This window comes from Herbidospora sp. NBRC 101105 (assembly GCF_030269205.1).
In the GTDB taxonomy this organism is placed as follows: Bacteria; Actinomycetota; Actinomycetes; order Streptosporangiales; family Streptosporangiaceae; genus Herbidospora; species Herbidospora solisilvae.
This window is the reverse complement of sequence record NZ_BSSX01000002.1, coordinates 55,359-113,029: the sequence shown is the minus strand read 5'-3', so window position 1 is coordinate 113,029 and position 57,671 is coordinate 55,359. Positions and strand designations below refer to the sequence as shown.

General features: G+C 71.8%; 39 protein-coding genes (2 of these 39 cut by a window edge). 22 read left to right on the top strand and 17 right to left on the bottom strand.

Features of this window, described 5'->3' with window-relative positions:
* Both QSK34_RS09560 and QSK34_RS09555 read left to right on the top strand, forming a co-directional pair.
* Nucleotides 1-5,984: the 3' portion of a non-ribosomal peptide synthetase gene (locus QSK34_RS09560; RefSeq protein ID WP_285582306.1), read on the top strand. Its footprint begins 451 nt before the window's first position; only the last 5,984 of its 6,435 coding nucleotides appear in the window; the start codon falls outside the window, past its left edge; the stop codon is at nucleotides 5,982-5,984.
* Nucleotides 5,981-11,311: a non-ribosomal peptide synthetase/MFS transporter gene (locus QSK34_RS09555; protein ID WP_285582304.1), complete on the top strand. Its 5,331-nt coding sequence runs from the start codon at nucleotides 5,981-5,983 to the stop codon at nucleotides 11,309-11,311. Before QSK34_RS09560 ends, QSK34_RS09555 begins: the two co-directional genes overlap by 4 nt.
* Here QSK34_RS09555 and QSK34_RS09550 read toward each other — a convergent pair.
* The 3 genes from QSK34_RS09550 to QSK34_RS09540 form a co-directional block, all read right to left on the bottom strand.
* Nucleotides 11,302-11,922: an HNH endonuclease family protein gene (locus QSK34_RS09550; RefSeq protein WP_285582302.1), complete on the bottom strand. Its 621-nt coding sequence runs from the start codon at nucleotides 11,920-11,922 to the stop codon at nucleotides 11,302-11,304. The genes QSK34_RS09555 and QSK34_RS09550 overlap by 10 nt on opposite strands.
* Before the next feature lie 163 nt (nucleotides 11,923-12,085).
* Nucleotides 12,086-13,435: a condensation domain-containing protein gene (locus tag QSK34_RS09545; protein ID WP_285582300.1), complete on the bottom strand. Its 1,350-nt coding sequence runs from the start codon at nucleotides 13,433-13,435 to the stop codon at nucleotides 12,086-12,088.
* A gap of 55 nt (nucleotides 13,436-13,490) precedes the next feature.
* The gene (locus QSK34_RS09540) at nucleotides 13,491-16,550 is read right to left on the bottom strand and encodes a glycoside hydrolase family 48 protein (protein ID WP_285582297.1); all 3,060 of its coding nucleotides are present in this window, start codon (nucleotides 16,548-16,550) and stop codon (nucleotides 13,491-13,493) included.
* 216 nt (nucleotides 16,551-16,766) lie between these two features.
* On the opposite strand from QSK34_RS09540, the gene QSK34_RS09535 reads away from it, so the two are divergent.
* Genes QSK34_RS09535 through QSK34_RS09525 form a run of 3 tightly spaced genes read left to right on the top strand, consistent with a single transcriptional unit; the run spans nucleotide 16,767 to nucleotide 19,633 of the window.
* The gene (locus QSK34_RS09535; protein WP_285582296.1) at nucleotides 16,767-17,513 is read left to right on the top strand and encodes an NUDIX hydrolase; all 747 of its coding nucleotides are present in this window, start codon (nucleotides 16,767-16,769) and stop codon (nucleotides 17,511-17,513) included.
* Nucleotides 17,514-17,555: 42 nt separating this feature from the next.
* A complete protein-coding gene (locus QSK34_RS09530; RefSeq protein ID WP_161484057.1) occupies nucleotides 17,556-18,386 on the top strand; it encodes a hypothetical protein in 831 nt (276 codons plus the stop codon).
* A 17-nt stretch (nucleotides 18,387-18,403) separates the two neighbouring features.
* Nucleotides 18,404-19,633 carry an adenylosuccinate synthetase gene (locus tag QSK34_RS09525; protein ID WP_285582295.1) on the top strand — a complete coding sequence of 410 codons (1,230 nt, stop codon included), beginning with the start codon at nucleotides 18,404-18,406 and terminating at the stop codon, nucleotides 19,631-19,633.
* Between the two features lie 248 nt (nucleotides 19,634-19,881).
* Here the strand turns inward: QSK34_RS09525 and QSK34_RS09520 are convergent, their stop codons facing one another.
* Nucleotides 19,882-20,499: a TetR/AcrR family transcriptional regulator gene (locus tag QSK34_RS09520; protein ID WP_285582294.1), complete on the bottom strand. Its 618-nt coding sequence runs from the start codon at nucleotides 20,497-20,499 to the stop codon at nucleotides 19,882-19,884.
* A 108-nt stretch (nucleotides 20,500-20,607) separates the two neighbouring features.
* On the opposite strand from QSK34_RS09520, the gene QSK34_RS09515 reads away from it, so the two are divergent.
* Nucleotides 20,608-21,450, top strand: a complete 843-nt coding sequence (locus tag QSK34_RS09515; RefSeq protein WP_285582293.1) for an SDR family oxidoreductase — start codon at nucleotides 20,608-20,610, stop codon at nucleotides 21,448-21,450.
* A gap of 26 nt (nucleotides 21,451-21,476) precedes the next feature.
* On the top strand, nucleotides 21,477-21,908 hold the full coding sequence (locus QSK34_RS09510) for a hypothetical protein (RefSeq protein ID WP_285582292.1): 432 nt from the start codon (nucleotides 21,477-21,479) through the stop codon (nucleotides 21,906-21,908).
* On the opposite strand, the gene nfi is transcribed toward QSK34_RS09510, so the two are convergent.
* Nucleotides 21,877-22,521 (bottom strand): deoxyribonuclease V, encoded by a 645-nt coding sequence (nfi, locus tag QSK34_RS09505; protein ID WP_285583969.1) that lies wholly within the window; start codon nucleotides 22,519-22,521, stop codon nucleotides 21,877-21,879. The two genes, QSK34_RS09510 and nfi, sit on opposite strands and share 32 nt — an antisense overlap.
* Before the next feature lie 29 nt (nucleotides 22,522-22,550).
* Between nfi and QSK34_RS09500 the strand changes: the two genes are divergently transcribed.
* The 3 genes from QSK34_RS09500 to QSK34_RS09490 are packed head-to-tail and all read left to right on the top strand — an operon-like array spanning nucleotide 22,551 to nucleotide 26,607.
* Nucleotides 22,551-23,132 (top strand): TetR/AcrR family transcriptional regulator, encoded by a 582-nt coding sequence (locus QSK34_RS09500; RefSeq protein WP_285582291.1) that lies wholly within the window; start codon nucleotides 22,551-22,553, stop codon nucleotides 23,130-23,132.
* 38 nt (nucleotides 23,133-23,170) lie between these two features.
* A complete protein-coding gene (locus QSK34_RS09495; protein ID WP_285582290.1) occupies nucleotides 23,171-25,738 on the top strand; it encodes a molybdopterin-dependent oxidoreductase in 2,568 nt (855 codons plus the stop codon).
* Complete coding sequence (locus tag QSK34_RS09490; RefSeq protein WP_285582289.1) at nucleotides 25,735-26,607, top strand: FAD binding domain-containing protein; 873 nt, start codon at nucleotides 25,735-25,737, stop codon at nucleotides 26,605-26,607. Before QSK34_RS09495 ends, QSK34_RS09490 begins: the two co-directional genes overlap by 4 nt.
* Here QSK34_RS09490 and QSK34_RS09485 read toward each other — a convergent pair.
* Genes QSK34_RS09485 through QSK34_RS09470 form a run of 4 tightly spaced genes read right to left on the bottom strand, consistent with a single transcriptional unit; the run spans nucleotide 26,595 to nucleotide 31,157 of the window.
* A complete protein-coding gene (locus tag QSK34_RS09485) occupies nucleotides 26,595-27,887 on the bottom strand; it encodes an AAA domain-containing protein (protein WP_161484065.1) in 1,293 nt (430 codons plus the stop codon). The genes QSK34_RS09490 and QSK34_RS09485 overlap by 13 nt on opposite strands.
* Nucleotides 27,884-29,341 (bottom strand): hypothetical protein, encoded by a 1,458-nt coding sequence (locus QSK34_RS09480; RefSeq protein WP_285582288.1) that lies wholly within the window; start codon nucleotides 29,339-29,341, stop codon nucleotides 27,884-27,886. Before QSK34_RS09480 ends, QSK34_RS09485 begins: the two co-directional genes overlap by 4 nt.
* Entirely contained in the window at nucleotides 29,338-30,411 is a 1,074-nt protein-coding gene (locus QSK34_RS09475; protein WP_285582287.1) for a hypothetical protein, read from the bottom strand. Before QSK34_RS09475 ends, QSK34_RS09480 begins: the two co-directional genes overlap by 4 nt.
* A complete protein-coding gene (locus QSK34_RS09470) occupies nucleotides 30,408-31,157 on the bottom strand; it encodes a serine/threonine-protein kinase (RefSeq protein WP_285582286.1) in 750 nt (249 codons plus the stop codon). Before QSK34_RS09470 ends, QSK34_RS09475 begins: the two co-directional genes overlap by 4 nt.
* A 114-nt stretch (nucleotides 31,158-31,271) precedes the next feature.
* Between QSK34_RS09470 and QSK34_RS09465 the strand changes: the two genes are divergently transcribed.
* The 4 genes from QSK34_RS09465 (at nucleotide 31,272) to QSK34_RS09450 (ending at nucleotide 32,770) form a co-directional block, all read left to right on the top strand.
* A complete protein-coding gene (locus QSK34_RS09465; RefSeq protein WP_285582285.1) occupies nucleotides 31,272-32,072 on the top strand; it encodes a hypothetical protein in 801 nt (266 codons plus the stop codon).
* 67 nt (nucleotides 32,073-32,139) lie between these two features.
* The gene (locus tag QSK34_RS09460) at nucleotides 32,140-32,376 is read left to right on the top strand and encodes a hypothetical protein (protein WP_285582284.1); all 237 of its coding nucleotides are present in this window, start codon (nucleotides 32,140-32,142) and stop codon (nucleotides 32,374-32,376) included.
* Complete coding sequence (locus QSK34_RS09455) at nucleotides 32,373-32,570, top strand: hypothetical protein (RefSeq protein ID WP_161484070.1); 198 nt, start codon at nucleotides 32,373-32,375, stop codon at nucleotides 32,568-32,570. Before QSK34_RS09460 ends, QSK34_RS09455 begins: the two co-directional genes overlap by 4 nt.
* 44 nt (nucleotides 32,571-32,614) lie before the next feature.
* Nucleotides 32,615-32,770, top strand: a complete 156-nt coding sequence (locus QSK34_RS09450; protein WP_285582283.1) for a hypothetical protein — start codon at nucleotides 32,615-32,617, stop codon at nucleotides 32,768-32,770.
* A 49-nt stretch (nucleotides 32,771-32,819) separates the two neighbouring features.
* On the opposite strand, the gene QSK34_RS09445 is transcribed toward QSK34_RS09450, so the two are convergent.
* Complete coding sequence (locus QSK34_RS09445) at nucleotides 32,820-35,864, bottom strand: AfsR/SARP family transcriptional regulator (RefSeq protein WP_285582282.1); 3,045 nt, start codon at nucleotides 35,862-35,864, stop codon at nucleotides 32,820-32,822.
* 208 nt (nucleotides 35,865-36,072) lie between these two features.
* Here QSK34_RS09445 and QSK34_RS09440 point away from each other — a divergent pair, with 208 nt between their 5' ends.
* The 4 genes from QSK34_RS09440 to QSK34_RS09425 are packed head-to-tail and all read left to right on the top strand — an operon-like array spanning nucleotide 36,073 to nucleotide 46,093.
* Complete coding sequence (locus tag QSK34_RS09440; protein WP_285582281.1) at nucleotides 36,073-38,733, top strand: LamG domain-containing protein; 2,661 nt, start codon at nucleotides 36,073-36,075, stop codon at nucleotides 38,731-38,733.
* Nucleotides 38,730-44,825 (top strand): RHS repeat-associated core domain-containing protein, encoded by a 6,096-nt coding sequence (locus tag QSK34_RS09435; RefSeq protein ID WP_285582280.1) that lies wholly within the window; start codon nucleotides 38,730-38,732, stop codon nucleotides 44,823-44,825. Before QSK34_RS09440 ends, QSK34_RS09435 begins: the two co-directional genes overlap by 4 nt.
* 25 nt (nucleotides 44,826-44,850) lie before the next feature.
* Nucleotides 44,851-45,120 (top strand): DUF2087 domain-containing protein, encoded by a 270-nt coding sequence (locus QSK34_RS09430; RefSeq protein WP_285582279.1) that lies wholly within the window; start codon nucleotides 44,851-44,853, stop codon nucleotides 45,118-45,120.
* A gap of 34 nt (nucleotides 45,121-45,154) precedes the next feature.
* Nucleotides 45,155-46,093: a YihY/virulence factor BrkB family protein gene (locus tag QSK34_RS09425; protein WP_285582278.1), complete on the top strand. Its 939-nt coding sequence runs from the start codon at nucleotides 45,155-45,157 to the stop codon at nucleotides 46,091-46,093.
* Here the strand turns inward: QSK34_RS09425 and QSK34_RS09420 are convergent.
* The 6 genes from QSK34_RS09420 to QSK34_RS09395 form a co-directional block, all read right to left on the bottom strand.
* Nucleotides 46,011-46,367 (bottom strand): hypothetical protein, encoded by a 357-nt coding sequence (locus QSK34_RS09420; RefSeq protein ID WP_285582277.1) that lies wholly within the window; start codon nucleotides 46,365-46,367, stop codon nucleotides 46,011-46,013. The two genes, QSK34_RS09425 and QSK34_RS09420, sit on opposite strands and share 83 nt — an antisense overlap.
* A 345-nt stretch (nucleotides 46,368-46,712) precedes the next feature.
* On the bottom strand, nucleotides 46,713-47,933 hold the full coding sequence (locus QSK34_RS09415) for an RICIN domain-containing protein (RefSeq protein WP_285582276.1): 1,221 nt from the start codon (nucleotides 47,931-47,933) through the stop codon (nucleotides 46,713-46,715).
* A gap of 83 nt (nucleotides 47,934-48,016) precedes the next feature.
* Entirely contained in the window at nucleotides 48,017-48,757 is a 741-nt protein-coding gene (locus tag QSK34_RS09410) for an aminoglycoside 3'-phosphotransferase (RefSeq protein ID WP_285582275.1), read from the bottom strand.
* Nucleotides 48,754-49,083, bottom strand: coding sequence for a cupin domain-containing protein (locus QSK34_RS09405; protein ID WP_285582274.1), 330 nt, complete (start codon nucleotides 49,081-49,083; stop codon nucleotides 48,754-48,756). The genes QSK34_RS09410 and QSK34_RS09405 overlap by 4 nt, the downstream gene beginning before the upstream one ends.
* 1 nt (nucleotide 49,084) lies before the next feature.
* Nucleotides 49,085-50,689 carry an arylsulfatase gene (locus QSK34_RS09400; protein WP_285582273.1) on the bottom strand — a complete coding sequence of 535 codons (1,605 nt, stop codon included), beginning with the start codon at nucleotides 50,687-50,689 and terminating at the stop codon, nucleotides 49,085-49,087.
* A gap of 163 nt (nucleotides 50,690-50,852) precedes the next feature.
* A complete protein-coding gene (locus QSK34_RS09395) occupies nucleotides 50,853-53,258 on the bottom strand; it encodes a M14 family zinc carboxypeptidase (RefSeq protein ID WP_285582259.1) in 2,406 nt (801 codons plus the stop codon).
* A gap of 229 nt (nucleotides 53,259-53,487) precedes the next feature.
* Between QSK34_RS09395 and QSK34_RS09390 the strand changes: the two genes are divergently transcribed.
* The 3 genes from QSK34_RS09390 (at nucleotide 53,488) to QSK34_RS09380 (ending at nucleotide 56,786) form a co-directional block, all read left to right on the top strand.
* Entirely contained in the window at nucleotides 53,488-53,961 is a 474-nt protein-coding gene (locus tag QSK34_RS09390) for a low molecular weight protein-tyrosine-phosphatase (protein ID WP_285582258.1), read from the top strand.
* Between the two features lie 57 nt (nucleotides 53,962-54,018).
* Complete coding sequence (locus QSK34_RS09385) at nucleotides 54,019-55,734, top strand: VanW family protein (RefSeq protein ID WP_285582256.1); 1,716 nt, start codon at nucleotides 54,019-54,021, stop codon at nucleotides 55,732-55,734.
* A gap of 113 nt (nucleotides 55,735-55,847) precedes the next feature.
* Nucleotides 55,848-56,786, top strand: a complete 939-nt coding sequence (locus tag QSK34_RS09380) for a helix-turn-helix domain-containing protein (RefSeq protein WP_285582254.1) — start codon at nucleotides 55,848-55,850, stop codon at nucleotides 56,784-56,786.
* Between the two features lie 66 nt (nucleotides 56,787-56,852).
* Here the strand turns inward: QSK34_RS09380 and QSK34_RS09375 are convergent, their stop codons facing one another.
* Complete coding sequence (locus QSK34_RS09375; RefSeq protein ID WP_285582252.1) at nucleotides 56,853-57,089, bottom strand: DUF397 domain-containing protein; 237 nt, start codon at nucleotides 57,087-57,089, stop codon at nucleotides 56,853-56,855.
* A gap of 240 nt (nucleotides 57,090-57,329) precedes the next feature.
* On the opposite strand from QSK34_RS09375, the gene QSK34_RS09370 reads away from it, so the two are divergent.
* Nucleotides 57,330-57,671 carry the start of an AfsR/SARP family transcriptional regulator gene (locus QSK34_RS09370; protein WP_285582249.1) on the top strand. The gene runs 666 nt beyond the window's last position, so the window shows 342 of its 1,008 coding nt (coding positions 1-342); the start codon lies at nucleotides 57,330-57,332; its stop codon lies off the right edge, out of view.

The window sequence follows — 57,671 nt, the reverse complement described above, 5'->3', positions numbered from 1 at the left end:
CCTCCGGGTCGACCGGCCGCCCCAAGGGCGTCGTCATCTCCCACCGGGCGCTGCTCAACTTCCTGACCGGCATGCGCGAGCTCCTCGGCGCCGGACCGGACGACGTCTGGCTGGCCCTCACGTCACTCTCGTTCGACATCTCGGGCCTGGAGCTCTACCTGCCGCTGGTGACCGGCGGCCGGATGGTGATCGCCGACGCCGAGACCGCCCGCGACGGCACGCGCCTGCGCGACCTCGTCGAGCGGGAGGGCGTCACGCACGTCCAGGCGACCCCCTCGGGCTGGCGGGTGCTGCTCGACGCCGGGTTCGCCGGGAACGTCACCGGCCTGGTCGGCGGCGAGGCCCTGCCGCTCGGCCTGGCTCGGCGGCTCGCCGACCGCTGCGCCCGGCTGGTCAACGTCTACGGCCCGACCGAGACGACCATCTGGTCGACCGCGTGGGACGTGCCGAAGAACCCCGCCTCGGTCAGCATCGGCACCCCGATCCTGAACACGACCGTGCACGTCCTGGACGACGACGGGCGGCCGGTGGAGGAGGGCGAGCTCTACATCGGAGGGCTCGGCGTCGCCGACGGCTACCTCAACCGGCCCGCGCTGACCGCCGAGCGATTCCTGCCCGCCCCCGGGGGCGAGCGCCTCTACCGGACCGGTGACCTGGTCCGCCGCCGGGCCGACGGCGGCCTCGACTTCCTCGGCCGCGCCGACACCCAGGTCAAGCTCCGCGGCCACCGCATCGAGCTGGGCGAGATCGAGACCGTGCTGGAGGAGCTCGACGGCGTCGCCCAGGCGGTGGTGGCGGTGCACGACGAGGTCCTGGTGGCCTACGTCGTCGGCGACCACGGCGACCTTTTGAGCACGCTGAGAGAGCGTTTGCCGGCATACATGGTCCCGTCGACCGTGATCTCCCTCGACGCGCTGCCGCTCACCCCCAACGGCAAGGTCGACCGGCTGGCCCTTCCGGCGCCCGCGAGGAGCGCGGGGGAGACCGCCCCTCGTACCCCCACCGAGCGTGTCGTCGCCGAGGCGTTCGCCGAGGTGCTCGGGCTCGACCGGGTCGGCGCGGAGGCCGACTTCTTCGCCGTCGGCGGGCACTCCCTGCTGGCGACCAAGGTCACCGCGCGGCTGACGCGGCGGCTCGGAGTGGAGATCCCCGTGCGCGAGCTGTTCGGGGCGCCGACGGTCGAGGCGCTGGCGGCGGTGCTCGACGGGCTCGACACGGTGTCGGTGCCGCTGGAGCCCCGGCCCGCCGGGTCGCCGGTGCTGCTGTCGCCCGCGCAGGAGCGGCTGTGGTTCCTGCACCGCTTCGACCCCGGCGACGCGTCGTGGAACCTGCACCTGACCCGCCGCCTGCGCGGCCCGCTCGACGCCGACGCGCTCGGACACGCCCTCCAGAGGGCCGTCGACCGGCACGAGGCGCTGCGCACCCGCTTCCCCGACGCCGACGGGCGGCCGGTCGCGGTCGTCGAGGACCACTTCCCGCTCCTGCTCGAACGGCTGACCGCCGACACCGAGGAGGAGGCCAGGGCGCTGCTGTCGGCGCGGGTCAACGCCCCGTTCGACCTGGCCGCCGCGCCGCCCATGCGGGCCGCGCTGGTGCGGGTCGGCGGCGACCACGTGCTGTGCGTGGTCTTCCACGGTATCGCCGGGGACGAGTGGTCACTCGACGTCCTGGCCGAGGACCTCGCCGGAGACCGCGAGCCCGTGAAGATCCAGCACGGCGACGTGGTGGCCTGGCAGCGTGGCCGTGAGGCGGCCGGGCTGGGCGCCGACGCGCTCGCCCGCTGGCGCGAGCGGCTCGCCGACCTGCCGGTGCTCAACCTGCCCGCCGACCGCCCCCGCCCCGCCGTCGCGGCGCGCAGAGGCGCTCTCGTACGGACCGAGCTGGCGGTCCCCCCGCTCGAATCCCTCGCCCAGAGCCAGGGCACCACCCTGTTCACCCTGCTCCTGGCCGCCTACCAGGCCGTGTTGTCGGCCGAGACCGGCCTGCACGACTTCGCCGTCGGCGCCCCGACCGCCGGGCGCGGCCGGGTCGAGCTGGAGCCCGTGTTCGGCCGTCTCGGCAACGTGCTGGTGCTGCGCGCCGACCTGTCGGGCGACCCGACGTTCGCCGGGCTGCTCGCTCGGGCGCGGGCGACCGTGCTGGCCGCGATGGCCGACGAGGAGGTGCCGGTCGAACGCCTGCTCACCGAGCTCGACCTCGGCCGCGACCTCGGCCAGGCGCCGCTCTTCCAGACCGTGCTCAACCTCGACACCCTGCCCGGCACGTTCGGCGAGGTGTTCCCGCTCGACCACGTCCCGGCCCGCTACGACCTCACGGTCGACGCCTGGCGCTCCGGCGACACCCTGGCCCTCGATCTCACCTACGACTCGGCCCTGTTCGACGCGGCCCGCGTCGAGGCGCTGGCCGCCCGGTTCACCACCCTGCTGGCCGCCGTCGCCGAGACGCCCGACCGGCCCCTGTCGGAGTTGCTGTTCCCCGGCGTGACGCTGGGCGGGGCGGCCTGGCGGGCGGAGGGCCTGGCGACCGCGCCGAGGGTCGAGGCCGTGCCGGTGACCCGCACCCACCGCGCCCCCGAGACGCCCGCCGAACGCCGGATCGCCCGCGTGTTCGGCGAGGTCGTCGGCGTCGGCGACGTCGGTGCCGACGACGACTTCTTCGCCCTCGGCGGCCGGTCGCTGCTGGCTCCGCGCGCGGCGGCGTTGTTGTCGAAGGCGTTCGGCGTGCCGGTCCCGGTGCGGGCGCTGTTCGCCCATCCGACCGTCGCCGGTCTGGCCGCCGCCATCGGCGCCGACCCCGGCGTCGTCCCGCTGGAACCCCGCGAGCCCGGCACCCCCGTGCCGCTGTCGGCGGCCCAGGAGCGCCTGTGGTTCATGGACCACTTCGACCCCGGCGACGCCTCCAGCAACATGTACCTGGCCCGCCGCCTCCACGGCCCGCTCGACCCGGCCCGGTTCGCCGACGCCTACCGCGCCCTGGTCGACCGGCACGAGTCGCTGCGCACCCGCTTCCCGGCCGACGACGGCCGCCCCACGCTGGTCATCGACCCGCCCGGCGGCGGCACGATCGAGTGGGTCGCCCTCCCCGAGGACGCCGTCGCCGACTTCTGCGCCGAACTCGTGAACACCCCGTTCGACCTGGCGGCGGCTCCCCCCGTCCGGGCGACGCTGGTGCAGATCAGCCCCGACGACCACGTGCTCTGCGTCGCGATGCACCACATCGTCGCCGACGGCTACTCGGTCAACGTGATGATCACCGAACTCGCCGCCCTGTACGACGGCGCCGACCTCCCCCCGCTGCCGGTCCAGGCCGGCGACGTGTCCCTGTGGCAGCTCCGGCGGGAGGCCCTCGACGAGGGCGCGGCGGCGCTGGCGCACTGGAAGGAGAAACTGGCCGGCGTACCGGCCCTGGAACTGCCTCTCGACCGCCCGCGCCCCCTCGACGGCGCCCGGGTCGGCGCGGAGCTGAGCGTCCAGGCCCCCGCCGCCCTCGTCGCCCGGCTGGAGTCGATCGCCCGCGACAGCGGCACGACGCTGTTCATGGTCCTGCTCGCCGCCTACCAGGCGGTCCTGTCGCGGCACACCGGCCAGCACGACTTCGCGGTCGGCTCCCCGACGGCCGCCCGCGAACGCGTCGAACTGGAGTCGGTGATCGGCTACCTGGCGCACACGCTGGTCCTGCGGGCCGACCTGAGCGGCGACCCCGGCTTCGACGAACTGCTCCGCCGGACGTGGGCGACCCTCGTCGACGCCCTGGCCCACCAGGACGTGCCGGTCGAACGCCTCAAGTCGGTGCTGGGCGTGCGCCGCGACCTCGGCCAGTCGGCCCTCTTCCAGACCATGCTGATCCTGCACAGCCACACCTCGGAGGGCAACCTCCCGGAGACCTTCGGCGGCCTCCGGCACGAGCCCTACGACGCCGGTGCGATCAAGACGGCCTTCGACCTGACCCTCACGGTCTGGCCGGTGGCCGAGGGCCTGAACCTGGTCTTCGACTACGACCTGGCCCTCTTCGACACCTCGACGGTCGAGCGCTTCGCCGCCAGGCTCCTCTCCTGCCTGTACGAGATCGCCGCCGACCCGACCACCCCGCTGTCGGCCCTCACGATGCGCACCCCCGAGGACGAGGCGGCCCTGGCGGAGTGGGGCAGCGGCCCCGACCTCCCCCTCCCCGAGGGCACCCTCCTCGACCTGATCACCCCCAGCGACCGCATCGCGGTCGACGACCTCACCTACCGCGACCTGCTGACGGCGGCCGACGGCCTGGCCGCGCGCTTGACGGCACTCGGAGTGGGGCGTGGCGACATCGTCGCCATCCTCGCCGAACGATCCGTTCAGGCGCTGACGGGCATGCTCGCGGCCATGAAGGCGGGCGCGGCCTACCTGCCCCTCGACCCGGCCTACCCGGAGGCCCGCATCGCCTTCGTCCTGGACGACGCCCGGCCGAAGGTGCTCCTGGCGGACCGCGAGCCATGGGGGAGCGGAGACCTCCCCGTCATCCGCCTCGACACCCCGATCCCTGACTCCACCCCACGTCCCGAAATTTCGGGCGGCGCGAACGAAAGCGGGAACTCCGCCGGGCTGCGCACCACCGCTCCGCCAAGTGCCGAAATTTCGGGCGGCGCGAACGATGGCGGGATTTTCGCCGGGCCGGACACCCCCTCCTCCCCAAGTCACGGTGGGCCGCTGCCCGAGGATCCCGCCTATGTCCTCTACACCTCGGGCTCGACGGGGAAGCCCAAGGGAGTGGTGGTCCCGCATCGGGCGCTGCTCAACTTCCTCGTCTCGATGCGGGAGTTGCTCGGGTCGACGCCCGACGACGTCTGGCTGGCGCTCACCTCGCTCTCGTTCGACATCTCCGGGCTGGAGCTCTACCTGCCGCTCGTGACCGGCGGCCGGGTCGTGATCGCCGATCCCGGGATCGCGCTCGACGGGCCGGCGCTCGCGCGGCGGATCACCGAGGGCGGGGTCACGCACGTCCAGGCCACGCCCTCCGGCTGGCGGGTGCTGCTCGAAGGGGACATCCCGCGGGTCACGGCCCTGGTCGGCGGGGAGGCGCTGCCTCCCGGGCTCGCGAAGGAGCTGAAGGCCAGGACCGGCAGGCTCGTGAACGTCTACGGCCCGACCGAGACCACCATCTGGTCGACCGCCTGGGAGGTGCCCGACGATCCGGGGGAGATATCGATCGGACGGCCCATCGGCAACACCACCGTCGCGGTCGTCGACGCCCACCTGAACCCGGTGCCGCCGCGCGCCCCCGGCGAGCTGGTCATCGGCGGGCTCGGGCTGGCCGACGGCTATCTGCGGCGGCCCGAGCTGACGGCCGAGCGGTTCGTCGGCGGGGTCTACCGCACCGGTGACCTGGTCCGCTGGAACTGGGACGGCACGCTGGAGTTCCTGGGCCGCAACGACGACCAGGTCAAGCTGCGCGGCCACCGGATCGAGCTCGGCGAGGTCGAGTCGGCGCTCGAAGCGCTCGACGGCGTCTCCCGGGCCGCCGTGGCGGTCAGGGGCGACGTGCTGGTCGCCTACGTCGTGGGGGACACCACGGGTCTGCGGGAGCGGCTGGTCGAGCGGCTGCCGGCCGGTTACGTGCCGAACGTGTTCGTCGCGCTCGACGCGCTGCCGCTGACCCCGAACGGCAAGCTCGACCGGCTCGCGCTGCCCGAACCCGAACCGCGCCGGCAGGAGACGTTCGTCGCGCCCCGCTCGGACGCCGAGGCGCTGGTCGCCGACGTCTGGAGCGAGCTGCTGGGCGTCGAGGGCATCGGCGCGTTCGACGACTTCTTCCAGCTCGGCGGGCACTCGCTGCTGGCCGTCCGGGTCGCGGCGCGCATGGAGAGCACGGTCGGCGTCTCGGTGCCGATCCGGACCCTGTTCACGCACACCACCGTCGAGACCCTCGGTCAGGCGGTCGAAGACCTGCTCTTCGCCGAACTCGGCGACCTGTCCGACGAAGAGGCGCTCGCCCTGCTGGAGGAGTCATGACCCAGGACATCTCCGCCGCCAAGCGGGCCCTCATCCAGCAGCGGCTCCGCCGCCGCACCGCCAAGGCCGTCATCACCCCGCGCGAACCGGGTGTGGTGCCGCCGCTGTCGCACGCGCAGGAACGGCTCTGGTTCCTGGAGCAGTACCGGCCCGGCACGACCGCCTACACGGTCCCGTTCGCGGTCTGGCTGGAGGGCGGGCTCTCCGCCGACGCCCTGCGCGACGCGCTCACGAAGGTGACCGCCCGGCACGAGACCCTGCGCACCCGCTTCACCACCACCGAGGACGGCCTGCCGGAACTCGTCATCGACGACGAGGCCGCCGTCGAGCTGACCGTGCACGAGGCCGCCAGCGCCGAGGAGGCCCGGCGGCTGATCTCGGCCGACCTGGCCCGGCCGTTCGACCTGGCCGCCGGGCCGCTGCTGCGGGCCACGCTCGTCCGGATCGCGGACGACCAGCACGTGCTCCAGCTCGCCGCCCACCACGCCGTCACCGACGGCTGGTCGGGCGACGTGCTGCTGGGCGACATCCTGACCCTGCTGGCCGGCCGGGAGCCCGCGCCGCTGCCGGTCCAGTACGGCGACTACGCCCTCTGGCAGCGCGGCCGGGTCTTCCAGTCGGACGTCGACTACTGGCGCGACCGGCTCGCCCACCTGCCGCCGCTCGACCTGCCCACCGACCTGCCCCGCCCGCCGGAGCAGAGCGCCAAGGGGGCCGAGCACGCGTTCCGGCTCGACGGGGACCTCGTCGCCGCGCTGACCGAGCTGGGCAACGCGCGCGGGGCGACGCCGTACATGACCTTCCTGGCGGCGCTGCAGGTCCTGCTCGGCCGCTGGTCGGGGCAGGACGACTTCGCCGTCGGCACCCCCGTCAGCGGGCGCGGCCAGCCCGAGCTCGACGGGCTGGTCGGCATGTTCGTCAACACCCTCGCCATGCGGGCCGACCTCGACGGCGACCCGGCCTTCACCGACCTGCTCGACCGGGTGAAGGACGGCGCGCTCGACGCCTTCTCCCACCAGGAGCTCCCGTTCGACCAGCTCGTCAACGAGCTGAACGTCGAACGCGACGTCAGCCGCACGCCGATCTTCCAGGTGCTGTTCGCGCTGCAGAACTACCAGACCGGACCGGCGGGCGCCGACGTCGTCAAGGTCACCGGCTTCTCGGCCGAGGTGACCGCCGCCCGGTTCGACCTGGCGCTCTACCTGTACGAGGGCCCGGAGGGCATGGGCGCCTCGTTCATCTACTGCACCGACCTGTTCCAGCCCTCGACCGTGCGGCGACTGGCCGAGTCGTTCGAGACGCTGCTGCGGTCGATCGCGGCCGACCCGTCGGCCCGGATCTCCACCCTCGACCTGCTGCCCGCGCACGAGGCGGCCACGACGCTGGCGTTCGGCGAGTCGGCGGAGCCGCGGCGCCTCGACGCCACGCTGCTGCACCACACGGTGCGGGTGTCGGACGCCCCGGCCGTGGTCTTCGGCGACGACACGCTGACCTACCGGGAGCTCGACCAGCGGGCCAACCACCTGGCCGCCCGGCTCGTCGGGGAGGGGGTGCGGCCCGGTGACCGGGTCGCGGTCTGCCTGGAGCAGTCGGCCGACATCGCCGTGGCGATCCTGGGCGTGCTCAAGTCGGGGGCCGCCTATGTGCCGCTGGACCCGGAGCTGCCGGCGGCGCGGCTGACGTACATGATCGAGGACGCCGGCATCGCCCTCGCGGTGACCACCCCCGAGCTGGGGCCCGACGGGGTGACCGGGATCTTCCTCGACGGCGGGACGGCGGCGCGGGCTCCCGAGGTCGGCGTCACCCCCGACGACCTGGCCTACGTCATCTACACCTCCGGCACGACCGGGCGGCCGAAGGGCGTGGCGGTGCAGCACCGGGAGGTGCTGAATTACCTGGCCGGGGTGCACGAGCGGTTCGCGGTCGAGCCCGGGTCGGAGTTCGCGCTGCTCCAGTCGCTCGCCTTCGACTTCGGCATCACCGTCTTCTACCTGTCGCTGATGACGGGCGGCTGCCTGCACCTGCTGCCGCCGAAGACGGCCGCGCCCGATCTGGCGGCCTACTTCCGGCTCTACCCGCCCGACTACCTCAAGATCACGCCCTCGCACCTGGCCGCGCTGCTGGCCGAGGCCGACCCCGCCGAGCTGCTGCCCCGCAAGCTGCTCGTCCTGGGCGGCGAGGCCGCGCCGGCCGAGTGGGCCGCCGAGCTGGCCGCCCGGGTCAGGGTCGTCAACCACTACGGGCCGACCGAGGCCACCGTGGGCGTCACGACCCACGAGGTCGGCGCCGAGAAGGGCCTGCTGCCCATCGGCCGGCCGCTGCCCGGCGCGACGGTCCGGCTGCTGGACGCCAACGGCCGTCCGGTCCCGATCGGCATGCCCGGGGAGATCCACCTCGGTGGCGCGCGCCTGGCGCGCGGCTACCTCGGGCGCCCGGCGCTGACCGCCGAGAAGTTCGTGCCCGATCCGTACGGCCCCCCGGGAGCCCGCCTCTACCGGACCGGCGACCTGGGGCGCTGGCTGGAGTCGGGCGAGCTCCAGTTCCTCGGCCGCCGTGACCTCCAGGTCAAGGTGCGCGGCTACCGGGTGGAACTGGGCGAGATCGAGACCCTCCTCGGCACCTACGAAGGGGTCGCGCAGGCCGTGGTCGAACTCCGCGACCAGCGTCTCGTGGCCTACCTGGCCGGGGTCGGCGACAGCGGCGCGCTGCGCGCCTGGCTGAAGGAGCGCCTGCCCGACTACATGGTCCCGGCCCGGTACGTCTGGCTCGACCGCCTCCCGCTGAAGTCCCACGGCAAGGTCGACCGGGCCGCGCTGCCCGACCCGGCGGCGGTGGCCGAGCCGACGGCCGAGTTCACCGACCCGGAGACCGAGCTGGAGGAGCTCGTCGCCGGGGTCTGGGCCGCCGTGCTGGGCCTGGAGCGGATCAGCGTCACCGACGACTTCTTCGACCTCGGCGGCCACTCGCTGCTGGCCATGCAGGTCGTCGCCCGGCTGCGCAAGGCCGGGCACGTCGCCACCCTGCTCGACCTGTTCAAGCACCCGACCGTCCGCGACCTGGCCCGCCTGCTCGACCCGTCGACGGAGAAGGCGGCGGGCGGCCTGCTGCACCGCCTGACCCCGTCGCGGCCGGCCCGCGCCACGGTCGTCTGCGCCCCCTACGGCGGCGGCAGCGCCGTCATCTACAAGCCGCTGGCCGACGCCCTGCCGGCCGACTGGGCGTTGTACTCCCTGGCCGTACCGGGCAACGAACTCGGCGAAGAGCCCCGCCCCATGAACGAGGTCGCCAAGGAGTACGCCGACGAGATCCTCGCCAAGGTCACCGGCCCGATCGTGCTGTACGGCCACTGCGGCCTCGGCGGCATGATCAGCATCGAGGCGGCCCGCCACCTGGAGGCGGCCGGACGTGCCCCCGAGGCCGTCTACCTGGGCGGCGCCTTCCCGTTCGCCCGCCCGAAGGGCGTGTTCTCCCGGATCGGCACCTGGCTGGAGGAGCTGGGCGGCGACCAGGGCCGCATCAACGCCCTCAGCGCCGCCGGCCTGGACGTCACGGAGTTCGACCAGGAGGAGCTCAAGCTCATCGTGGCCAACCGCAGGACCGGCACCCGGGAGGCCGAGGAGTACTTCACCGAGGTCTTCGAGAAGGAGCTGCCCCCGCTGTCGGCCCCGGTCATCGCGGTGGTGGGGGAGCGCGACCCCGCGATGGAGTACTACCAGGAGCGGTTCCGCGAATGGCACTGCGTGGCCGACACCACCGCCTGCGTCGTGCTCGACGAGGCGGCCCACTACTTCGTGAAGTACCGCAACGAAGAGCTGGCCACCATCGTCACCCACACCCACCGGGCCATCGCCGAGGGTTCCACCGCGACCCTGGAGAAGTCGACGGGCGAGGAGACCTGGTGGCTGGAGGGCCTGTCCGTGCGCGGCACGCCCGAAGGCGGCGGGCCCGGCCCGGAGATCCACGTCGGGCCGAAGCCGGGCATGAAGCGCTTCGCCGCGCTGGCCGCCGGGCAGCTCGTCTCCATCGCAGGGACGGCGCTGACCGAGTTCGCGCTGCCGCTGTGGATCTACATGACCACCGGCTCGCTGGTGAACTTCGCGCTGTTCTCGGTGCTGGCGCTGGTGCCCGGCATGCTCGCCGCACCGCTCGCGGGCGCCGTCGTCGACCGGTTCGACCGGCGGAAGGTCATCCTGGCCGGTGACGTGGCCGCGGGCGGCACCCAGCTAGCGCTGGGCGTGCTCGTGTGGACCGGGAACCTGATGGTGTGGCAGGTCTATCCGCTGCTGGTGCTGCTCTCGCTCGCGCTCACCTTCCAGCGGGTCGCCTGGGCGGCGGCGGTCCCGCAGATCGTGCCGAAACGGTTCCTGGGGCACGCCAACGGGCTCATGGGCATGGTCGGCGGCCTGGCCAACCTGGTGCCGCCGCTGGCGGCGGCCGGGCTCATGTCGGTCGTCGGGCTCGGCGGCATCCTGGTCATCGACGTCGTCAGCTACACGGTGGCGATCATCACGGTGCTGCTGGTCAGGTTCCCGAAGACGATGGGCTGGCGGCGCCGCGAGCCGCTGCTCACCGAGCTGGTCAACGGGCTGAAGTTCACGTGGGGCAACCGCGGCATCCGGAGCATGTTGTTGTTCTTCGCCGTGGTGAACCTGTTCATGTCGCCGCTGTTCCTGCTCGTCTCGCCGCTCGTGCTGAGCTTCGGCGACCTCCAGGACGTCGGCCGGGTCACCTTCGCCGGCGGCCTGGGCGTGTTCGTCGGCGGACTGCTGATGACCATCTGGGGCGGCCCGCGGCGTCGCCGCCTGCGCGGTCAGCTCTGGTCGACGGTGGCGCTGTCGGCGGGCGCGGTCGTGGTGGGGGCGCAGGAGAACCTGGTCGTCATCGCCGCCGGGGTGTTCGGCATGTTCTTCTCGCTGACCGTGCTCAACGGCATCTACAACACGATCATCCAGGTCAAGGTCCCGCAGCGGTTCCACGGCCGGGTGTTCGCGCTGAACCAGCTCGTCGCCTTCTCCACCCTGCCGATCGGCTACGGCCTGGTCGCCCCCTACGGCACCGCCCTCTTCGAACCGCTCATGGTCGAGGGCGGCCTGCTGGCCGGGTCGGTCGGGCTCGTCATCGGCACCGGCGAGGGGCGCGGGATCGCCCTCATGTACGTGCTGTTCGCGATCGTCATGGCGACGGCCGTCCTGGTGGCCCGGTTCATCAGGGGCCTGTGGCACTTCGACGACCGGGTCCCCGACGCGCTCCCCGACGACCTGATCGGCCAGGAGATGCTGAAGGGGGCCGGGCGGACCGGCCCCCTCGCGGTCAGGGGTCAGCAGTAGCCGAGCATCGAGTTCAGGGCCGTCTTCTCCGACGACTGGAGCTTCAGTGAGTACTTGTACTTCACGGCGATCCACGACTTGGCGTAGGTGCAGTAGAAGGCGGTCCTGGACGGCTTCCACGACGCCGGGTCCTGGTCGCCCTTCGACTGGTTGACGTTGTCGGTCACGGCCCACAGCTGCGGGCTCGACAGGTCGTTGGCGAACTGCTCCCGGCGGCTGGTGGTCCAGGCGTTCGCGCCCGACTTCCACGCCTCCGACAGCGGGACCATGTGGTCGATGTCGACGTCGGAGGCGGCGGTCCAGGTGGCGCCGTCGTAGGGCGAGTACCAGCTGCCGGAGGTCGCCGCGCAGGAGGAGTTGACCACGACGCCGGTGCCGTCGCGCTTGAGCACCTGCTCCCGGGTGTTGCACGCCCCGGAGACGGTGCTCCAGTGCGGGAACAGGTCGCGGTTGTACGAACCGGCGTTGGCCTCGGCGGCCACGGTCAGCGCGTTGAGCTGACTGACGGCGGTGGAGTAGGAGGGGATGCCGGGAGGGGTGGCGGAGGCGGGGGTGGCGAGCAGGGCGAGGGTGGCGATCGAGGCCACGCCTAAGGAGAGGGCACGCCGCACGGGAGCTCCTTGTGGGGTTGTGAACCGTGTCAAGGGTGACTCTCACATCGCTGACAAAATGGTAAAATATCAGGCTTTGACTACCGGCGACACCCGTCTTCGTGGGAACGCGCTGGGGACAAGCCGGACATAAACCCCAGTTCACCGCCCGTCCGCCGGGAGGTCACCGCAACACCCGCAGATCCACCGGCCGGGTGTCCCGGTAGGCCGACTCGACGACGAGCTCCTCGACCCCGCGCATCAGCGTCACCATCCGGTCGCGCGGGAACCGGCACGTGTCGGCCGTCAGGCCGATCGCGAGCGTCCCGGCCTGCCGGGTGACCACGAAGCAGAAGTCGCAGTTGAAGTGCTCCACGCCCGGCAGCCACTCCACCTCGGCCGGGCACGGGCCGTCGGTCGCCACCTGCGTGGCCGTGCGCTGCTCCACCGGCCGGACGTCGTTGAAGCAGCACGACGGGTAGACGCGCACGTTCCGGTCGGCGCTCACCTTCTCCACCATCGCGTCCCAGGCGCGCTGGTCGTACTGGGCGTGGCGGTAGGAGCGCATCGCGTCGGAGTGGGTCTGCTCCAGCGTCTTGGCCAGGGGCGCGAGGGGGTCGCTCCGCATGGTGAACAGGCCGAGCTGGGTGAGCGTGGCCACCAGGTCGCGGGTGGCGGGCCGGTAGCGGTTGTGCACGATCGGGGTGATCGCGCAGACGTCGTGCCCCAGCAGCGGGCCGAGCAGCGTGGTCACCGCCGTCATCAGCACCGTCCCGGTGCTGACGTGGTGGCGGGCGGCCACGACCGCGACCGCGTCCTCCAGGGCGTGCGACTCCAGGACGGCCCGGCTCCAGCGCGGCTCGGCCGGCGGGCCGACGACCGTGGGGAACATCGTGGGCGGGATGCGCCGGTAGCCCTTCTCCCAGTGGGCCAGCGCGGCCTCCGAGCGGTAGCGGCCGACGCCCGACTCCTCCTCGGTCACCAGGTCGAGCAGCTGCTGCGACGGCTGCACCGGGAACCCGCCGCGCAGCAGCAGGTTGCGCAGTTCGCGGGCCACCAGGTCGGCGGCGTAGTCGTCGGCGGCCAGATGGCACAACACGAACGCCACGTGCCGGACCCTGCCCTCCACGACGACCAGGCCGAACCTGGCCGGCCACTCGTCGCCCGGCGCGAACGCCGTGCGGGCCAGCTCGGCCAGCAGCACCTCGGCGACCTCGTCGGCCTCGTCGTCGGCGCACTCGGCCAGCCGGATCGGCAGCGCCCCCTCGCCGTGGACGACCTGGAAGGGCTCGCCGTCCTCGTCGACGTAGGTCCTGGCCCTGAGGGCCTCGTGCCGGAGGATCAGCGCGGCCACGGCGGCGACCACGTCGTCGAGCGGGAAGGGGCCGCGCCCCCGGGCGAAGGCGATCAGCCGGGCGATGTTGAAGAAGTGGGCGTTGGCCGGTCCGGCCTGCTGGATCGCGTCCCAGATGGCGCGCTGCCCCCAGGCCAGCCGGGCCCTCCCTTCGCGGCCCCCGGCGAATTGTGCATACACGGCATACTCCAGTGAAGCCGGCGCGGGCCTGCCAGGGCCCGCGCCGGTCGGATCGTCAGCCCGCCGGGAACAGCGTGCCGTAGTCGGCGAAGGCCATGGCGATGTCCGCCTGGGCCCAGAACCGGTGGTAGGTGAACGTCGGCACCGGACCGCCGTCCAGGTAGGCCTGGACCTTGGGCCATTCCGGGTCCTGCAGGTAGAAGGACCGGATGCCGAGGAACGACTTGCCCGGGACGATCGTGTCGCCGTTGGGCATGACGCCGCTGAAGCCGGAGGGGATGTAGACCCCCTGGCCGGTCGAGGCGTTGTAGACGTCGTCGAACCGCTGGTAGTCGGCGCGCGGCTCGGGGATCGCGATGCCCTTGCTGGTCTTGGACAGCAGCAGGCGGTCGATCAGGCCCTTGGCCGTGGCCTTCGCCTGGTTGCCCAGGGTCGAGCCGTTCTCCTTGGCCGCGTACCAGATCAGCGTCCTGGCCAGCGAGGCCGCGACGCCGACGTCGGTGCCGGTGTTGCGGATCGTCACGTGCAGGCCGGGGTTGTCGGCCGGGGTGCACGTCGCGCAGTTGAAGTTGGCCACCGGGGCGCCCGACCAGTCCATCTCGTTGGGGATGGCGAAGGTCGCGCCGCTGCCCAGGGTCGTGTTGGCGATCGCCCACGCGACCCACTTGTCGAGCACCGACTTGGCCATCGTGTTGCCGGTCACGTAGTAGAGCTCAGCCAGGCGCTGCATGCCCCAGGCCTGGAAGCCGAACCACTGGTTCGAGGGCGGGTCGTGGTAGACGGGGTCGACGTCGTAGGTCTGGCCGAAGAACTGCGGCAGGCCGCTCGGCCGGGAGGCGTAGGCGCCGTCCCACGAGTTGGTCGCGCCGCCGGCGATGCCGCCCTCGGCGGACTGGAGCCACTTGTAGAACTGCACCTGGCGGGTGAGCGAGGTGTTCCAGTCGGTCGCCGCCGTCGGCGACTGCGGGCGCAGCGCCGTCGGACCGGCCGAGCTGAGCACCCAGGCCGCCAGCGGGTTCTGGTAGCCGCCGTGGTTGTGGCTGGAGCCGATCCGCCACGCCCACGTGCCGTCGAGGGCGCCGCCCCAGGCGAAGTACCAGTTCAGCAGGTACGCCGAGCTGCTCTTGCCCGATCCGGCGGTGCACGTCGGCGACGCGCAGCCGGGGTTCTTGAAGTACTTGTCGTACATCGCGTAGCGCAGGTAGTCGCCCAGCTTGCCGGCCTTGGTGAGGGTCGAGCTGATCTGCGACAGGTTGCCCTGCTCGCCGGCCCAGATGTAGGCCCAGTAGGCGGCCTGGACGGCGCGGGCGTCGGCGTCCGGGGCGTTGGTGTAGCGCCACTGCGGGGCCGCGGTGCCCTGGATGAACAGCGGCTGGAAGCCGCCGCCGGTCTGGCCGTACCGCTGGGTCTCGCACGACGGGTGCGGGATGGTCTCGAACACCGACTCCTGCGGGCCGCGCTGGTAGGTGTTGATGTAGGTGACCCGCTTGGTGTTGTCGCCGCACTCGGTCAGGCTGCTGCCCCGGCCCGTGCCGAAGCCGTAGACGTCGTCGACGTCGAGCAGCCAGTGCATGGCGTACATGGTCCGGTTGCCGTAGGTCGACTGGAGCTCGTTCGCCAGCGGGTCCTGGCCCGCGACGACGCTCGTGGAGAGCGGCGACGGGTACTGGTTCGGCTGGTTGAACTCGGGCGCGTAGTCGGCCGGGTCACTCGGGTTGTACGCCGTCTGCCCGCCCGGCTGCCCGGCCGTCGACGGGATGATGTACTGCTCCATCAGCGACCACGAGGCGTTGAACGGCGCCCAGTTGCGGGTGATGCGGCCGTACTGCGCCTCCAGCCAGATCAGGTAGGAGAACGCCTCCGAGGTGGTCTCGTGCCCGTGGTCGGGCGCCTCGACGAGCAGGGTCTCCACCGAGTGGTAGGGGATGCCCTCGGGCGACAGGTAGCCCGAGGCGCTGGCCTTGAGCTTGTTGTACTGCGTCTGGAACTCGGTGATGTAGGCGTTGCTCGTGTTCTCGTCGTCGGCCTCGGTCGCCGTGACCGCCACCGAGGTCAGGCCGGTGGACGCCACGCTGAAGGTGCGCGAGCCGTTCGTGCTGTCGCTGTCCTGCGCCGCGCTCAGGGTCACGTTCTGCACGGTCGCGTAGTTCGACGGCGTGAACGTCAGCGAGGCGCCGGCGGTCGCGGTCAGGTCGGAATCGCCCGAGCCGGCCGTGGTGGTGACGGTGACGTTCGAGGTGGGCGCGATCGCCAGCCGTACGCCGAAGATGGCGGTGTTGCCCTCGGGGACCGTCACCGCGGTCGGCGAGACGACCAGCGACTGGGTGGTGCCCGGGTCGTCGTCGGCCTCGTTCGCGGTGACGTTCACGCTGGTCAGGCCGCTGGAGGCGACCGTGATCGTGCGGGAGCCGTTCGTGCTGTCGGAGTCCTGCGCGGCGGCCAGCGTCACGTTCTGCGGGGTGGCCCAGTTCGCGGAGGTGAACGTCAGGCTGCCGCCCGAGCTCACGGTCAGGTTGGTGTCACCCGAACCGGCCGTCGAGGTCACCGTGACGTTCGACGTGGGCTGCGCCTGGAGCCGGACCGAGTAGGTGGCCGTGCCGCCCTCGGGCACGCTCACCGTGGTCGGCGTCACGACGAGCGCCTGCGGGGTGGGCGAGGGGGAGGGCGACGGCGACGGGCTCGGGCCGTTGCAGACCGTGCCGTTCAGCGAGAACGAGGCCGGGTTGGTGTTGGTGCCGCTGTACTGGCCGTTGAAGCCGATGCCGACGTTCGCGCCGGAGGCCAGGTTCTGCGCCCACGACGGCGCGACGACCGTCACGTTCGCGCCCGACTGCGACCAGGTGCCGTTCCAGCCCTGCTGCACGGTCTGGTTGCCCGGCCACGTGTAGGTCAGCCGCCACGGGCTGACCGCGTCGCCGAGGTTCTGGATGGAGATGTTCGCGCCGAAGCCGGAGCCGTTGTCCCACTGCTTGGCGTAGGTCACCTGGCACGCGATGGCGGCGTTGGCGGGGAGAGTCGGGAACGTGGCGAGCGCGACGGCCGCCGCCACTGCGGCGAACACGGCCGTGGCGCGGAACCGCCACGACCGCGGCCGGAGTCTGGGTGGGGGTCTCATGAGCAGGTCGTCTCCAGGGCGGGGGGGTGGGCGGCTCTCAATGTGGGCGCGTTTCCGCCCGGCGTACAGAGTGTTTCGGGAACGTGACGAGGCGGGGTCTGCCGACGTGGGACGGCGTACGGAGTGTGGTGAAACGTTCAGGAACACGGCTTGTGCGCACCCGGACACGGGGTTATGCTCACCCTTAGAAATACTCAGTTTGAGAAAGACGGTGCGATGGAAGAGGCGGAATGGCTGAACACCTATGAGCCGCGTGCCTACCCGCCTGTGGGCGTGACGGTCGACCTCGTCATCCTGACGATCCGCGACAAGGAGCTCCACGTCCTGCTCGTCGAACGCGGCGAGCCGCCGTTCATGGGCGAGTGGGCGCTCCCGGGCGGGTTCGTCCAGCCTGACGAGGACCTGCACGAGGCCGCAGTCCGTGAGCTGAAGGAGGAGACCGGCCTTCGGCAGTCCGACCTCGACCGCGTCTACCTGGAGCAGTTGAAGACCTTCGGCAAGCCCGGCCGCGACCCGCGCCCCCTGCGCGTGTTCACCGTGGCCTACCTGGCCTTCGCCCCCCAGGTCCCCGAGCCCGTCGCCGGCACCGACGCCAAGAACGCCGCGTGGATCTCCCTGGCTGCCACCAGGGACATGAAGCTCGCCTTCGACCACGCCGCGATCCTGGACGAGGGCGTCGAGCGGGCCCGCAACAAGCTGGAGTACAGCTCGCTGGCCACCTCGTTCGTCGGGCCGGAGTTCACGATCTCCGAACTGCGCAACGTCTACGAGGTGGTGTGGGGCGAGCAGCTCCACCCCGGCAACTTCCACCGGAAGGTGATGTCGGTCGACGGCTACGTCGAGGAGACCGGCCGCACCACCGAGCGCGGGGGAGAACGTGGGGGCCCCCGTGCCCGGCTCTACCGGTGGGGCGGCGCGACGCAGCTCCATCCGGCGCTGCTGCGCCCGTCCGAGACGACCTGAAGCCACCGAACACTCGAAGCCACCGATGAGGAGTCACCGCACATGGGATGGGGCCACTGGTCCGACGATGAATTCGAGGCCGCGCAGACCTACCGCGAGCAGCGCGGACTGGCCGCGTTCGGCCACTCCGAGGCGATGCGCAACCAGCCCCGCCACACCTGGCGGGTGCACCAGGCGCTCGACCCCTACAACGTGAAGGTCAGGGAGGCGCGCGACTCCCAGGAACACCCCGAGAGCGTCGCCGTCGCCGTCTTCTTCGACGTCACCGGCTCCATGCAGCGGGTCCCCCGGGAGTTACAGGTCCGCCTGCCGAGCCTGCTCTCCACGGTCACCGCACTGATCCCCGACGCCCAGATCCTCTTCGGCGCCGTCGGCGACGCGACGTGCGACCGCGCGCCCCTGCAGATCGGCCAGTTCGAATCCGACAACCGCATGGACGAGGACCTGCGCCGCATCCTCCTGGAGGGCGGCGGAGGCGGCGGCATGCGGGAGAGCTACGAACTGGCCCTCTACTTCCTCGCCCGGCACACCGCGCTCGACTGCCACGAGAAGCGCGGCGTGAAGGGGGTCGCCTTCGTCATCGGCGACGAGATGCCCTACCCGTCGGTGTCCGGCCACGAGGTCGCCGCCCTGTTCGGCGAGTCCATGGTCAAGGACGTCCGCACCGAGACCGTCATCAAGGAGGCCTCCCGCACCTGGGACATCAACATGATCATCCCGGGCGGCACCTCCCACGCGGGCGACCAGCAGGTCAGCGGCCTGTGGCGCACGCTACTCGGCGACCGCGTGATCGAGCTCGACGACGTCTCGTCGATCTGCGACACGATCGCGCTCACCGTGGTCGACCGTGTCATGTCCCAGAAGGCCCACTAGCGAGAGTGGAGGCCACCATGGAAGACCACGTGATCGTCGCCGACCTCGGATACGGCGACGCGGGCAAGGGCACCGTCGTCGACTACCTGTGCTCCCGGCACCCCGACATCAGGGCCGTCGTCCGCTACAACGGCGGCGGCCAGGCCGGCCACAACGTCGTCACCCCCGACGGCCGCCACCACACCTTCGCCCAGTTCGGCGCGGGCACCTTCTGGGGCGTGCCGACCTTCCTGTCGCGCTACATGATGGTCGACCCGATGCGGCTGGCCAGCGAGGCCAACCACCTGCGCTCTCTCGGTGTGCACCGGCCGTTCGACCTGCTCACCGTCGACCCCGACGCGCTGGTCACCACCCCGTTCCACATGCGCGTCAACCAGTTCCGGGAACGTTCCCGGGGCGAGCGCCGCCACGGGTCGTGCGGCATGGGCGTCGGCGAGACGGCGTCCTACGCCCTCGACAACCCCGCGTCGGCGATCCGGGTCGCCGACTGCGGCAACCCCCGGGCGCTGCGGCCGCTGCTGCGGCGGCTGCGCGACTGGGCCTCCGCCGAGATCGGCCGGCCGATCAGGATGCCGTCGGTCGACGACGTCACCGAGGCCTACCGCCAGTTCGCCGCGACCGTCCACACCGGCCGGCTGCCCTCGGGCGGGCCGCTCGTCTTCGAGGGCGCGCAGGGCGTGCTCCTCGACGAGTGGTACGGCTTCCACCCCTACACGACCTGGTCGACCACCACGTTCACCAACGCGTTCGAGCTGCTCGGCGAGGCCGGCCTCGACGACGCGAAGCGGCTCGGCGTGGTCCGCACCTACATGACCCGGCACGGCAACGGCCCGTTCGTGACCGAAGACCCCACCCTCCACCTGCCCGAACGCCACAACATGACCGGCGAGTGGCAGGGCCCGTTCCGCACCGGCCACCTCGACCTCGTCGCGCTCCGCTACGCCGCGCGCGTCTGCGGCGGCGTCGACGAGATCGCGCTCACCCACCTCGACGTCGCCGACGAGCACCCCGAGCTCAAGGTCTGCCGCGAGTACGCCGACGGCCTGACCCTGGTGCCCGGCGGCGGCCTGGAGTTGCGGGCGCAGGTGTCCGAACGCCTGCTCACCGCCCGCCCGATCCTGTCCTCCGCGCCCGACTCGTGGGCGGGGCTCGTCGCCCAGGAACTCGACGCCCCGGTCACGATCCGGTCCAGCGGGCCGACCTGGCTCGACAAGAAGGTCCGCCGGTCGGCCGCGGCCCGCCGCTGACCCGCCTCGGGGAAGGGCGACCGCCACGAGTTCCCCGCCGACCCGTTCACCGGCGCCCGGCAGGGCGAGGTCGACTGAGCCACGGGGGCGTCCGTCGACGTACACGTCGACCCGGTCGAGGCCGAGGGTGGCGAAGTGGGCGACGAGCGCGTCACCGCCCGGGACGACGCGCACCTTCAGGCGCCGCCGCCGACCGGGGTGGCAGGGGCTGTTCGGCCAGGATGCGATCCGGGGCGGGTGCCGCACCGCTACCGGCTGCGATCGCCCGGGCGTAGTCCGTTGAGGGCCGTCTCGACCACGGTGTCGGCGAAGGCGGTGGTCAGCGGGCCCTCGCGGTAGAGCCAGCGGGTGCGGAGCGGGCCCCAGATCAGGTCGACGGCCACGTCGAGGTCGGCGTCGGCGGCGAGTTGCCCGGCGGCCTGGGCACGGCGGAGCCGACGGCGCTTGAGCTCCCTGACCGGTTCGTCGAGCCGCTCGGCGAAGTCGGCCGCGAGGGCCGGGTCGAGCAGGATCTCGACGGCCAGGGCGCGCATCGGCTCGCTGTAGCGCGGGTCGTTCAGCTCGTCGACGGTGGCACGCAGCACCGTCTTCAGATCGGCCTCCAGGTCGCCGGTGTCGGGCAGGTCGGCGGGCTGGTCGCCCTGGCCCTCCGACAGCATCAGCAGCGCGTCGAACAACACCGCGCCCTTCGACGGCCACCAGCGGTAGATCGTCTGCTTGCCCGCCCCGGCCCTGGCGGCGATGCCCTCGATGCTCAGCCGGGCGTAGCCGACCTCTCCGGCCAGGTCGAGCGCGGCGGTGAGGATGGCCCGGCGGGCGGCCTCGTTGCGCCGGGCGGCGTCGGGCGCCTTGCGCTGCGTCGTCATGCGGCCATCCTAAGACGAGACGGACCGTCTTGCATCTGTGCGGGAGGTGTGCGTACAGTGTGGGAGCAAGCCGAGACGGTTCGTCTCGCCAGGAAGAGGAGTCCCTGAATGACCGTTGATCGTGTGTGGTTCGTCACCGGAGCGAGCCGGGGCCTCGGCCGGGCCTTCACCGAGGCCGCGCTGGCGGCGGGCGACCGGGTGGTGGGGGTGGCCCGGTCCGTCGCCCCGCTGGAGCCGCTGGCCGCCGAGCACGGCGACCGCCTGCTCGCGCTTCCCCTGGACGTCACCGACCGCGCGGCCGTCCGGGCCGCCGTCGACGAGGCGGTGCGCCGGATGGGCCGCCTCGACGTCGTCGTCAACAACGCCGGCTACCTCGCCATGGGCATGGTCGAGGAGTTCGGCGAGAGCGAGGCCCGCGCCCAGATGGAGACGAACTTCTTCGGCCCCCTCTGGGTCGCCCAGGCCGTGCTGCCGCACCTTCGCGCCCAGGGGAGCGGGCACATCCTGCAGATCTCCAGCATCGGCGCGCTGGGCGGCTTCCCCCTCACGGGGATGTACAGCGCGAGCAAGTTCGCCCTCGAAGGGATGAGCGAGGCGCTGGCGGCGGAGGCCGAGGGCTTCGGCGTCAAGGTCACCATCGTCGAGCCCGGCGGATACTGGACCGGCCTCTACACCACGGGCCTGGTCACCACCGAACCGCTTGAGGTCTACGCGCCGCTGCGGGCCGAAATGGAGCGGCGGTTCGCCGACGGGTCGGTCGACAGCCTGCCGCACCTGGCCGCCGAGGCCGTCATGAAGCTCGTCGACGCCGACGACCCGCCGCTGCGCCTGCTGCTGGGCAGCGCCGTCTACGACCTGGCCTTCGACGTCTCCCGGAAGAAGATGGAGACCTGGGCGGCGTGGGAGGAGGTCAGCCGCGCCGCCGAGAAGGCCGTTCCGGCTCCCCGGTGACCGCCGTCTTCTGCTACGCATACGGCATGCAGCGACTGAAGCCTCTCATCGGCGAATGGGCCGTCACGACCGCGCTCCCCGGCGGCCAGGTGCTCGGCCGGGTCCGGTCGACGTTCGCCTGGCTCGACGACCGGTTCGTCGTCCAGCGCACCGACGTCTTCCCCGGCGACCAGGGCATGCCCGAACTGTTCCCCGCCGTCTGCGTCTACGGCTCCGACGACGGCACCGGCCGGTTCACCCAGCTCTACTCCGACGGCCGGGGCGTGCACCGGGTCTACCAGTGCACGTTCGACGACGGCGTCTGGACGATGTGGCGCGACCAGCCCGGCTTCGCGCAGCGTTTCACCGCCACCGTCGGGGCCGACGTCATCGACGGCGGGTGGGAACTGGCCGAGGAGGAGGGCGTCTGGAAACCCGACCTGTCGGTCAGGTACGAGAGAGCCGGTCGGCCAGCCTGATCGGCTCGGGCAGCCGGAACTCCGGGGCCAGGCGCAGCACCTGGGCGCACGCGTTGCCGAGGCTCATCCGGTGGCCCTGCGACACGTACACCGGCTTCACCCCGGTCCGAGTGCGCAGGGCGCGGCCCACCGTCTCGCCGTCGAGGACGATCGGCGTCCACGAGCCGCGCTCGTCGGCGGGGGGCTCGTGTGTGCCCACGAACGCCGTCTTGGCCACGCCGATCGCCGGCAGGCCGGTCAGCACGCCCAGATGGCACGCCAGCCCGAACCGGCGGGGATGCGCCACCCCGTAGCCGTCGCAGACCAGCAGGTCGGGGGTGACCGACAGGCGGGACAGCGCGGTCAGCAGGGGCGGGATCTCCCGGAACGCGAACAGCCCCGGCACGTAGGGGAACCGGGCCTTCTCCCGCGCCACCGCCTGGTCGACGACCTTGAGCGAGGCGTCGAGCACGACGACGGCTCCGGTCACCGTGTCGTCGGCCGCGTAGCCCACGTCGAGGCCGGCCGTGAGGCCGATCTCGGCGGGGCCCTCCGAGGTCAGGTCGGCGAGCGGGCGGAGCCGCGACTGGATCGCCGTCGCCTCGTCGACGGTGGCCGGTTCGTCCCAGGTCATCCTCACCAGGCCCACCGTAGACTGCCGGAATGACACGAGCGGGAGGTACGCGTGCCGCGCTGCTCGACGCAGCGCTCGCGGTGTTCAACGAGCGTACCTATGGCGACACCCCGGTGGCCGAGGTGGCCGAGCGGGCGGGGGTGTCGGTGGGCACCCTCTACCGCTATTTCCCCAGCAAGGAGGCGTTGGGCAACGCCGTCTACCGGCTCTGGAAGCAGCGGCTCGGCGAGCGGCTCGCGGCCGAGCGGTCGGCCGACGCGTCCTACGCGAGCACGTTCGCGGCGATGTTCCGCACGTTCGTCGGGTTCGCGGCCGACCATCCGGAGGCGTTCGCGTTCCTCGAACTCCAGCAGCACGAGGGTTACCTCGACGTCGACAGCCGGACCGCCTCGACGTCCATCGACCAGACGGCGGTCGACTTCGTCTCCGAGGGGCAGAAGGCGGGGGAGATCCGGGCCGGTGACCCGCAGATGCTGGTCGCGCTCGTCTACGGCGCGCTGGTCGGGCTGGTGAAGGCGCGGCGGACGGGGCTGACGCTCACGGATGAGGATCTGGCGGCGGCGCAGGCGGCCACTTGGGCGCTGCTTGACGTACGATCCCAAGCGGAGTGAACATTCACTCCGGATAACCGGCCGAAGGGAAGCCTCCGATGCGCCTGACGTTCAACGGCGGTCCACGCGAGCACGACCCCGGTCCCGACGACACCGCCGCCGACGTGATCCGGACGGTGTTCGGGGCCACCGGCACCAAGGTCGCCTGCGGCGCCGGGGTCTGCGGGGCCTGCACGATCCTCGTCGACGGCGAGCCGAAGGTGTCCTGCCTGCTGCCGGCCGCCCATCTGGACGGCGCCGAGGTCACCACCGTCGAGGGGGTCGGTGGTGACCATCCCGTCCAGCGGGCGTTCGTCGAGTGCGACGCGCTCCAGTGCGGGTTCTGCACGCCGGGCTTCGTGACCGAGGCCGTCGCCTTCCACGACCGGTGGCGCAAGGACCACGAGGGCACGCCCTCCCGCGAGGAGGTCGCCGCCGCGCTGACCGGCCACCTGTGCCGGTGCGGGGCCTACGAGAACATCGTCGCCGCCGTCCGGCAGGCCTGCGCGGGCGTGTTCGACGACCGCGAGCCGGTGCCCGCCCGGATGGAGGCCCCGGCCAAGGTCGCCGGCACGGCCGAGTACACGGTCGACGTGACCCTCCCGGGCATGCTTCACGGGGTGATCGTGCGTTCGCGGCTCCCGCACGCGCGAGTCACGGTGAAATCTCCGGAGATGTCCGAAGAAGCGTCTCCGGCCTCCGCGGCCGGTCGTCCGGTGGCGGGATTCGTCCGCCTCCTGCAAGGCGACGTCGTCCGCTACACCGGTCAGCCGATCGCGGCCGTGGCCGCGGAGACACCCGCCCTCGCCAGGGAACTGGCCGAGCGGGTGACGGTCGACTACGAGGCGCTGCCCTCGGTCGTCGATCCCGCGGAAGCCCGGCGCGACGGCGCCCCGGTGATCTTCGCCGACGCCGCCGCCCAGAAGGCCGCGCCCTCCAGTGCCGAAGGCGCCGGGTTCCCCGGGCGGTGGCGGGGCAACGTCCGGTCGGGTTACGCCTCCGCTTGGCGCGGGCGCGCCGCCCGGCGAAGGCTCGACGCCGCCGAGGAGCGGAACGCGCCCGGCTACTTCGCCGCCACGTTCACCACCTCCGGTCAGTCGCACACCGCGCTCGAACCGCACGCCTCGGTGGCCGACTGGCGGCCCGACGGGCTGACGCTCCACGTCTCCACCCAGGCGCTGCCGCACGTCAAGGCGGCCGCCGCCAAACGCTGGAACCCGCCGAAGGTCGAGGTCGTCGCCCAGCACGTCGGCGGCGGGTTCGGCTCGAAGCTCGGTCTCAGCACCGACGTGGTCGCCGCCGTCGAGCTCTCCCGCACGCTGGGCCGCCCGGTCAGGGTCGCGATGTCGCGGGCCGAGGAGCTCACCGACACCGGCTACCGCCCCGGCACCCGCTCGGAGCTGCGCATGCTCGGTACCCCCACCGGCGGGCTGGCCGCGATCTCGCTCGACGTCTCCGGCCACGGCGGCGTCTCGACCGGCTCCATGGTCGCCACCCTGGGCCTGCTCATGTACGGCCGGGGCCCCCGCCACTTCCGCGACCGCGACGTCATCGGCAACGCGCCCCCGGCCAGCCCCTTCCGGGGACCGGGCGGCCCGCCGTTCGCGTGGGCGGTCGAGCAGGGCGTCGACGAGATCGCCCACCGGCTCGGCGCCGACCCGCTGAAGCTGCGCCGCACCTGGGACGGCAACCGCCGCCGCCGCGCCCTCTACGAGATCGCCGCCGAGCTCCCGCTGTGGCGCGACCGCCCCGCGACGCCCCAGACGGGCCGCTACCGGCGGGGCGTCGGGGCCGCCGCGGCCAACTGGATCTACACCGCCGACGTCGACACCAAGATCGAACTGACGGTGCGCGACGGCCGGATCGTCGCCCGGACCGCCACCCAGGACATCGGCACCGGCGTCCGGACCGTCATCCGCAACGCCGTCAGGGAGGTCTTCCCCGACGCCGACGTCGTCGTCGAGGTCGGCCACTCCGACGCGCCCCACGGCCCGGTCGCCGGCGGCAGCCGGTCGACCGCCTCGGTCGGCCCGGCCGCCCGCGACGCGGCCGGGAAACTCGCCGCGCACCTCGGCGGCAAGCCGGTCGGCGCGGCCGAGGGCGTGACCGTGCTCGGCGAACGGCCCAAGGACCGGCGCGGTTCGGCGGTCCCGGTTTCGATGGACCATCTGCGCGTCGGCCGGGGATTGGCGGGGGCCGTCCACATCACCGAGGTGGAGGTCGACACCCTGCTCGGCCACACGCGGGTCACGCGGGTGTGGGGCGGCATCGCCGCCGGCACGATCTACAACCGGACGGCCGCCCGCAACCAGTGCGAGGGCGGCATCGTGCAGGGCATCGGCTACGCCCTCTACGAGGAGCGGATCACCGACCCGCGCACCGGCGTGGTCCTGTCGGCGAACCTGGAGGACTACCGCCTGCCCGGCGTCAACGACACCCCCGAGATGACCATCCACTTCCACGAGGACGGCTGGGACCACGTCCCGGGCGGCGGCGTCGGGCTCGGCGAGGTGTGCACCGTCTCGGTCGCCGCCTCGGTGGGCAACGCGGTCTTCAACGCGACCGGCTTCCGCCCGCTCGACCTGCCCATCCGCCCCGACCGCCTGCTCGAAGGGATGCCCCGATGACCGAATACCGGGCCGGCGGCACTGATCTGATGGAACGCCGCGCGTCGGGCCGCTCGACCGGCCCGATCGTCGATCTGCGCGACCGGGGCCTCCGGTCGATCGAGACCACCGAGGAGGGCGGCGTCCGGATCGGGGCGATGGTCACCGTCGACACCCTGGCGACCGACCCCGCCCTGTCCGCCGCCTATCCCGCGCTCGCGCTGACGGCCGGCGCGCTGGCGACGCCGCAGATCAGGCGGGCCGCCACGCTCGGCGGGGTGCTGCTCCAGCGCACCCGCTGCCGCTACTACCGCAACGAGCACTACGAGTGCCTGAAGACCGGCGGCGAGGGCTGCCCGGCGCGCGGCAACCCGGGCGAGCGCGCCGTCGTGCTCGACGTCGGCCCGTGCGTCGCGCCGCACCCCTCGTCGGTGGCCATGGCGCTGCTCACCTACGACGCCGTCGCCGAGATCGAGGACGGCCCGCGCCGGCCGGTCGCCGGCCTCTACGGCGACGGCGCCCGCGACCACCTGCTCGACCCGTCCGACCTGCTCACCGCGGTCGTCCTGCCGCCCCCGATCGACGGCGAACGCGCCGGGTACAAGCGCGCCACCGGCCGCGCCTCGGCCGAGTGGCCGCTGGCCGAGGCCGTCGCCCACCTGACCGTGCGCGACGGCGTGATCGTGCGCGCCGGGGTGGCCGTCGGGGGAGTGGCGGCGGTGCCGCTCCGGCTGCCCGGCGTCGAGGCGGCCCTCACCGGGCACGCGCCGTCGGAGGAGCTGTTCGCGCGGGCGGCCCGGCTCGACTGGACGCCCGCGTTCCCCGAGACGGCGTACAAGATCCCGGTGACGGCGACGCTGATCGGCGACGTGCTGGCTCAGGCCCGGTAGTTCTCCAGGTGGGCCAGGACCGCGTGGTTCGCGGCCCACCCGTCGGGGAACTTGATCGGCACGTTGAGCTGCACCCGCGGGCTCATCGGATGGTGGTCGAGCAGGTCGGCGATGCCCGCGCGGGCCACCACGACGCAGGCGTGCCGGTGCCGCGAGGTCAGCACGCAGAGCCGCCCCGACTCCAGGTGGAACGCGGTCGCGTCGCGCCGTCCCGACAGCGGGTGGAGCACGATCGTGACGTCGTATTCGCGGCCCTGGAGCCGGTTGGCCGTGTCGACGGTGACGCCCTCGGGCGGTCCGGCCAGCTTCACCGCGGCGACCTGGTCGTTGTGGGCGCAGCCGATCGCGATCCGGTCGGGCGTCACCGGGTGGGAGCCGTGCTCGTCGTGGGCGACCGCGCCGCGCTGGACCAGCCGCCGGGCGATCTCGGCGCAGGCCTGCGCGGCCTCCGGGTCGGTGCGGACGGTGTGCCGGTTCGGCAGCTCGTAGAGCGCCCACCCGGTGGCGGCGGCCATCTCGACCGTACGGTCGAACGACGAGCGCAGGCCCGGCACGGTCAGCTCCAGCCGCCGGGTGCCCTCCTCGGTGCCGGCGGTGAAGCCGCCCGCCGGGTAGAAGGCCTCCGACACCATCGGCGCGGCGCTGGCGGGCAGCCGCCACGACACCGGCAGCCGGTGGGTGCGCAGCCCGTTGAGCCGCTGGGTCACCGCGACGGCGCTCTGCAGCGGGTCCCACTTCAGGCCGGTCCACCGCTCGCTGTCGACGACGCTGAACGGGTCGAGCTGGCCCGGGTCGCCCACGAACAGCGCGTGCCCGTCGGCGAACAGCCGCGCCACGCCGAGGAGCTTGTCGGAGCGCATCTGGTAGGCCTCGTCGACGATCGCCCACTTCCAGCTCCGGTCGGCCACGTAGGCCCACTTGTCGGCGGTGGCGGTGACGACCTGGCAGGCGTCGACCTGGGCGATCTTGCTGCCGGTGGTGACGGCGGCGTGGCGGCGCACCCGCTCGGGCGGGTCGAAACCCTCGGCGTGCAGCCGCCCGATCGTCAGCTCGGGCGACCTGCGGGCGAGCCGGTCGACCAGGTCGTCGACCTGCTCGTTGGTCTGGGCCACGATCATCAGCCGCTCGCCCTTGGCGGCGATGGCGGCGGTGGTCTCGACGACCAGCGTGGTCTTCCCGGCGCCCGGGGGCGAGTCGACCACCAGGCCCGGGGAGGCGGCGCTGGTGTAGTCGGCCAGGATCGTCTCGGTGGCCGCCCTGGCGGCCTCGGCGGGGGTCATGACCAGGGCTCCGCTGCGTCGTCGTCGGTCGGCACGTACTCCGGCGGCGGGCCGCCGTGGGTCCACGGTGTCTCCTCGCGCGGGGGCAGGGGCGCGCGGCGCGACTCGCCGGGGTCGAGCTCGGTGTAGCAGATCACGGTCCCGACCGCGGGCACGCTGCCCTCGGCGGGCTGGGAGCCCCGCCCCATGCCGTCGTCGATCTGCACGGTGACCGTCGTCTCGGTGAGATCGGCGATGGTCGCCGACTGGCGTGGACGGGAGGGCGAGCGCACCTTCTTGCCCTTCGCCAGGCGTACCGGATCGGAGGTCTCGATCGTCACCAGGGGACGCGGGACCTCGCGCTTGCCGCCCGGCGGCACGATGCGCCGGGTCAGGTCGACGGCCACCACCTCGCCCGCGAACGCCACCCCGTCGGCCCGGTATTCGGCCATCACGAGGGGGTCGTCGAAGGCGCGGGCCGCCTCGAACGACTGCTGCGCCGCCTCCAGCCGGGCCAGCCGCTTGGCCGCCGCGACCGCGCTGTCGCGTTTGCCCTGCGGCAGGCCGCCGCCGTCGATCCAGGCGCGGTGGAGGGCGACGTGCACACGGTCGCGCTCCCAGCGCGCGGTCGCGCCGGGCGACTCCTTCAGCGCCGCGAGCAGCCCGATCGCCTGCCACACCCGGTCCCACGTCGGCCGCAGCTGGCCGTGCAGCGCCTCCTCGACCTGCGCGGCGGAACCGGTCGCGTCGTAGTGCTCGATCGCCTTCTGGAGCTCCTGCCGGTCGAACTCGGGATGGGTGTCGGGCCCGGCGGGCGGGGTCAGCGGATCGTCGGCCAGCGCCGCCGCCTCGGGGCCGGTCAGGCCCTCGGGCGGGTCGATCCAGCCGAGCAGCGCGGCCAGGTCGGCGTCTTCGGCCGCGCTCTGCCCGGTCACCCAGTGGGCGGTCAGCAGGTCGGTCATCGCCACCATCAGCGACGACCCGGCGAACTCGCTCTGCTCGGCCAGGAAGGTCAGCCACCGGCCCAGCATCGGCACCGCCGGGTCGACCGCGTAGGGGCCGGTCGTGCGCCGGAACCGCGACGAACGCCCCAGCTTGGCGGCGAACTCCACCCCGCCGGGGCTCGGCACGACGATCTGCGGCGCGTCGAGGCACCGCTCGAACGGCGTCCTCGCCTCGACCGTCTCGACCTGCCGGGAGATCCGGTCGATGTACGGCAGCAGCACCGCTCCGAGGTCGGCGAGGAACTGGAACCGCAGGTCGCGGTTGCGCGGCTGCGGCACCACGAGCAGTGTCGGCCGCGCGGGATCGGTGCCGACCATCGCGCCGAGCGGCGCGGCGGCCTCACCGGCCAGCCGGAGCGGCACGAACACCATCGGCGCCTCGGCCAGGTGGACGTGGCGCACGGTGGCGCGCGGCAGCGCCCGCCCCCGCTCCCGCGCCTTCACCTTCACGTAGGAGTGGAGCAGGCTCACGCGACCGCCTCGTCGTAGAGGCGCGCGACGTGGCGGAGCCGCTCGGCGATCTCGGCCTGGTCGTCGGCCACCGGCTCGCCCGGCGTCGCGACCCGCAGCGCGGTCTGCACCGACTCGATGCCGCCCAGGTCGTCGCGGACGACCCGGCCCAGCGCGTCGAGGTGGCCCAGGTCGTGGGCCTCCCGGCGGCACAGGTGGGACAACTCGCAGGCCGACAGGCACTGCGGGGCGTAGCGGGCCGGGATGGCGGACACGGCGGCCTCGATCTGGGCCGGGGACAGCGCGTCGAGGTCGAGGCTCAGGTTCTCGGGCAGCCGGTCGAGGATCGCCTCGATCCTGGTCAGCCGGGAGAGCTGGCGGGCGAGGGTGACGAGCTGGTGGCGGACGTCGACCGTGGTCGCCGTCGGCTCGTTGGTGAAGTCGCGCGGGCAGACCAGGATCACGTCATGGGAGACCAGGTCGCGGCCGACCAGCTCGCGCAGGGCGTGGACGTAGACCGCCGCCTCGCGCGCCGCCGCCGACACCTTCGGGGTGTCGGCCTGGTCGTCGACGATCGCGAACGACTTGATCGCCACGATGTGGAACCTGCCGCCGAGCTGGAAGGCGATGACGTCGGGCTCCAGGTAGACCTGGGCGCCCGCGACGTCGAGCCGCAGCAGCGGCCGGTCGAGGATCGTCGCCCGGCCCCGGCCCTCGGCGGTCTGCCGGATGATCCGGCGGGTGTGCCCGTGCCGCGCGACCTGGCCCTCGTTCCCCCCGGCGTCTTCGAGGTTGACGTAACCGGCCTCCTCGATCGGCAGGTCGAGCAGCGTGCGCAGCAGCCGCAGCAGGTGGGCCGCGCCGTTGGCCTTCACCAGGTCGGTGAACTGCTGGTTGCGCTGGATCGCGAACGGCGACTGGCCCCACCGGTCGTCGAACCGCAACCGCCGCATCAGCCGGGGCTTGTCGATCGCCGCCGCGTCGAGGATCGCCCGCCGGTCGCACGCCGGGTTCGCCGCCAGGGCCGCGATGCTGCGCGCGTTGTGGTCCTGCCCCGGGGTGGTGCCCCGGATGGCGTCGAGCCGGTTCACGCGGACCTCACCGACTTGATCCCCGAACCGAAGAGCTGCTCGACCGGCCCCAGCCGATCTGCCGCCCGCGCGGCCGCCTCCCGTCTGTCCATCTGATCCCTCTCCTGGTGTACGGCCAGCTCCGCCCCCGCCGCGGCGATCACCTTGGCCGGATCGGCCGGTCCGAAGCCGTCGCCGGCGCCCGGGATGTTCTGCGCGAACTGCCCCAGCAGCCGGAACGCGCCGGGCGAGGCGTCGTCGAGCCGCATCAGGTGCTCGGCGAGCCGGACGGCCGAGGTCAGGAAGTCGGTGCGCGGGCTCAGCGGCCCGATGATCCGCTGCGGCAGCGCCCACGTGCTGAGCGCCAGTAAACCCCGGGCCGGGGACAGCAGTTCGGAGGTCAGCGCCGCGCACAGGTAGTAGGGCCGGGCGCCGGGCGCCGACCGGTAGGACTTCTCCTCGTCCCGCCGGAGGCTGGTGAGCTGGGTGTTGGCCATCTGGCCGCCGAAGAACGACTCGTCGACCGCGACGATCATCCTCGCGGCGGTCGGGGCGCCGAGCAGGGTCAGCGCCCGGTGGACCTGTTCGCGTACCGGAACCAGCGGAGGCTGGGTCGCGGGCTGCTCGACCTCGGCGTCCCACTGACGCTCGGCCTCCCGCAGCCGGGCCCGCAGCGCCCGCGCCTCGGCGTGCCGCCCGGCCGCCGTCGCCTGCCGGATGGCTTTCCTCAGCTTCCCCATCTGTGCTTCCAGCCCGTCCAGATCCACGTTTCCGCACCTTAACAGCGCCCCCAGGGAAAGCCAAGCTATTCCAGTTGCTTCCAGTAATTTCCAGCATTACATTTCCACAACTGAAGACACCCGCGAGAAGAGAGACGACCCATGAGCCGCTGCCGCCCCCCGTTATCCCGGGCCGAACTCGACGCCCGGCTCGACGCCCGCATCGACACCCGCCCCGACGGCGACGCCGTGAGGTGGTCGGTGGTCGTGCCGCCCGCCTGCCGCGCCGCCCACGCGCGGGCCGACCGCTTCCGCGTCAAGGTCGGCAGCGTCTCCGGCTACCGCCCGTCGGTCGACGCCGCCTACGTGCTGCAGCGTGCCCTCCTCCAGCCCGCCGGCCGGCGGGTGGCCGCGCTCCGGTCCGGGATCATCCGCATGTACGCCGGCCGGACGGACATCGGCGGAGCCCGCGTCCCGGCCTGGCTCCAGGCGGTGATGGACGACCGCTGGGCCCTGGTCGACGGCGAGTGGTCCGCGCTCGACCCCGCCCGGCTGGCCGACGCCCTCGACCGGATCCGCCCGCTCTTCACGGCCGACCCCGGCCTGCCCGCCTGGCACGCGGGGGAGTCGCCCCGCGTCTACGCGGCCAACGCCGGGAACCTGCGCCCCGACCTGCTCGCCCTGCCCGGCGGCGACCTCGGCGACCTGCTCACCGCACGCGGCGACCTCGTGTACGTGACCACGGCCGCCGGCCTCGGCCCGGTCGTGACCGCCGCGGTGTCCGCCGCCCGCGGCCGGTTCGCGGGCGGGGCCCGCCCCGACCGGGTGGTCTTCGTCGTGCTGTCGGTCACCCCGGTGCCGCCGGAGCGGCTGTTCCCGCTGGTCCGGCTGTCGCTCGCCGACGCCGCCCGCACGCTCGGCGACCTCGGGGTGGGCGTGGAGGTCGTGATCCACCGTCCGTAAGCAGCGGATATACGCCTCATATACGCGAACGTGCCACTCTGGCCTCTCACCTCTGACGGGGGACCAGATGAGAGAAAGAGCACAAGCGGCCCTGACCGCCGTCGCGCTGACGGTCGGGGCTCTGGGGGCACTCAGCGCGCCCGCCGCCGCGGCCGAGCCGGTCGGCGGGGTCGTCATCATCGGAATCAAGACCGACCCGACCAAGTACAACCACGACCCCATCGCATGCGGGGACAACATGCACTGGGGCAACCCGTACTGCGCCGACGACATCGACGAGACCTCTCATGGGGGCGCCGAGTGAAGCTGAAGACCAGTCAGAAGGCCGTGCTCGTCGCCGCGCTGGCCGTGGGCGCGCTCGGGGTGTTCGGGGCGCCGGCCCTCGCGGCGCCGGGGCCGCTGCCGCCTCCGCCGTGCGACTACGCTGTCGACTCCGACGACTGCGTCGTCCCGCCCGACCCGAACATGCACTGGGGCAACGAACGTCCCAGCGACTGACCCGGCCTGCGCGGGACGGTGTCCCATCCTGACGGGGGATCACCATGAAGAAGAGTGTGAAAGCCGGACTCATCGTCGTCGCGCTGGCCGTCGGCGCACTGGTCGGCCTCGCCGGGCCGGCCGCGGCGGTGCCGTGGAACGAGGTCATCGTCGACCTGTGCCCGGAGAACATGCACTGGGGCAACGGCGAATGCGTCTAGTGACCTCCGCCGGCCACCAGACGGTGGGTGGACGGCGGACGGGACCGGTCTACTCGGAGCGGGGCGCGAGCCTCGCCGCCAGCTTCGCGGCCTCGGGGGAGTCGAGGCCGAGCAGCAGGGAGTGAGCCGTCTCCCACAGGGCCCGCGCGGCCTCCTCGTCGCCCATCCTGCGGAGGGTGACGGCGAGGGCGTCCATTGCGCGGGCCCGCCAGGTCGTGTTGCCCATCTCGGCGAACAACGTCACCGCTCGCTCGAGATGGGGGACCGCCGCGCCGAGGTCATCGCCGGACTCGAAGAGGGAGCCGAGTCCGAGAGACGCGCTGGCCTCGGCGAACTGGTCGCCGACCCGTTGCGCGGCGGCGACGGCGGCCTTCATCGAGGTCTCGGCCGCCCCCCGTTCCCCGGAGGCGAGCTGCGCCTGGCCGAGGCCGCGCAGCAGGTAGGCCTCGCCGACGAGGTCGCCGATGGCGCGCACCAGCGGCAGCGCCTGCGCGAAGGCGTCGCGCGCCGGTTCGGGGCGTTCCCGGCGCAGGTAGGCGTCGCCGAGCCGGAACAGCGCCTGCGCCTGGCCGCGCCGGTTGCCGATGTCCTCGAAGGTGCGCAGCGCGTCGCGCAGCAGCGTCTCCGCCTCGGCGAACACGCCCTCCTCCAGCCGGATCTGGGCCATCCCGATGCCCGAGTGGGCCTGGGCCGCCCGGTCGCCGGCCTCGCTGAGCAGGTCGGCCGCCTCCTTGTAGCGGTGGTGGGCCCGTTCGGGGGTGCCGGTGATGCGGTCGAGCAGCGCCAGGTTGCGCAGCGCCAGCCCCACGCCGTGGTCGGCGCCGAGGGCCTCGAACCGGGCCGCGGAGTCCTCCAGCAGTTCGGCCGCCGTGGCGTACTCCTGCCGGAACAGGGCCAGGCTGCCCAGGCCGTACACCATCGCGGCCTCGCCGAGCGCGTCGCCCGCGGCGCGGGCGGCGGCGAGCGCGACCTCGTGGGTGGACCGCCAGTCGTCGAACAGGCTGCGCGCCTCGAAGAGCGTCACGCACGTCATCGCGAGCTCCCAGGCGAGCGAGGCCAGCCCCAGGTCGGCGGCCTGCGAGACGGCCGCCACCAGCCCGGCCCGCTCGGCGGCCAGCCACTCGATGGGCTCGCCCAGCAGCGCGTCGGCCAGCGCCGGATCGGGCGCCCGGCGCGGCGTGCTCCCGCGCAGCACGGCGAAGTCGCCGCCGTACTCGCGCCGGTGGGCCTCCTGCGCCAGCGACAACCAGAGGGCGAGCGAGCGGCCCATCGCCTCGGCGCGGGCGGCGGCGTCGTCCTCCTCCATGGCTCGTTCGCGGGCGAACAGGCGGACCAGGTCGTGGAAGCGGTAGCGCACCCCGCCCCCGCCCTCCTGCGCCACGACTTCGAGCAGCTGCGCCGCGACGAGCTGCTCGAACAGCTCCCCGAGCGGCTCGCGGCCGATGCCCAGCAGCGGCCCGCCGGCCCATTCGCCGAAGTCGGGCACCCCGAGCAGGCTCAGCCGCCGGAACAGCGTCGCCGCCGCCGGGTCGAGGTCGCGGTAGCTGAGCCCGAAGTTGGCCCGCACCCGCACCCCGCCGTGGCTGAGCTCGCTGAGCCGGTTGCGCTCGTCGGCCAGGTGACCGGCCAGCACACCCGCGGTGAGGCGGGTGCGCCCGGCCAGCCGGGCCCCGGCGATGCGCAGCGCCAGCGGCAACCCGCCGCACAACTCGCTCAGCCGGGCCAGTTCGGGGTCGGCCGGGTCGACCGCGCCCCCGGCCAGGCCCGCCAGCACGGCCACGCCCTCCAGGTCGCCGAGGGTGCCGACCTGGAGGATGTCGGCGCGTTCCTGCGCCACCAGCCCGTCGAGGCCGTCGCGGCTGGTCACCATGACCGCGCACCCGGGGGAGCCGGGCAGCAGCGGCCGGACCTGCCCGGCGTCGCGGGCGTTGTCGAGCACCAGCAGCACCCGCCGCCGCGACAACACGCTGCGCAGCAGCCCGGCCCGCTCGTCGACGTCGTCGGGGATGCGGCTGCCCGGCACGCCGAGCGCCCGCAGGAACCGGTCGACCACCTGCCGGGGCGCCAGCGGCTCGGCGTCCTCCGCGTAGCCGCGCAGGTCGACGTAGAGCTGTCCGTCGGCGAAGCGGCCGGAGACCCGGTGGGCCCAGTGGACGGCCAGGCCGGTCTTGCCGACGCCGCCCATGCCGGTGAGCCCGAGGAAGGCCGGCACGCCCTGGCTCTGCCGCAGGTCGAGCAGCCGGTCGAGCTCGGTGAGCTCCTCGGCCCGGCCGACGAAGTCGGCGACGTCGTGGGGGAGCTGCGCGGGGGTGGGGAACAGGGTCGGCCCGGCCTTGGGCTCGGCCGGGCGCGGCGCGGACGTGCCGGAGTCGCCGCGCAGGATCTCCTCGTGCAGCGCCCGCAGTTCGGCTCCGGGTTCGAGCCCGAGCTCGCCGATGAGGACGCGCCGCCCCTCGCGGAAGGTCTCCAGCGCCTCGGCCCGCCGCCCGGCCCGGTGGAGGGCCAGCATCAGATGGGCCCGCAGCCGCTCGCGGGTCGGGTGTTCGGCCACCAGGCCGGTCAGCTCGCCGATGAGGTCCTCGTGGCGGCCCAGCGCCAGGTCCGCGGTGATCCGCAATTCGGCCGCCCGTAACCGGGCCTCTTCCAGGCGGGTTGCGGCGGGCCAGATCGCGGGGTGGTCGGCGAGGTCGCCGTAGGCCGGGCCGCGCCACATCTCCAGGGCCCTGGCCAGCAGCCGCCGCCCGGTGGCGGGGTCGCCGCCGTTCATCGCCCGCGCGCCCTCGGCCGTGAGGGCCTCGAAGTCGGCCGCGTCGAGTTCGCCGGGGCCGACCGCCAGGGCGTAGCCGGACGGGTGGCGGACCATCCGGTCGCGGTCGCCCAGGGCTTTGCGCAGGTGGTAGACGTACAGGCGGAGATTCTCGTGGGCCGAGGCCGGCGGTTCCTCCCAGAGCGCCCCGATCAGGCGGGAACCCGCCGTGGGAGCGTTGGCGTTGCCGATCAGCACGGCCAGCAGCAGCCGTTGCTTCTCCGACCGCAGCGGCACCTGCGCGCCGTCGATCGTGATGTCGAGGGGACCGAGAACGCGAAGCCTCATCGCCACCTTCGGGGGTGATCTCCGGGAGTGAGATGCACCTTACCGGTCGATCGTTATATGTGCCTTATTCATTATCGGATCTGGTTCAAGAGCCATATATCCCACGAAACTCAACAGGGCTATATACGCCGCTCACATCGCCTATACGGCAAAAATACGCAGCTGCCTCATGGTGTGCCTCAGCCCCAGCCATACCTGAGGAGACATCGTGGTGTCCCGTTCCCGGGCGGCCTCCTTGGCCGTCCTTCTCTCCCTTTCCACGCTCGTGGCCCTCCCCGCTCCGGCGGCGGCCGTGCCCGTGCCGATCCCGACCGCCCCGACGTGCGTCCCGGCCGCCGACGACCCCGACGGCGCCGCCGGCATGGCCGCCCAGTGCGGCACCGAGGTCGAGGTGCTCTCGGAACGCACCGAGACCAGCCAGGTCTTCGCCCAGCCCGACGGCACGCTGGAGTCCGTCACCTCCCTCTTCCCGACCCAGGTCGTCAAGAACGGCGTCTGGACCGACGTGAACACCGACCTGCGTCTGTCGGGCGGCGTGACTCCGGTCGCGACCTCGGCAGACGTGCGCTTCTCCACCGGCGGCGCCGACCCCATGGTGACCCTCACCGAGGGCGCGGCCTCCGTCCGGATCAAGTCGCCGTGGAACCTTCCCACGCCCTCCCTGAACGGCGACACCGCGACCTACGCCGATGTGCTGCCCGGCGTCGACCTGCAGTTGCGGGCCGAACCCGACGGGTTCTCGCAGTACCTCGTGGTGAACACGCCGACGGCCGCCGCCAACTCCGAGCTCGCCCGCATCGCCTTCCCGATCGAGGCGTCCGGCGGGGCGTCGATCCGCGAGAACGAGTCGGCCCTGGAGGTCGTCGACGCCGCCGGGAACGTTCTGTTCGCGTCGGGCTCGGCGCTCATGTGGGACGCCGACGGCGCGGGTGACGAGGGCGCCGACACCGCGCCCGGCCGCACCGCCGAGATGGACGTCGAGGTGTCCGCGCACGAGCTCGTCGTCGTGCCCGACCAGGCCCTGCTGACCGCGCCCGACGCCACCTTCCCCATCTACATCGACCCGGCGTTCAGCAAGCCCAGCATGGGCGGCAACTGGACCCACACGAACAGCTGCTCGCCCGGCACCAGCTTCTACACCAGCTACCGCAGCGAGCTGCGTGTCGGCCGCCAGTGGAACACCTCGTGCAAGTGGCGGGCCTACATGCGGTTCGACACCGCCCAGCTCGCCGGCGCCACGATCCAGGCCGCCGAGTTCGCGGTGACCGCCGACCACGTCGCCGACTGCGCGGGCGCCAACACCAACCTGCTGTTCCGCAACAACATCTCCGCCATGAACACCGCGACCTGGAACAGCACCAGCAGCGGCAACGTGCAGACCATCGGCACCGAGAAGTTCGACGCCAACGAGTCGAGCTGCCCCTCGGGCGACCAGAGGAAGGTCTACGACGACGGCAGCGCCAAGGTGCTGGAAGGCCGGATGCAGAGCCAGGCCAACGCCCGCGCCTCGCAGACCACCTTCGCGCTCATCTCGTCGGACGAGGGCGACCACATGGGGTGGAGCAACTTCATCCCGGGCTCGGTGGCGCTGATCATCACCTACAACCACACCCCGTCGGTGCCGACCTCGCTGAAGATCACCACCGACTGCGGCATCTCCTGCGCCTGGGTGCGCTCGGGCACGCCCACGCTGTCGGCCGTCGCCGCCGACCCCAACGGCGGCACCCTCGCCCGGGTCGAGTTCGAGGTGTACGACCGCGCCCGCGCGAGCCGCAAGGCGGCGTCCGGCTCGGCGGTCTCCAACCGCGCCTCCGGCCAGGCCGCGGCGTGGAAGGTCACGCCGGCGCTGCCCGAAGGGGCCTACTCCTGGCGGGTCCGGGGTTGTGACGCCTATGTCTGCGGCGGCTGGGGCGGCTGGTTCGACTTCACCGTCGACACCACCGCGCCCGCGAACGTCAGCGTGACCTCGGCCGAGTATCCGCCCGCGAGCGCCGGCACCTGGAACGGCGCGGCCGGCCAGGCGGGCACGTTCGCGATCTCCGCGTCCGGCGCGAACCGCTTCGAGCTGACCCTCAACGGCGTGAACAAGGGCTGGGTGAACACCACCGGCGACGTGTGGACCGGCCCGCTCACCCCCGACCGCGACGGGGTCAACCTGCTCACCGCCCGCGCCGCCGACGCGGCCGGCAACGTCGCCGGCAGCCCGTTCACCTACGAGTTCCTGGTCCGCCCCGTCCCGGCCAAGGCGATCGGGTGGGGCTTCAACGAGGCGTCCGGCACCACCGCCGCCTCCGACCCGGCCGGGACCACGCTCGACAGCAAGGCCGGTCCGGCCGCCCGCACCGCCGGGAGGAGCGGCGGCTACGCGCTGGCCCTCGACGGCGCCTCGGCCTGGGCCACCACCCAGCCGGTCGTCGACACCAGGACACCCTTCACGGTGACCGCCCTGGTGAAGCTGAACTCCACCACCGTGAGCGGCCCGATGACCGCCGTCTCCTCCCACGGCGCGACCGGCTCGGGCTTCCGGCTCGGCTACCGCGCCGAGGGCTGGTGCTTCTCCATGTACGCCGCCGACGGCGGCGCCGAGACCAGGGCCTGCTCCACCGAGTCGGTCGGCACCGGCTGGACCCACCTGGCCGGCGTCTACGACGGCACCCGCCTGCGGATCTACGTCAACGGCCTGAACTGGGAGGAGGCCGACCAGGTGCCCTTCACCTCGACGTGGTCGGCGACCCAGGGCTGGTCGGTCGGCCGGGCCAAGGACGCCGGCGCCCTCACGCAGTACTGGACCGGCGCCGTCGACAGGGTCGGCGCCTTCCAGAAGGCACTGACCCAGAGTGAGATCGTCACGGACGGAGCCAAGGGATGAGGAAACCGGCCGCGTTACTGATCGCCCTCGTACTGTCGGGGGCCGGAATCGTCAGCGGGGGGACGGCCAACGCCCTCGCCGACTGGGAGCCCCCGGTCCCGGTCGACGTCACCCCCGTCCCCGTCGAGGACGAGACGCGGCGCACCGTCGTCGAGACGGCCCAGCCGCCCCGGGTCAAGGAACCCTTCACGATCACCTGGCCGGCCGACACCGCCGCGCAGATCACCCCCGGCGCGCGTGCCGTCGCCGGCCAGCCCGTCACGGTCGCCGCGGCGGCCTCGGTGGGCAGGGTCGGGGTCCGGGTGTACGGCCGGGCCGCCGCCGAGACCGCCGGGATCAGCGGCGTCATGATGTCGGTGGCGCGCAGCGACGGCCGGCGGTCGGCCGGCACGGTCGGCGTCAACCTCGACTACTCCAAGTTCGCGGGCGCCTTCGGCGGCGACTGGGCCAGCCGCCTGCGGCTCGTCCGGCTCCCGGCCTGCGCCCTGACCACCCCCGGCGCGAAGGGCTGCGGCCTGGACGCCGCCGTCCCCGTCGACGCGAAGAACGACGCCGCGACGCGGACCCTCACGGCCGACGTCGCCCTCCCGGCGGACGGCGCGCCCCAGTTGCTGGCCGCCGCGGCCGCCCCGGCGGGGCCGAACGGCGACTACAAGGCGACGTCGCTGACCCCGGCCTCGACGTGGCAGGTGTCGCAGCAGACGGGCGCGTTCTCCTGGAAGTACCCGATCAAGAGCCCGTCCGCGGTGGGCGGCCCGGCGCCCTCGCTGGCCTTCTCCTACTCGTCGCAGGCGGTCGACGGCAAGACCTCGGGCCAGAACGGGCAGGGGTCGTGGGTCGGCGACGGCTGGGACATGTGGACCGGGTTCATCGAGCGGACGTACAAGAGTTGTCTCGACGACACCAAGGCGGTCGGCGGGAAGGACCCCAACAACAAGGACAAGAAGACCGGCGACCAGTGCTGGTGGAAGCCCAACGCCACCATGAGCCTCAACGGCAGCTCGACCGAGCTGATCGACCTGGGCGGCGGCAAGTGGAAGGGCACCGGCGACGACGGCTCCCGCGTCGAACTGCTGCCGGACGCCTCCAACGGCGTCTACAACGGTGAGCACTGGAAGGTCACCACGATCGACGGCACCCAGTACTTCTTCGGGCGCCGCACCGACTCGGCCTGGACCACCCAGGTGTACGGCAACCACCCCGGCGACCCCGGCTACGAGTCCGGCGACTTCGCCGGCAGCCGCGAGACCCAGGCCTGGCGCTGGAACCTCGACCACGTCGTCGACTCGCACGGCAACACGATGACGCTGAACTACGGCAAGGAGACCGGCGCCTACGGCCGCGAGTTCGACGCCGACAAGCGCCAGACCTACGACCGCGGCGGCTACCTGACCACCATCGACTACGGCACCCGCACCGACCAGCCGACCGCCTCCGCGCGGATCGCGTTCGAGGTCGCCGACCGCTGCCTGCCCGGCGCGACCTGCTTCGACTCGGGCGGCAAGGCGGTCGCGGCGTCGTGGCCGGACGTGCCGTGGGACCAGTACTGCCGCGACAAGTGCACCGAGCAGATGTCGCCCACCTTCTGGACGCAGAAGCGGCTCGCGGCGGTGCGCGCCCAGGTGCGCGACGGCAGCGGCTTCCGCACCGTGGAGTCGTGGACGCTGAAGCACTCGTGGCTCAACGCCGGGGTGAGCCAGAACGAGGGCGTGCCCATGTGGCTCGACTCGATCACACACTCGGGTTCGGGCATCAAGGGCGGCACGACGGTCACCGACCCGCCGGTGACCTTCTCGCCCGGCGCCGACCCGTTCCCCAACCGGGTCGACGGCGCCGACGACGGCCGGACCGCCCTCAACCGCTTCCGCGTCGTGTCGATCACCACCGAGACCGGCGCCCAGATCGGCGTCACCTACCTGCCGGGCGACTGCACCCGCGCCTCCCTGCCGGCGGTCCACTCCAACGGCAAACGCTGCTTCCCGCAGTGGGCCACCCAGGACGGCACCGATCCGACGCTCGACTGGTTCAACAAGTACGTGGTCAAGCGCATCGACCTGTACGACAACGGCGGCGGCTTCACCCACGAGCAGACCAACTACGACTACCTCGACACCCCGATGTGGAAGTACGACGACAGCGAGCTCGTCGAGGAGAAGAAGCGCACCTGGGGCCAGTGGCGCGGCTACGGCCACGTCCGGGTCAGGGTCGGCCTGGAGACCGGGCCGCAGGCGGTCACCGAGTACCGCTACTTCCGCGGCATGGACGGCGACAGACAGCCCGACGACAAGACCCGTGACGTCTGGGTGAAGGACAGCCTCGACGGCACCGGCGACCCCCACTCCAAGCGCATCGAGGACCACGACGCCTACCAGGGCCAGCTGCGCGAGCAGACCACCTTCGACGGCGTCGGCGGCCAGTGGATCACCGGGAAGCTCACCGAGCCCGGCTTCACCCAGACCGGCGCGTCGGGGTCGCTCAAGGCGTACATGGTGCACACGCCGGTGCAGCTCACCCGCACCCGGCTCGCCGACGGCGGGACCCAGTGGTCGAAGGTGCTGACCAAGGTCAACGCCGAGAACCTGCCGACCGAGGTCAGCGACCTCGGCGACGAGTCCACCCCCGCGGACGACCAGTGCACCAGGACGTCCTACGTCCACAACGGCACCCTGTGGATCAAGGACAAGGTGCTGCAGACCGACCAGTACGGCGTCGCCTGCTCCGCCACCCCGGCGATCCCCGGCGACGTGATCATGCAGGAGCGCAACTACTACGACGACCCCGCCAAGCCGCTCGGCACCGCGCCGACCCGCGGCCTGGTCGTCAAGGAGGAGGAGCTCAAGGGCTGGAACGGCGCCACCCCGCAGTGGTTCGCCGTCACCACCACGACCTACGACGCCAACGGGCGCGCGACCTCGGCCACCGACTCCCTGAACCGGACGACCAAGACCCAGTACATCCCGGACAAGGCCGGCCCGGTCACCGAGCTGAAGACCACCAACGCGCTGAACCACACGGCCTCCTCGCTGATGGAGGCGGCCTGGCAGGTGCCGACGACCGTCACCGACGCGGGCGGGCGCAAGACCGAGCTCGAGTACGACGGCGCGGGCCGGCTGACCAAGGTCTGGCTGCCGGGCCGGGCCAGGAGCGAGGCCGCCAACATCCTGTACGCCTACAAGGTGCGCAACAACGCGCCGTCGGTCACCACCACGAAGAAGCTGCTCCCCGACGGCACCGGGCGCTACCAGACCTCGACCGTGCTGTTCGACGCGCTGCTGCGCCAGCGCCAGGCGCAGAGCCAGGCGGTCGGCGGCGGCCGGGTCATCGCCGACACCGTCTACGACTCGCGCGGCCTGGTCGAATGGACCTCCGAGCCCTACTACCACGACACCGCCGGGCCGGGTGAGGCCATCGCGGTGCCGACCAAGGCGATCCCGTCGGTCACCGCCAACACCTACGACGGCGCGGGCCGGGTCACCAAGGCCGAGTTCAAGGCCTACGGCGTGGCCAAGTGGGCGACCACGACGGCCTACACCGGGACCGGCACGATCGTCACGCCGCCGATCGGCGGGACCAAGACGGAGACCGTCCAGGACGCCCGGGGCCGGACCGTCGAACTGCGCCAGTTCCACTCGTTCACGGCCGCCACCTACGACCGGACGCTGTACACCTACACCGACAGGGGCGACCTGGCGACCATCGTCGACCAGGCCGGGAACGCCTGGCGCACCACCTACGACGTCCGCGGCAACAAGATCAAGATCGAGGACCCCGACAAGGGCGTCAGCGAGCAGACCTTCGACACGACCGGGCAGCTCACCAGCGTCAAGGACGCGCGGGGCGTCGTGCTCGTGTACACCTACGACCCGCTGGGCCGAAAGACCACGCTGCGCGAGGACTCGGCGACGGGCCCGCTGCGCTCGGAGTGGCTGTACGACACCGCCCCCGGCGGCCTCGGCAAGCCCGCCGGCTCGATCAGGTACAACGGGACCGCCAAGTACCCGACCCTGATCAGCGGCTACGACGCCGGCGGCTACGCGACCGGCATGACGGTCACCCTGCCCGCCGAGACGGGCGCGCTGGCGAAGACGTACGAGTACAAGACCACCTACAAGCAGGACGGCCAGCCCGCCACGCTGACCCTGCCGGCCGTCGGCAACCTGCCCGAGGAGAAGCTGGAGTACGGCTACAACGCGGTCGGCAAGCAGTCGTACATCAAGAGCGGCGTGCAGATCTACGTCAACGACACCGTCTACAACCAGATCGGCGGGCGCATCCAGCGCATCCTCGGTCAGGACGACAAGCGGGTCTGGCAGACCGACACCTACGACGAGCCCACCGGCCGCCTGGTGACCAGCTCGACCACGCCGGAGCTGAAGAACCAGACGGTCAACTTCAACTACGAGTACGACCAGATGGGCTCGGTCACCAAGGTCAGCGACCGGCCCAACGGCGGCCAGCAGGCCGACCACCAGTGCTTCACCACCGACCACCTGCGCCGCATGACCGAGGCCTGGACCCCGGCCAACGGCGACTGCAATCCGGCCGCCCGCTCGGCCGGCACGCTCGGCGGCCCGGCGCCCTACTGGCACAGCTACGCCTACACGACCACCGGCAGCCGGGACACCGAGACCTGGCGCACCGCCACCACCACGACGATCCGCGACTTCGTCCAGCCCGCCCAGGGCGGCGCCGCCGGCTCCAAGCCGCACGCCGTCACCCGGGTCGACAAGTCCACCGGCGGCTCCGACGCCTACGGCTACGACCAGGCCGGCAACATGAACAGCCGGACCGTCGACGGCGCCGCCACCACCCTCACCTGGGACGCCGAGGGCGACCTGGCCACCACCGTCCAGAACGGCCAGACCACCTCCTACCTGTACGACACCGAGGGCGCCCGCCTGATCCGCAAGGAGCCCGGCGCGATCACCGCCTACCTGCCCCACGGCCAGGAGGTGAAGGCGGTCGGCGCCACGGTGACCGGCACCCGCTACTACACGCAGGGCGACGACACCGTCGCGGTGCGGACCGGGACCGGGCTCACCGGCCTGGCCTGGCTGGCCCAGGACCACCACAACACGGCCGAGGCGATGATCAAGGCCGCGGACCTGTCGGCCACCCGCAAGCGCAGCCTCCCCTTCGGCGCCCAGCGCGGCGGCAATCCCGCCTTCTGGGCGGGGGAGAAGGGCTTCGTCGGCGGCACGAACGATCCCACGGGCCTGGTCAACATCGGGGCCCGTGACTACGACCCGCTGCTCGGCGCCTTCATCAGCGTCGACCCGGTGATCGACCCGCTCGACCCGCAGCAGATGCACGGCTACAGCTACTCCAACGGCAACCCGCTCACCTTCACCGACCCCGACGGCCTGCTGTTCGGGATCAAGAAGCCGGCCTGGATGGACAAGGTCACCAACGTCGCCAAGGCGGTCGCCGTCACGGCGATCAACCACCAGGTCAACGTGGTCAAGGGCGCCGGGAAGTTCCTCTGGGAGCACTCCGGCAAGATCTCCGCGGTCACCGGGTACGCGGCGATGGCCGCCGCGGTGATCCCCGGCGGCCAGCCGTTCGCGGCGGTGCTCGGCGCGGTCTCCACCGTGACCGGCGTCATCGACACGGTGAAGTCGTGCAAGGAGGGCAAGAAGGTCGACTGCGCCGTGGGCGCGGCCGGGCTCGTGCCCTTCGGCAAGGTGCTGGCCAACGGCCCGGCCAAGAACGCGGCGAAGAAGGCGATCAGAGAGGCGGACAACCGCATCCAGGCCAGGAGACAGGACATCACGATCGACGAGGCCGTCATGGGGCACGCCAAACCCGGCATGAAGGTCGACATCGAGGCCGAGCGGCTCTACCAGAACCGCCTCAAGATGATCCAGGCCCAGAAGGACCGGGAACGCGCGCTGGCCGCCCAGGCCCGGGCCCGCGCCCGCGACCGGGCCTGGGACAACTGGGGCACCGCGCTGAACGTCGAGAACGGCTACAACGAGGCCTGCAAGTACGCCCGCGGCTGCTACGAGCGGGAGGTGTACGTGCCGGTCGTGGTCCGGACGGTGACGGCCCCGGTCCGGCGGTTCCGCATCCCGCCGCAGTTCCTCTGGTAACCGGGAGCCGCCCTACGATCGAGGCATGAGTGCCGAGATCAGCGAAGAAGTGATCCAAAGGTTCCTGGTCGGGGGCCGCCTGGTGCAGATGCCCGCCAAACACGCGGTGCGCCTGGCGGTCCTCGACCGTGTCGCCCAGTCGTTCGAGATCGGGGTGCGCTACTCCGAGAAGGAGGTCAACGAGGTCCTCGTCGGTTTCTTCGACGACTACGCCGCCCTGCGCCGCTACCTCATCGATAATGACCTCTTGTCCAGGGAGGACGGGGTCTACTGGCGCAGTGGCGGCACCGTCTGAAACAGCGCGTCTCGGGTAATAAGGGGCCATGCGGGTGAGTCGATGGAGCGATCTCCGCCTGCGCCGTCCCTGGATCGACCACCACGTCCGCGCGGTCCTGCGGTTCGACCAGGCCGACGGCGGCCGCCTCTCGGCGGGCATGACCTACTACGCCTTCTTCGCGATCTTCGCGCTCGGCCTGCTCGCCTTCGTGATCATGGGCCACGTCTGGGACACCCCCGGCGCGCTGGCCCAGGTCGCCGACTACCTGGCCGACACCTTCCCCCGCCTCGACGTCGCGGCCCTGCGCGACGCCCGCGACACGGCCGGCTGGATCGCCCTGTTCGGCCTCCCGCTGACCGGCCTGTTCTGGGTCGACTCGATGCGGTCGTCCAGCCGCGCGGTGTGGGGCCTCAACGAATACCCCGGCCGCTTCCTCACTCGCTGGCTCATCGACCTGGGCGTGCTGGCGGCGCTGGGCCTGCTGCTCGCGGCGTCGCTGGCACTGTCGTTCGGCGCGCAGTCGGCGCTGCTGTGGGTGACCGGCCACACCGTCGGCCCCGACGCCCCGGTCGCCCGGTTCGCCCTCCAGGCCGCCGCGTTCGGCCTGGGCTTCGCGGTCAACCTGCTGCTGTCGGCCGCGCTGCTGACACTGGCGCCGAGACTGCGCCTGTCGCCGCGCCGCGTGATCGGCCCCGCCCTGATCATCACGGTGGGGCTGGAGGTGCTCAAGACCGCCGGGCAGCTCTACTTCAACCTGAGCTCGTCGAACCCGGCCTACACGGTGGTGGCCGGCGCGGTGGGCATGCTGCTGTTCCTGAAGCTCATGAACGTCCTGATCCTGTACGCCGCCGCCCACGCCGCGACCAGCCGCCACGGCACCGTGGTCGACCTCGCGACGGGCCGGCGCGTCAGGCCAGCCGCATCCAGCCCTGACCACGCTGCACCATCCCAGCCCGATTCGTGCGAATCCCTCTCGACGCCAGCTCAGTGATCAACCGCCCCGGATCCCGGGGCGTGATCGACGGCACGATCCGCGCGCCCACGTCGATCCACAGGGCCATCCGGCGGCGGGGGCGGTCCCGGTCGAGGTTGTACCAGTGCACGAAGTCGCCGGTACCCCACAACCGCCGGCTCCCGTTGGGCAGCGGAACCGCGTTGACCGCCCGGATGGCCCGCAGGGAGATGCTCTTGTCACCACCCCAGAGGTAGTACGTCCTGATGATCAGCTCGGTGTCCGTGCAGATCACCAGTCCGTCGTCATACATAATCCGAACATATACCCAGGTCAACGGGGGGACGCTCAGTCCCCGGGGGGACGACCCCCCGAGCCCCCCGCTGTCAGGGGGCTCCGCCCCCTCACGCTCCCCCCGGCCCGCTTCGCGGTCCCGGCGTCGCTGCGCTCCGGGGTCGCTGCCGCTCCCGCGCGAAGGGCTCCGCCCCTCGCCCTCCCCGGACAGGCCTCGCTCCGCTCGGAAGGCCGCTCGCTTCGCTCGAAACACCCTTCTTCCGTTACGGCTCCGCCTGGCCGGCCACCCGACCCCTGTTGTTCGATCGGGGCGAAGAAAAGGGCGCCCGGATCGCGGGCGCCCTTTTCTTTTTCTGGGTGGACGTTACGAGCGTGACCACTTCTGGTTGGAGGCGCCCGTGCAGTCCCACAGCTGGAGCTGTGCTCCGTTGGCGGTGTTGCGGCCGACGATGTCGACGCATCTGTTGGCGGCGACGTTCACCAGGTCACCCGCGCCCGACAGGGTGAACCGCTGGGCGGCGGTGCCGTTGCAGGTGTAGAGCTGGATCGGGGTGCCGTTCGCGGTGCCGGCCGCGGCGGCGTCCATGCACTTGCCCATCGCGCGGACCGTGCCGTCGGCGTTGATCGACCACTGCTGGGCGGCGGTGCCGTTGCAGTCGTACATCTGGAGCCTGGCGGCGTCGACCGGGTTGGCGGCGGGGATGTCGATGCACTTGCTGTTCAGGGCCGACCGCAGGTTGGCGCCGGTGCCGCCCCCGCCGTCGGGCTGCCAGGCCGAGACGCGGACGTAGTCGATCAGCATCGTCTGCGGGAACTGGGTGGTGCCGTCGGGGTAGCCCGGCCAGTAACCGCCGACCGCCACGTTCAGGATCATGAAGAACGGGTGGTCGAACACCCAGGCGTTGCCGCGCAGGCTGGAGGGCGTGACGCGGAAGTACTCCGAGCCGTCGAGGTACCAGATGATCAGGTTGGGCGACCAGTCGACGCGGTAGGTGTGGAAGGCGTCGGCGAGCGGAGCCCCGATCGAGCGGTTCCCGCCGACCGCGGTGCCGCCGGAGTAACCCGGCCCGTGGACGGTGCCGTAGACCGTGTTGGGCTGGTTGCCCACGTTCTCCATGATGTCGATCTCGCCGCCGTTGGGCCACGTGCCGCCGCCCAGCATCCAGAACGCCGGCCAGATGCCCTGCCCCCTGGGGATCTTGATCCGCGCCTCGAACCGGCCGTACGCCTGCGTGAACCGGTCGGCCGTCAGGATGCGGCCGGAGGTGTACTGGCAGGTCCCGTAGTGACACTGGAGGTTCGACGGGTTCTCCCGCCGGGCCGTGATCGCGAGGTTGCCCGCGCCGTCGTGGTAAACGTTGCGAGTCGAGTTCGTGTAGTACTGCTGCTCGTTGTTGCCCCAGCCGCCGCCGCCGATGTCGAACTTCCACTTGGACCCGTCGATCGACGTGCCCGCCGGGGCGTTGAACTCATCAGACCAGGTCACAGGCCCGATGGCGGCCTGGGCCTGCGGCATGGCCACCAGCCCGCTGACGAGCGTGGCGACTGCGGTTAACAGGGCGAGGAGCAGCATCGGTCGGCGCATGGGAGTCCTCCGGGTGCGCTTTACGGCTTAAATTAAGAGGATGTAACACCCGTGTCATCCACACTGTCAATAGGAAAGTTTACTTATAGAGTTGGGAGATCCCAGAGAAGCCGGTAGTACGCGACCCGCTCCGGGTCGGGGATGACCCCGTAGGCCTCGTAGACGAGCCCGTCATGGCCGGGGCCGAAGTTCCAATCCATGCTCCACGCCGCCACGGCGAGATCGGCCCATCGGTCGGCCACCCCGAGCGAGCCCAGGTCCACGTGGCCGGTGAACGAGCCGTCGGCGCCGATCAGGGTGTTGGGCACGCACGGGTCCCCGTGACAGACGACCAGCCGGTCGATCTCGGGCGGGCTGGAGGGCAGGGAGCGGTTCTCCTCGGTGACCCTGGCGAGGCGGGTGGAGACGCCCCAGTCGAACGGGCACTCCGCCACGGGGAGTGTGTCGTGGAGCGTTCTCAGGCCCTGGCCGACGGCCGCGGCGGCGACCTCCGGCGGGACGGGCCGCCGGGGATCGACGGGAGACAGGCCGGGCAGCGCCTCGGTGACCAGCCACGATCCCTGAGCGTCAGCACCCTGGCCGACGACACGGGGCACGCTCACCCACCGCGACGCCCACGAGAGACGCTCCGCCTCGGCCCGGAGGTCGAGCCCGGAAACGCCGGCCGGGGCCCACTTCACGTAGTGGTCACCGACGTGGAAGGTGAGGCCGCCAAGCCGGTTGCGCCAGACCGGGGTGACCGTCGCGCCCGCGGCGAGGGCTCGTACCGCCTCCGGGACCTCGACCTCGCCGGTCGGCGCCGCAGCGAGCGGCGGGCGGGTCATCCGGCGGACGAGCCGCGGGAGCCGTAGGCCGGGCCGAACACCACCAGGAGGGTCAGGTCTTCGGTCACGTCGGTGAAGCGGTGGTCTTCGCCGGCCGGGACGAAGATGACCGCGCCCGGGCCGACCTCCGCCTCGCCCGTCGGGGTCACGATGCGGGCGCGGCCCGTCGTCACGACGTAGATCTCGTCTTCGGTGTGAGGGCTCTGGTCGTCGACGCCGCCCGCCGGGATGCAGTAGGTGCCCACCGACAGGTCGGGGGTGCGGAGCTGCTCGGTCCAGTCGCCGTCCGCGCCCGCCCACACGCCGGCGCCTTCGATGATCCGCATGTCAGAAGGGGGCTTTCTGGACCTTGGTCCGGAAGTGGATCTCCTCGCCGTCCACGACGAAGCGGGCGTGCGCGACCCTGCCCTTCTTCGGGAACGTCGCCACGAACGACTCGGCCTTGACCAGGCGCTCCTGGCCGACGCTCTTGTCGTCGTCCTTGTCGAGGTAGAGGCGGACCTTGGTCCACGGGCCGGACGAGCCGTTGGCGAGCGAGACCACCACGCCGCCGGCCTCCTCGCGGGCCGACAGGCCGTAGGGGAGGCGCGGGTCGGCGCCGATCGACTCGTCGAGCAGGGCGTTGAGCTCCTCGACCAGCTTCGGGTGGCGGTCGGCCACGTTGTGGCGTTCGCCCCGGTCGCCGCGCAGGTCGTAGAGCTCGTTGCGGCCCTCGGGGCCGGCGCCGGCGATGTTCGGGTCGAAGCGGATCAGCTTCCAGTGGCCGCGCCGGATCGCCTGCATCTTCCGTGGACGGTTCCAGATCAGGAACGGGTGGCCGGCGTAGCGGTCGCCGGTCAGCAGGCCGCGGAAGGAGCGGCCGTCGAGGTGGGCGGGGGCGGGCAGGCCCGCGATGTCGGCCACCGTCGGCAGGATGTCCCACAACGCCACCGGGTCTTCGACGACCTTGGGGCTGAACGACGGGTTGTAGGCGATCATCGGGATGCGGATGCCGCCGTCGTACAGCTGGCGCTTGACGCCGCGGTAGGGGCCGTTGGAGTTGAAGATGTTCGGGTCGACGCCCTTCTCGTGGTGGGGGCCGTTGTCGGCCGTGAAGATCACGATGGTGTCGTCGGCCACGCCCGCCTGGCGCAGGGCCCGCAGGATGTCGCCCACGTGGGCGTCGAGCCGGGTCACCTGGGCGGCGTGGCGGCGGTTGGCCTTGGTCCAGGGCTTGTCGGCGTACTGGCCCGCATCGCCGGGGATCTCGCTCGGCGAGTGGGGCAGGATCGTGGCGAACTGGAGCAGGAACGGCTTGCCGTCCTTGGCCGACTCGTTGATGAACTTGACCGCGCGGTCGCGCAGGAAGTCGGGGCTGTACGTCGCCCCGTCGAAGGCCACCATCTCGCGGTTGTGCCACAGGTACGTCGGCCAGTACTGGTGGGCGTGGATGTGGGTGATGTAGCCGTAGAACTCGTCGTACCCGCGCACGTTCGGGTGGGAGTCCTGGTCGGGCTGCTCGGGCCCGAAGCCCCACTTGCCGATGAGGGCGGTGCGGTAACCGGCCAGCCGCGCGACCTCGGCGAACGTCAGGTCGCCCGGGTTCAGCGCACGCTGCGGGCCCCCTTCGGGGTTCTCCCGGACCGTTCCGTGACCGGTGTGCAGGCCGGTGAGCAGGGAGCAGCGCGAGGGCGCGCAGAGCGAGGAGCCCGCGAAGGCGTTGCGGAAGCGCACGCCCTGGGCCGCCATGCGGTCGAGGTTCGGCGTCGCGATGATCTGCTGGCCGTAGGGGCCGATCTCGCTCACGCCCAGATCGTCGGCGAGGATCAGGACGATGTTGCGCGGAGCGCGGGGACGCGCCTCCGCCGGCTGGGCCATGCTCGCGGAGGCCAGACCGGCGGCGAACACACCGCCGGTGCCCGCGAGGAATCCTCGCCTGGTAGTGGACAGCATTGATCCTTGGCTTCTGGTGAGGGCACGGGGAGCCGGGATTGCGGCCCGCCGTGCTGGAACGTACCGGATCTGATCTTTTCACGCCAGCTGTCGGGAAACCTCTAATCAAACCGGAACGGCGATGGCCGCCGGGTGGGGTTCCCGGCGGCCATCTGGTGACGCGTTATCCGACCTTGACGACCTTCGAGCTGTAGTTGCCCGTGCGGGTGGCGGGGTCGTAGTTCCGCTCCACGTTCCCGGCGATGTCGACCGAGAACCAGTTGACGGTGGTGTCCTTGTCGACGGTGATGTGCGCCGCGCCCTCGCGCATGCCGGCCTGCTCCAGCTTGGTGCTCTGGAGCGTCGGCTTGGCGCCGTCGAGGGTGTAGTACACGTTGGCCGCCTCGTTCACCGAGAAGGTGAAGGTCGCGGTCCCCGGACCGCTCGACACCTTGACCAGGCTGGAGGTGGGCCGCTTGCCGTCGTCGGCGAACTCGCTCGCGACCTTCAGGATGGCGATCTGGCCGTTGGCGAACTCCATGGCCTCCTGGTGCCCTTCGGCGAACGGCGGCTGGAAGCCGACGGGCTCGAAGCGCTTGGTCGTCGGGTTCCAGAGGTCGGCGCCGACCTCGAAGTCCCAGCCGATGATGCCGCGGTTGTACCAGTGCTCGTCGGCGCTGTTGCCGGCGGCCGAGTAGAGCACGTCCGGGACGGGGCCGGTGCGGCCCGGCCAGATGCCCGTGCCACGCCAGGACTGGACGGCCGAAAGGATCTCGGACGAGGCGTCCCAGAAGTAGTTCTCGGTGCCGAAGTCGACGCGCGGCAGCAGCTCACGGCCGGCCGCCTTGTAGGCGCCCGGAGGCCACATGAAGTAGCCGCCGTACGAGTGGGTGTTCATCGCGAACTTGATGTTCGGGAACTGGTGGGTCAGCCAGACCTCGTTCTTGGCCTCCGGCTCCGACAGCTCCGCCGGGCCGGCGAAGGTGTCGCTGGTGCAGGAGGACGAGGCGCCGCTGTAGCCGTCGGTGAGCGAACCGACGGAGAAGTTGCGGTTCAGGTCCACACCCCACGAGTTGCGGCGGCCGGGGTCGCCGTTGTTCTCGGGGCAGTGGTTGGTCATGTTGCGGCGCTGCGAGTTGAAGTCGTAGAAGCTGTAGTGCGCGCCGTCGGGGTTGGTGACCGGCAGGACGAAGATGTCGAGGTCGTCGACCAGGTCCTTGGTCGTGCGGTCGTGCGCGTAGTTGCGCAGCAGCCGCTCGGCGGTCTCCAGGCAGGTGATCGGGGTCACCCACTCGCGGGCGTGCTCCTGGCAGTACAGGAAGACGCCGGTCTTGGAGCCGTCGCGGTCGCGGCCGATCCGGATCGCCTTGGTCTGGAAGGGCTCGCGCGAGATGTTCGCCGGGGCCTTGAGGCCGTCGGTCAGCGCGGTCGTCGCGGCGGTGGGCGCCACGGCGGCGCCGGTGTTGGCGCGGTAGAGGCTGGCCTTCACCAGGGCCGCGGCGGGCGCGCTGGCGTTGACGGCGTCCACGACCTGCTTGGAGGTGCTGTTGACCGCGCCGGCGGCGTCGGTGCCGAGGCTGACCGAGATCGCCTTGCCGTTGACCGCGACGGACAGCGGGCTGCTCGCGCTGCCGGGGTTGGTCAGCGCGAAGGTGATGTCGTTGCCGCCCTCGTGGCCGTACACCTTGGAGCTCACGTAGAACGCGGACGCGCCGGTGCCGCCGAACTGCGCCTGGGCCAGGCGACGGTAGCCGTTGGTCTTGTACGGCAGGTCGACGATCTCGGCGATCTTCGGGAACTCGGCGGCGAGGCCGACGATGCGGTCGGTGATCTCCGTCGGGTCCATGTAGTGGTCGATGAAGTCCGAGACGTAGTGGGGGCTGGGCGCCTTCTGCGGCGCGCCGAGCCACTCCTTCACGTCGACCGTGACGGTGCCGCCGCGGTTGCTGGTGATCGTCACCTTCGAGGGAGCGGTGTTGATCGGCAGCGGCGAGTTGAAGCGGTGGTACATGTACTGGCCGGCGTCGGTGAAGCGGCTCATCGTGGCGGTGCCGCCCGAACCGGGCTCGGTGCCCGGTCCGTTGTCCCAGCTCACAGTGAGCACGGTCTCGGCGTCCACGGCGCTCGACTTGACCTCGACCGACAGGAAGCGCTGGTTGCCGGTGTTGGTGAACCACTCCGAGCGCAGCACGGTCAGCTTGTCGCTGTCGGCGGCCTCCGCCGCCGCGATGCGGGCGAGGGCCTGGCGCCGCTGCGCCTGGTTCTCGGCGACGTCGCTCTGGTCGGAGATGGTGCCGCGCAGGTCGAAGCCCTGGTCGCGGAGCGCCTGGGCCTCCTCCGGGCTGAGCACCGCGTGGACCTCGAGGCCCTCATCGACGGGCTTCTTGTACTCGGCGAGGTCGACGCCCAGCTCGTTCAGGCGGTCGACTCCCGCCTGGTCGGGAACGATGATGCGAATCAGCGCGACACCGTTCTGGTCGCCGGCGGGCTGCCGGTCCGCGGGGACCGCGCTGACCGGTGGCACCGGGTCGGCGAGGCTCGGCAGCGGGCTGAGCACCAGGGCGATGGGGATGGCGAGGCCGACCGCCAATCGGCGGCTCCTCCTTCGGGGAACGATCCTCACTGAAGTTCCTCCAGATGAGCGTGCCTGCCAGGCGAGGTTCTACCGGGCGGGAGAGGGCACGCAGAGTATTTTTGAAGTCTTCGCCCAAAAGATGATCACCGTCAAGCTGTCGAAACAACCGATTTGGGAAGTTTCGATAACTAAATGGTCTATACGGACATTGAGTGACAAATCGCTCAGGTATAGGCTTCGCGTCGTGGTCTTTCGCGTGACGTTCGTCTGCACCGGCAACATCTGCCGCTCCCCGATGGCCGAGCACATCCTCCGCCGCCACCTCGAAGACGCCGCCCTCGACGTCGAGGTCGACAGCTCCGGCACGCAGGGCTGGCACATCGGCAAACCCGCCGACCACCGCACGATCGCGGCCCTGCGCCGGGCGGGGTACACCAGCGCCCACAGCGCCCGCCAGTTCCGCGCCCTGTGGTTCGGCCGGTACGACCTGATCATCGCCCTCGACGGCGGACACCTGCGCGACCTGCGCTCCATGGCCCCGAGTGCGGCCGACCGGGAGAAAGTCCGGCTGCTCCGCGAATTCGACCCCGGCGCCGATTCCCCCGACGTCGCCGACCCCTATTACGGGGGCCGCGCCGACTTCGAGAAAGTGCGCGTCCAGATCGAGGCGGCGGCCCCCGGGCTCATCGCGGAGATAAAAACCCGGCTGACTTCCTAGGCAGTCAGATAGGTCGCCCAAGCCCCATAAAATGCCCGAAATGGGTGGGAGGCGGCTGTGACGTACGTGACCGATGGGGCCAGCGGGGTCGGCCGGAGCGTGCCGCCGCCCGAGCCGGGACGCCGGTCGCGGACCCCGCTGATCATCACCGGCCTGGTCGTCCTGGCGCTGGTCGGGGCCGTCGGCGGCCCGGCCGTGGCGTTCGCCGGGGAGTTGCCCCGCAACACCTTCGTCGCCGGGATCGACATCGGCGGCCTCGACCCGGCCCACGCCGAGGAGAGGCTGGCGGCCGAACTCGCCGCCCGCGCCGACCGGCCGATCACGGTCACGGCCGGCGGCAAGGAGACCGAGGTCAGCCCCGGCGACGCCGGGCTCGCCTTCGACCTCCAGGGCACCGTGGCCGCCGCGCAGGGCGGCGTGGTCGACTCGCTCCAGGCGCTGTTCGGGCGGCGGGAGGTCCCGCTGCGGCTCAAGGTGGACGAGGAGCGCCTGAAGGCCTCCGTCGCCGCCATCGCCGAGGGGGCCGACCGCCCGGCCCGCCAGGGCGGCATCCTCTACCGGGGCCTCACGCCCCGGGTCGTCACCCCCGCAAGCGGACGCGCCGTCGACCAGGCCGACGCCGCCGGGAAGCTCCGGCAGGCCTACCTCGACGGCGCCCAGGCCGTCTCCCTCCCGCTCGGCGTCGTCGAGCCGTACACGACGGCCGACGTGATGCGCCGCTTCGCCGCCTCCACCGCCAAGGAGGCGACCGGTGCGATCACGCTGACCAACGGCCGCCGGTCGGCCGAACTCTCCAGCGCCGTCGTCGCGGCCAACCTCCGCTTCCTGCCCGACGAGCAGGGCGAGTTACGGCCTGCCTTCAACGCCCGCAAGGCCCTGGCGGGGGTCGAGGAACGCCTGGTCGACGCGGCCAAGGCCCCCAAGGACGCCACCTTCAAAATCGTCAAGGGCAAGCCGGTGGTCGTGCCGTCGCAGACCGGCCAGGGGGTCGACGCGGCGGCGCTGAAGACCTCGGTCGAGGCGGTGGTGACGGGAGGCGGCAGCCGTACCGTCGAGGTGTCGTTCACCACCAGCGAGCCGGAACTGACGACGGAGAAGGCCAAGGCGCTCGGCATCAAGGAGAAGGTGTCGACGTACACCACCCATCACCCGTGCTGCGCCCCCCGGGTGACCAACATCCACACCATCGCCGACATCCTCGACCACCACCTGGTGATGCCGGGGGAGACCTTCTCCCTCAACGGCACCGTCGGCAAGCGTGACACCGCGCGCGGCTTCGTCCCGGCCCCCATGATCTCCAGCGGCCGGTTCGTGAACGACGTCGGCGGGGGCATCTCCCAGTTCGTGACGACCATGTTCAACGCGGTCTTCTTCGGCGGCTTCGAGGACGTCCAGCACATGGCGCACCAGTACTACATCTCCCGCTACCCGGCCGGGCGCGAGTCGACGGTGTCGTATCCGCAACCGGACTTCCGCTGGAAGAACGACTCCAAGTACGGGGTGCTGGTGACGACGTCGTACACCTCGACGTCGGTGACGGTGACGTTCTGGAGCACCAAGCGGTGGGACATCGAGGCGGAGAGCTCAGGGCCGTACAACGTGACCACGGCCCCGCCCATCACGGACTCGGGGCCCGACTGCCTGCCGATGGGGGGCGCGCAGGGCTTCTCGATCGACGTGACCCGGGTGTTCAAGAAGGACGGCAAGGAGGTCCGGCGCGAGAAGTTCCACACGGTCTACGACGCCGAACCGGTTCTCACCTGCGAGGACTGACGATCCCCGGACTGGGTTGAATCATTCTGAATCGCTATGCTCCCTGATGTCGCCGGTCAGGGCGTTGACGCCTGTCGTGGCCTCTGATTGAATCCGCATAGATCTGGGAGAAAATGAATCAACAGGATCGTTGGGGAGACGGTGCGGCCGATGCGTTCGAGGGAGACGGGAGCGAATCCCAGACCCGGCGACGCCGGCTCGCCGGCGAACTGCGTGGCCTGCGCGACCTGGCCGGTCTGTCGGGGCGGCAACTCGCCGACCTCATCCAGATCAGTCAGTCGAAGGTGTCGCGTATCGAATCTGGGGCGACGATCCCCTCCCTGCCGGAGGTTCGGCGCTGGGTGGAAGCCGTCCAGGCCCCCGCCGAGACACGCGACCGGCTGGCCGACCTGACCCAGGCCGTTGTGTACGAAGTGCACACCTGGCGCGGGGCGACGCGGGGCAAGGCCCACCTTCAGGACGACGTCCGGAGGCAGGAGTCCGAGGCCACGCTGGTGCGGAACTTCCAGTGCATGGTGGTGCCCGGCCTGCTTCAGACCGCGGCCTACGCGCGAGCGGTGTTCGGTCTGTACGAGCACCCGTACGGCAAGGGCGACCTCGCGGCGGCGACCGCCGGCCGCATACGACGACAGGAGGCGCTCTACGACGTGGACCGGCGCTTCGAGTTCCTGATCACCGAGAGCGCTCTGCGCGCCAGGCCGGGGCCGGCCAGCCTGTTGCCCGCCCAGCTCGACCGGATCGCCTCCGTGAGCACGCTCGAGACGGTCAGGATCGGGGTGATCCCCCAGAACGCCACCGCGTTGGTGATGCCGCTGCACGGGTTCGTCATCTACGGGGGCGATGACGATCCGGACGGCTCCGACGTCTACGTGGAGGTGGAGACCGACCACGCGCGGCTGACGATTTCCGACGCCGATGTCGAGCGCTATCGCAGGCGCTGGTCGCTGCTTGCGGAAATGGCCCTGTTCGGTGACGACGTCCGCGTTTTTCTGGGGAGGCTCGCCGCCGAAATGCAGAACGAAATCCGTAATGCGGAGAACATGGCTTTTTGAGGTAATTGATGGGGGTCCGGAGAGGGGGGCGGGGCCGCGCCTGGGTGGACGCGGCCCCGCGGGGTCCTAGCTGTTCCGCCGGATCCACGGGTACCGGGACCAGGCCGGCCGGACGAAGCCGGCCGCGCGGACGTCGAACTCCCCTCCGCGCACTCCGGCGCAGAAGGCCCGCCACTCGCCGGGGGTGAACGACAGGGCCGGGCCCTGCGGGTCCTTGGTGTCCCGGACCTTGATGACGCTGACCACCTCCACCTCGACGCACTCGCCCACGGGCCCGCTGAAGCTGCTCTTCCGCTTGTTCATGTGTTACCTCCGTCGATCGGCCGGGGCGGGCTTTCCGCCCTCGACACGTCCATCAAAGCGACGGATCCTGGGTGTTGATCTTGGTTTTCTCCGGAGGATCTCCGGACCTTTTCCGGGCGTTTCTCCCGGACTCCCGGGAAACCAAGATTTCCATGGCCTGATGCGCTATATCAGTAAATCGATCGCTAGGGCTGTCAATCATCTGACGAATGGCGAAATCTCATGACAAGTTCTACTCGGGTGGACATATCACTCCTGGGACGGGTGTCTCTGCGGGTCGACGAGCGGGACGTCCCCCTCACCCCCAAGGCGCGCGTCGTCGTGTCCGCTCTGGCGATCGACAAGTCGCTGACCACGGGGCAGATGATCGAGTGGATCTCCGCCACCAGCGACCTGGAGGCCGATCCTGAGGCGGTGCACGAGCACGTGCGCAACCTCCGGGCCGCGATCAGGTCTGTGGCTCCCGAGTCGGAGAACCTCATCCCGCGCAACGCCAAGACCACCTACCGCTTCGACGAGCACGCGGCCACGATCCACATCGACGTCGAGAGATTCGAGCAACTCGCCGAGCAGGCACGTCAG

What these genes read in the sequence shown, in the direction of transcription:
- QSK34_RS09380 (WP_285582254.1), top strand. Translation starts at nt 55,848, where the DNA reads ATGAATCAACAGGATCGTTGGGGAGACGGTGCGGCCGATGCGTTCGAG.
- QSK34_RS09435 (WP_285582280.1), top strand. Translation starts at nt 38,730, where the DNA reads ATGAGGAAACCGGCCGCGTTACTGATCGCCCTCGTACTGTCGGGGGCC.
- QSK34_RS09400 (WP_285582273.1), bottom strand. Translation starts at nt 50,689, where the DNA reads ATGCTGTCCACTACCAGGCGAGGATTCCTCGCGGGCACCGGCGGTGTG.
- QSK34_RS09540 (WP_285582297.1), bottom strand. Translation starts at nt 16,550, where the DNA reads ATGAGACCCCCACCCAGACTCCGGCCGCGGTCGTGGCGGTTCCGCGCC.
- QSK34_RS09375 (WP_285582252.1), bottom strand. Translation starts at nt 57,089, where the DNA reads ATGAACAAGCGGAAGAGCAGCTTCAGCGGGCCCGTGGGCGAGTGCGTC.
- QSK34_RS09420 (WP_285582277.1), bottom strand. Translation starts at nt 46,367, where the DNA reads ATGTATGACGACGGACTGGTGATCTGCACGGACACCGAGCTGATCATC.
- QSK34_RS09410 (WP_285582275.1), bottom strand. Translation starts at nt 48,757, where the DNA reads ATGACCCGCCCGCCGCTCGCTGCGGCGCCGACCGGCGAGGTCGAGGTC.
- QSK34_RS09555 (WP_285582304.1), top strand. Translation starts at nt 5,981, where the DNA reads ATGACCCAGGACATCTCCGCCGCCAAGCGGGCCCTCATCCAGCAGCGG.
- nfi (WP_285583969.1), bottom strand. Translation starts at nt 22,521, where the DNA reads ATGACCTGGGACGAACCGGCCACCGTCGACGAGGCGACGGCGATCCAG.
- QSK34_RS09515 (WP_285582293.1), top strand. Translation starts at nt 20,608, where the DNA reads ATGACCGTTGATCGTGTGTGGTTCGTCACCGGAGCGAGCCGGGGCCTC.
- QSK34_RS09535 (WP_285582296.1), top strand. Translation starts at nt 16,767, where the DNA reads ATGGAAGAGGCGGAATGGCTGAACACCTATGAGCCGCGTGCCTACCCG.
- QSK34_RS09460 (WP_285582284.1), top strand. Translation starts at nt 32,140, where the DNA reads ATGAGAGAAAGAGCACAAGCGGCCCTGACCGCCGTCGCGCTGACGGTC.
- QSK34_RS09450 (WP_285582283.1), top strand. Translation starts at nt 32,615, where the DNA reads ATGAAGAAGAGTGTGAAAGCCGGACTCATCGTCGTCGCGCTGGCCGTC.
- QSK34_RS09485 (WP_161484065.1), bottom strand. Translation starts at nt 27,887, where the DNA reads ATGACCCCCGCCGAGGCCGCCAGGGCGGCCACCGAGACGATCCTGGCC.
- QSK34_RS09500 (WP_285582291.1), top strand. Translation starts at nt 22,551, where the DNA reads ATGACACGAGCGGGAGGTACGCGTGCCGCGCTGCTCGACGCAGCGCTC.
- QSK34_RS09445 (WP_285582282.1), bottom strand. Translation starts at nt 35,864, where the DNA reads ATGAGGCTTCGCGTTCTCGGTCCCCTCGACATCACGATCGACGGCGCG.
- QSK34_RS09405 (WP_285582274.1), bottom strand. Translation starts at nt 49,083, where the DNA reads ATGCGGATCATCGAAGGCGCCGGCGTGTGGGCGGGCGCGGACGGCGAC.
- QSK34_RS09415 (WP_285582276.1), bottom strand. Translation starts at nt 47,933, where the DNA reads ATGCGCCGACCGATGCTGCTCCTCGCCCTGTTAACCGCAGTCGCCACG.
- QSK34_RS09530 (WP_161484057.1), top strand. Translation starts at nt 17,556, where the DNA reads ATGGGATGGGGCCACTGGTCCGACGATGAATTCGAGGCCGCGCAGACC.
- QSK34_RS09525 (WP_285582295.1), top strand. Translation starts at nt 18,404, where the DNA reads ATGGAAGACCACGTGATCGTCGCCGACCTCGGATACGGCGACGCGGGC.
- QSK34_RS09490 (WP_285582289.1), top strand. Translation starts at nt 25,735, where the DNA reads ATGACCGAATACCGGGCCGGCGGCACTGATCTGATGGAACGCCGCGCG.
- QSK34_RS09510 (WP_285582292.1), top strand. Translation starts at nt 21,477, where the DNA reads ATGCAGCGACTGAAGCCTCTCATCGGCGAATGGGCCGTCACGACCGCG.
- QSK34_RS09495 (WP_285582290.1), top strand. Translation starts at nt 23,171, where the DNA reads ATGCGCCTGACGTTCAACGGCGGTCCACGCGAGCACGACCCCGGTCCC.
- QSK34_RS09465 (WP_285582285.1), top strand. Translation starts at nt 31,272, where the DNA reads ATGAGCCGCTGCCGCCCCCCGTTATCCCGGGCCGAACTCGACGCCCGG.
- QSK34_RS09520 (WP_285582294.1), bottom strand. Translation starts at nt 20,499, where the DNA reads ATGACGACGCAGCGCAAGGCGCCCGACGCCGCCCGGCGCAACGAGGCC.
- QSK34_RS09430 (WP_285582279.1), top strand. Translation starts at nt 44,851, where the DNA reads ATGAGTGCCGAGATCAGCGAAGAAGTGATCCAAAGGTTCCTGGTCGGG.